The sequence below is a fragment of the Massilia sp. IC2-476 genome, from assembly GCF_020707295.1.
GTDB lineage: Bacteria > Pseudomonadota > Gammaproteobacteria > Burkholderiales > Burkholderiaceae_D > Telluria.
Window position 1 is genome coordinate 794,452 of sequence record NZ_JAJFER010000002.1, and the last position, 56,646, is coordinate 851,097.

At 65.5% G+C, this 56,646-nt stretch carries 51 protein-coding genes and 1 riboswitch (1 of these 52 only partly in view); of the genes, 31 read left to right on the forward strand and 20 right to left on the reverse strand.

The features are described 5' to 3' along the window. Positions 1-95 precede the first annotated feature (95 nt). The 11 genes from pheA (at position 96) to LK539_RS08480 (ending at position 10,805) form a co-directional block, all read left to right on the forward strand. Positions 96-1,166 (forward strand): prephenate dehydratase, encoded by a 1,071-nt coding sequence (pheA, locus tag LK539_RS08430; RefSeq protein ID WP_227800451.1) that lies wholly within the window; start codon positions 96-98, stop codon positions 1,164-1,166. A gap of 25 nt (positions 1,167-1,191) precedes the next feature. Beyond that, the gene (gene hisC / locus LK539_RS08435) at positions 1,192-2,295 is read left to right on the forward strand and encodes a histidinol-phosphate transaminase (RefSeq protein WP_227800452.1); all 1,104 of its coding nucleotides are present in this window, start codon (positions 1,192-1,194) and stop codon (positions 2,293-2,295) included. Beyond that, entirely contained in the window at positions 2,296-3,198 is a 903-nt protein-coding gene (locus LK539_RS08440) for a prephenate dehydrogenase/arogenate dehydrogenase family protein (RefSeq protein ID WP_227800453.1), read from the forward strand. Continuing rightward, positions 3,195-4,526, forward strand: coding sequence for a 3-phosphoshikimate 1-carboxyvinyltransferase (gene aroA / locus LK539_RS08445; protein ID WP_227800454.1), 1,332 nt, complete (start codon positions 3,195-3,197; stop codon positions 4,524-4,526). The genes LK539_RS08440 and aroA overlap by 4 nt, the downstream gene beginning before the upstream one ends. Before the next feature lie 42 nt (positions 4,527-4,568). Further along, positions 4,569-5,231 (forward strand): (d)CMP kinase, encoded by a 663-nt coding sequence (gene cmk / locus LK539_RS08450; RefSeq protein WP_227800455.1) that lies wholly within the window; start codon positions 4,569-4,571, stop codon positions 5,229-5,231. A 316-nt stretch (positions 5,232-5,547) separates the two neighbouring features. Next, positions 5,548-7,254, forward strand: a complete 1,707-nt coding sequence (rpsA, locus tag LK539_RS08455; RefSeq protein ID WP_227800456.1) for a 30S ribosomal protein S1 — start codon at positions 5,548-5,550, stop codon at positions 7,252-7,254. 19 nt (positions 7,255-7,273) lie between these two features. Beyond that, positions 7,274-7,579, forward strand: coding sequence for an integration host factor subunit beta (locus LK539_RS08460; RefSeq protein WP_027864826.1), 306 nt, complete (start codon positions 7,274-7,276; stop codon positions 7,577-7,579). A gap of 267 nt (positions 7,580-7,846) precedes the next feature. Beyond that, positions 7,847-8,164, forward strand: a complete 318-nt coding sequence (locus LK539_RS08465; RefSeq protein WP_227800457.1) for a lipopolysaccharide assembly LapA domain-containing protein — start codon at positions 7,847-7,849, stop codon at positions 8,162-8,164. A 32-nt stretch (positions 8,165-8,196) separates the two neighbouring features. Beyond that, complete coding sequence (lapB, locus tag LK539_RS08470) at positions 8,197-9,372, forward strand: lipopolysaccharide assembly protein LapB (protein WP_227800458.1); 1,176 nt, start codon at positions 8,197-8,199, stop codon at positions 9,370-9,372. After that, entirely contained in the window at positions 9,372-10,349 is a 978-nt protein-coding gene (gene rfaE1, locus LK539_RS08475) for a D-glycero-beta-D-manno-heptose-7-phosphate kinase (protein ID WP_227800459.1), read from the forward strand. Before lapB ends, rfaE1 begins: the two co-directional genes overlap by 1 nt. A 99-nt stretch (positions 10,350-10,448) precedes the next feature. Next, positions 10,449-10,805, forward strand: coding sequence for a helix-hairpin-helix domain-containing protein (locus LK539_RS08480; RefSeq protein ID WP_227800460.1), 357 nt, complete (start codon positions 10,449-10,451; stop codon positions 10,803-10,805). 60 nt (positions 10,806-10,865) lie between these two features. On the opposite strand, the gene LK539_RS08485 is transcribed toward LK539_RS08480, so the two are convergent. Next, positions 10,866-11,225 carry a DUF2200 domain-containing protein gene (locus tag LK539_RS08485; protein WP_227800461.1) on the reverse strand — a complete coding sequence of 120 codons (360 nt, stop codon included), beginning with the start codon at positions 11,223-11,225 and terminating at the stop codon, positions 10,866-10,868. Positions 11,226-11,344: 119 nt separating this feature from the next. Between LK539_RS08485 and LK539_RS08490 the strand changes: the two genes are divergently transcribed. Both LK539_RS08490 and cysM read left to right on the forward strand, forming a co-directional pair. Beyond that, complete coding sequence (locus tag LK539_RS08490) at positions 11,345-12,736, forward strand: M20/M25/M40 family metallo-hydrolase (protein WP_227800462.1); 1,392 nt, start codon at positions 11,345-11,347, stop codon at positions 12,734-12,736. Positions 12,737-12,989: 253 nt separating this feature from the next. Further along, complete coding sequence (gene cysM, locus LK539_RS08495; protein WP_227800463.1) at positions 12,990-13,892, forward strand: cysteine synthase CysM; 903 nt, start codon at positions 12,990-12,992, stop codon at positions 13,890-13,892. A 156-nt stretch (positions 13,893-14,048) separates the two neighbouring features. Here cysM and LK539_RS08500 read toward each other — a convergent pair whose 3' ends face one another. From LK539_RS08500 to LK539_RS08520, 5 genes are all read right to left on the reverse strand, one after another. Further along, positions 14,049-14,384 (reverse strand): hypothetical protein, encoded by a 336-nt coding sequence (locus LK539_RS08500; RefSeq protein ID WP_036216124.1) that lies wholly within the window; start codon positions 14,382-14,384, stop codon positions 14,049-14,051. A 449-nt stretch (positions 14,385-14,833) separates the two neighbouring features. Continuing rightward, positions 14,834-16,003 carry a lytic murein transglycosylase B gene (mltB, locus tag LK539_RS08505; protein WP_227800464.1) on the reverse strand — a complete coding sequence of 390 codons (1,170 nt, stop codon included), beginning with the start codon at positions 16,001-16,003 and terminating at the stop codon, positions 14,834-14,836. Beyond that, the gene (locus LK539_RS08510) at positions 16,000-18,021 is read right to left on the reverse strand and encodes a DUF3488 and transglutaminase-like domain-containing protein (RefSeq protein ID WP_227800465.1); all 2,022 of its coding nucleotides are present in this window, start codon (positions 18,019-18,021) and stop codon (positions 16,000-16,002) included. The genes mltB and LK539_RS08510 overlap by 4 nt, the downstream gene beginning before the upstream one ends. Further along, positions 18,018-19,004 (reverse strand): DUF58 domain-containing protein, encoded by a 987-nt coding sequence (locus tag LK539_RS08515; protein ID WP_227800466.1) that lies wholly within the window; start codon positions 19,002-19,004, stop codon positions 18,018-18,020. Before LK539_RS08515 ends, LK539_RS08510 begins: the two co-directional genes overlap by 4 nt. Before the next feature lie 5 nt (positions 19,005-19,009). Further along, positions 19,010-19,930, reverse strand: coding sequence for a MoxR family ATPase (locus tag LK539_RS08520; protein WP_227800467.1), 921 nt, complete (start codon positions 19,928-19,930; stop codon positions 19,010-19,012). A 165-nt stretch (positions 19,931-20,095) separates the two neighbouring features. On the opposite strand from LK539_RS08520, the gene LK539_RS08525 reads away from it, so the two are divergent. The 5 genes from LK539_RS08525 (at position 20,096) to ylqF (ending at position 25,423) form a co-directional block, all read left to right on the forward strand. Next, positions 20,096-21,025 (forward strand): histone deacetylase family protein, encoded by a 930-nt coding sequence (locus LK539_RS08525; RefSeq protein ID WP_227800468.1) that lies wholly within the window; start codon positions 20,096-20,098, stop codon positions 21,023-21,025. 74 nt (positions 21,026-21,099) lie between these two features. Then, on the forward strand, positions 21,100-21,993 hold the full coding sequence (locus LK539_RS08530; RefSeq protein WP_227800469.1) for a hypothetical protein: 894 nt from the start codon (positions 21,100-21,102) through the stop codon (positions 21,991-21,993). 120 nt (positions 21,994-22,113) lie between these two features. Then, the gene (locus LK539_RS08535; protein ID WP_227800470.1) at positions 22,114-22,989 is read left to right on the forward strand and encodes a hypothetical protein; all 876 of its coding nucleotides are present in this window, start codon (positions 22,114-22,116) and stop codon (positions 22,987-22,989) included. A 28-nt stretch (positions 22,990-23,017) separates the two neighbouring features. Beyond that, a complete protein-coding gene (locus tag LK539_RS08540) occupies positions 23,018-24,202 on the forward strand; it encodes a hypothetical protein (RefSeq protein WP_227800471.1) in 1,185 nt (394 codons plus the stop codon). Positions 24,203-24,475: 273 nt separating this feature from the next. After that, complete coding sequence (ylqF, locus tag LK539_RS08545) at positions 24,476-25,423, forward strand: ribosome biogenesis GTPase YlqF (protein WP_227800472.1); 948 nt, start codon at positions 24,476-24,478, stop codon at positions 25,421-25,423. A gap of 138 nt (positions 25,424-25,561) precedes the next feature. Here ylqF and LK539_RS08550 read toward each other — a convergent pair whose 3' ends face one another. The 3 genes from LK539_RS08550 to LK539_RS08560 are packed head-to-tail and all read right to left on the reverse strand — an operon-like array spanning position 25,562 to position 29,542. Beyond that, a complete protein-coding gene (locus tag LK539_RS08550) occupies positions 25,562-26,362 on the reverse strand; it encodes a class III extradiol ring-cleavage dioxygenase (protein ID WP_227800473.1) in 801 nt (266 codons plus the stop codon). Between the two features lie 49 nt (positions 26,363-26,411). Further along, entirely contained in the window at positions 26,412-27,329 is a 918-nt protein-coding gene (locus LK539_RS08555; protein WP_227800474.1) for a hypothetical protein, read from the reverse strand. Next, positions 27,326-29,542, reverse strand: a complete 2,217-nt coding sequence (locus tag LK539_RS08560) for a M1 family metallopeptidase (RefSeq protein WP_227800475.1) — start codon at positions 29,540-29,542, stop codon at positions 27,326-27,328. The genes LK539_RS08555 and LK539_RS08560 overlap by 4 nt, the downstream gene beginning before the upstream one ends. 123 nt (positions 29,543-29,665) lie before the next feature. Beyond that, positions 29,666-29,903: riboswitch (cobalamin riboswitch) on the forward strand. A 65-nt stretch (positions 29,904-29,968) separates the two neighbouring features. Between LK539_RS08560 and LK539_RS08565 the strand changes: the two genes are divergently transcribed. From LK539_RS08565 to LK539_RS08580, 4 genes are all read left to right on the forward strand, one after another. Further along, positions 29,969-31,951, forward strand: a complete 1,983-nt coding sequence (locus tag LK539_RS08565) for a TonB-dependent receptor (RefSeq protein WP_227800476.1) — start codon at positions 29,969-29,971, stop codon at positions 31,949-31,951. After that, positions 31,951-32,838, forward strand: coding sequence for a cobalamin-binding protein (locus LK539_RS08570; protein WP_227800477.1), 888 nt, complete (start codon positions 31,951-31,953; stop codon positions 32,836-32,838). Before LK539_RS08565 ends, LK539_RS08570 begins: the two co-directional genes overlap by 1 nt. A gap of 162 nt (positions 32,839-33,000) precedes the next feature. Beyond that, positions 33,001-33,663 (forward strand): thiol:disulfide interchange protein DsbA/DsbL, encoded by a 663-nt coding sequence (locus LK539_RS08575; RefSeq protein WP_227800478.1) that lies wholly within the window; start codon positions 33,001-33,003, stop codon positions 33,661-33,663. Beyond that, a complete protein-coding gene (locus LK539_RS08580; RefSeq protein WP_227800479.1) occupies positions 33,660-34,016 on the forward strand; it encodes a hypothetical protein in 357 nt (118 codons plus the stop codon). Before LK539_RS08575 ends, LK539_RS08580 begins: the two co-directional genes overlap by 4 nt. A 3-nt stretch (positions 34,017-34,019) precedes the next feature. Here LK539_RS08580 and LK539_RS08585 read toward each other — a convergent pair whose 3' ends face one another. The 4 genes from LK539_RS08585 to LK539_RS08600 are packed head-to-tail and all read right to left on the reverse strand — an operon-like array spanning position 34,020 to position 36,769. Further along, a complete protein-coding gene (locus tag LK539_RS08585) occupies positions 34,020-34,604 on the reverse strand; it encodes a DUF6151 family protein (protein WP_227800480.1) in 585 nt (194 codons plus the stop codon). Further along, positions 34,601-34,906, reverse strand: coding sequence for an antibiotic biosynthesis monooxygenase (locus LK539_RS08590; protein ID WP_227800481.1), 306 nt, complete (start codon positions 34,904-34,906; stop codon positions 34,601-34,603). Before LK539_RS08590 ends, LK539_RS08585 begins: the two co-directional genes overlap by 4 nt. Beyond that, positions 34,903-35,448 carry a lipopolysaccharide transport periplasmic protein LptA gene (gene lptA, locus LK539_RS08595; RefSeq protein ID WP_227800482.1) on the reverse strand — a complete coding sequence of 182 codons (546 nt, stop codon included), beginning with the start codon at positions 35,446-35,448 and terminating at the stop codon, positions 34,903-34,905. The genes LK539_RS08590 and lptA overlap by 4 nt, the downstream gene beginning before the upstream one ends. A 19-nt stretch (positions 35,449-35,467) precedes the next feature. After that, positions 35,468-36,769, reverse strand: a complete 1,302-nt coding sequence (locus LK539_RS08600; protein WP_227800483.1) for an ATP-binding protein — start codon at positions 36,767-36,769, stop codon at positions 35,468-35,470. Positions 36,770-37,093: 324 nt separating this feature from the next. On the opposite strand from LK539_RS08600, the gene LK539_RS08605 reads away from it, so the two are divergent. The 3 genes from LK539_RS08605 to LK539_RS08615 all read left to right on the forward strand — a co-directional run bounded on the left by LK539_RS08605 (position 37,094) and on the right by LK539_RS08615 (position 39,940). After that, positions 37,094-38,317, forward strand: coding sequence for a protease complex subunit PrcB family protein (locus LK539_RS08605; protein WP_227800484.1), 1,224 nt, complete (start codon positions 37,094-37,096; stop codon positions 38,315-38,317). 70 nt (positions 38,318-38,387) lie between these two features. After that, a complete protein-coding gene (locus tag LK539_RS08610; protein ID WP_227800485.1) occupies positions 38,388-39,242 on the forward strand; it encodes a MipA/OmpV family protein in 855 nt (284 codons plus the stop codon). Between the two features lie 32 nt (positions 39,243-39,274). After that, entirely contained in the window at positions 39,275-39,940 is a 666-nt protein-coding gene (locus LK539_RS08615; protein ID WP_227800486.1) for a hypothetical protein, read from the forward strand. A 106-nt stretch (positions 39,941-40,046) separates the two neighbouring features. Here the strand turns inward: LK539_RS08615 and LK539_RS08620 are convergent, their stop codons facing one another. After that, positions 40,047-40,736, reverse strand: a complete 690-nt coding sequence (locus LK539_RS08620; RefSeq protein ID WP_227800487.1) for a response regulator transcription factor — start codon at positions 40,734-40,736, stop codon at positions 40,047-40,049. Between the two features lie 194 nt (positions 40,737-40,930). Between LK539_RS08620 and LK539_RS08625 the strand changes: the two genes are divergently transcribed. Then, positions 40,931-42,709, forward strand: a complete 1,779-nt coding sequence (locus LK539_RS08625) for an alkaline phosphatase D family protein (protein WP_227800488.1) — start codon at positions 40,931-40,933, stop codon at positions 42,707-42,709. A gap of 85 nt (positions 42,710-42,794) precedes the next feature. Continuing rightward, positions 42,795-44,780 (forward strand): prolyl oligopeptidase family serine peptidase, encoded by a 1,986-nt coding sequence (locus tag LK539_RS08630; protein WP_227800489.1) that lies wholly within the window; start codon positions 42,795-42,797, stop codon positions 44,778-44,780. Positions 44,781-44,899: 119 nt separating this feature from the next. On the opposite strand, the gene LK539_RS08635 is transcribed toward LK539_RS08630, so the two are convergent. After that, positions 44,900-45,970: a tartrate dehydrogenase gene (locus LK539_RS08635; protein WP_227800490.1), complete on the reverse strand. Its 1,071-nt coding sequence runs from the start codon at positions 45,968-45,970 to the stop codon at positions 44,900-44,902. Between the two features lie 91 nt (positions 45,971-46,061). On the opposite strand from LK539_RS08635, the gene LK539_RS08640 reads away from it, so the two are divergent. Further along, a complete protein-coding gene (locus LK539_RS08640) occupies positions 46,062-46,955 on the forward strand; it encodes a LysR substrate-binding domain-containing protein (protein ID WP_227800491.1) in 894 nt (297 codons plus the stop codon). 13 nt (positions 46,956-46,968) lie between these two features. Here LK539_RS08640 and LK539_RS08645 read toward each other — a convergent pair whose 3' ends face one another. Beyond that, positions 46,969-47,724 (reverse strand): GDSL-type esterase/lipase family protein, encoded by a 756-nt coding sequence (locus tag LK539_RS08645; protein ID WP_227800492.1) that lies wholly within the window; start codon positions 47,722-47,724, stop codon positions 46,969-46,971. A 26-nt stretch (positions 47,725-47,750) separates the two neighbouring features. Further along, positions 47,751-50,162: a TonB-dependent receptor gene (locus LK539_RS08650; RefSeq protein WP_227800493.1), complete on the reverse strand. Its 2,412-nt coding sequence runs from the start codon at positions 50,160-50,162 to the stop codon at positions 47,751-47,753. Positions 50,163-50,488: 326 nt separating this feature from the next. Between LK539_RS08650 and LK539_RS08655 the strand changes: the two genes are divergently transcribed. After that, positions 50,489-51,889: a S9 family peptidase gene (locus tag LK539_RS08655; protein ID WP_227800494.1), complete on the forward strand. Its 1,401-nt coding sequence runs from the start codon at positions 50,489-50,491 to the stop codon at positions 51,887-51,889. Between the two features lie 2 nt (positions 51,890-51,891). Here the strand turns inward: LK539_RS08655 and LK539_RS08660 are convergent, their stop codons facing one another. From LK539_RS08660 to xseA, 3 genes are all read right to left on the reverse strand, one after another. Further along, positions 51,892-52,257: a VOC family protein gene (locus tag LK539_RS08660; protein WP_227800495.1), complete on the reverse strand. Its 366-nt coding sequence runs from the start codon at positions 52,255-52,257 to the stop codon at positions 51,892-51,894. A gap of 153 nt (positions 52,258-52,410) precedes the next feature. Continuing rightward, on the reverse strand, positions 52,411-52,989 hold the full coding sequence (locus tag LK539_RS08665) for a superoxide dismutase (protein ID WP_227800496.1): 579 nt from the start codon (positions 52,987-52,989) through the stop codon (positions 52,411-52,413). An 89-nt stretch (positions 52,990-53,078) separates the two neighbouring features. Continuing rightward, positions 53,079-54,452 (reverse strand): exodeoxyribonuclease VII large subunit, encoded by a 1,374-nt coding sequence (gene xseA, locus LK539_RS08670; protein WP_227800497.1) that lies wholly within the window; start codon positions 54,450-54,452, stop codon positions 53,079-53,081. Positions 54,453-55,700: 1,248 nt separating this feature from the next. On the opposite strand from xseA, the gene LK539_RS08675 reads away from it, so the two are divergent. Together LK539_RS08675 and LK539_RS08680 are read left to right on the forward strand one after the other, a co-directional pair. Beyond that, positions 55,701-56,309, forward strand: a complete 609-nt coding sequence (locus tag LK539_RS08675) for a MotA/TolQ/ExbB proton channel family protein (protein WP_227800498.1) — start codon at positions 55,701-55,703, stop codon at positions 56,307-56,309. After that, positions 56,309-56,646, forward strand: partial view of a biopolymer transporter ExbD gene (locus LK539_RS08680; protein WP_227800577.1) — the 5' portion only. The gene runs 106 nt beyond the window's last position; the window shows 338 of its 444 coding nt (coding positions 1-338); it begins with the start codon at positions 56,309-56,311; its stop codon lies beyond the right edge, outside the window. Before LK539_RS08675 ends, LK539_RS08680 begins: the two co-directional genes overlap by 1 nt.

Consider the following 56,646-nt stretch of genomic DNA (forward strand, 5'->3'; position numbering starts at 1 on the left):
CCTACGAACACCACGGTATCGTAGGGTGGGCAAGTCTCTTGCCCACGCGGTCAATTCCCGCACGAGCAGCCCGCGACATAGATAACGACCGAACGATGAACGACAAACTCCTCCCCCTGCGCGAGCAGATCGATGCGATCGACGCGCAAATCCTGGACCTCCTGAGCCGGCGCGGCCAGATCGCCCAGCAGGTCGGCCACGTCAAGGCCGAAACCAATGCCCCGGTGTTCCGTCCGGAACGCGAAGCGCAGGTGCTGCGCGGCGTGGCCGAGCGCAACCCGGGTCCGTTAAATAGCCGCGACGTCCAGACCATCTTCCGCGAGATCATGTCCTCTTGCCGCGCGCTGGAAAAGCGCGTCACGGTGGCCTATCTCGGCCCGTCCGGCACCTTCAGCGAGCAGGCCGTGTACCAGCAGTTCGGCACCGCCATCGAGACGCTGCCCTGCGTCTCGATCGACGAAGTGTTCCGCGCCACCGAGGCCGGCACCGCCGACTTCGGCGTGGTCCCGGTCGAGAACTCGTCCGAAGGCGCGATCAACCGCACCCTCGACCTGATGCTGGCCACCACCACCGTGATCAGCGGCGAGATCTCGATCCCGGTCCACCACAGCCTGATGACGAAGACCGGCAGCATGGATGGCGTCACCGTCGTGTGCGCCCACTCGCAGGCGCTGGCGCAGTGCCAGGTGTGGCTCAACCTGCATCATCCGGGCATCGAGCGCCGCGCCGTGGCATCCAACGCGGAAGCCGCGATCATGGCAAGCCAGGACCCGACCGTGGCTGCGATCGCGAGCGAGATGGCGGGCGAGCAGTACCAGCTGGGCGTGGTCCAGGCCCACATCCAGGACGACCCGCACAACCGCACCCGCTTCGCCGTGATCGGCAGCCTCGAAACCGGGCCCTCGGGACGCGACCACACCTCGATCGTGCTGGCCGTGCCGAACAAGGCGGGCGCCGTCTACAATCTGCTGGCGCCGCTGGCCAAGCACGGCGTGTCGATGACGCGCTTCGAGTCGCGCCCGGCGCGCATCGGCACCTGGGAGTACTACTTCTACGTCGACATCGAGGGCCACGTGCGCGACGCAGCGGTCGCCCGCGCCCTCAACGAGCTGAAGGACAACGCAGCCTTCTTCAAGGTGCTGGGCTCCTACCCCCAAAGCCTCTGATTTCCATTTTTATTCGAGAACATTTATGTCGCAATTAGGTCCAGATTACGTCCGCGCCATCGCCCCTTACCAGGCCGGCAAACCCATCGCTGAAGTCGCCCGCGAGTTCGGTCTCGACGAAGCCAAGATCGTCAAGCTGGCCTCGAACGAAAACCCGTTCGGCGTGCCGGAATCGAGCCGCGCCGCGATGGCGCAGGCAGCCGCCGACCTCGGCCGCTATCCGGACGCCAACGGCTTCGAACTGAAGGCAGCGCTGTCCACGCGCTACGACGTGCCGGCCGACTGGATCACGCTTGGCAACGGCAGCAACGACATCCTGGAAATCGCCGCGCACGCCTTCGTGCAGAAGGGCGAATCCGTGGTGTACTCGCAGTACTCGTTCGCCGTCTATGCGCTGGCAACCCAGGGTGTGGGCGGACGCGCCATCGTGGTCCCGGCCAAGGAATACGGTCACGATCTCGACGCCATGGCCGCCGCGATTGAAAGCGACACCCGCCTGGTCTATGTCGCCAACCCGAACAACCCGACCGGCACCTTCATTCCTGCCGCGCAGATCGAAGCCTTCCTGCAGAAAGTGCCGTCCAACGTCGTGGTGGTGCTCGACGAGGCCTACAACGAATACCTGGCGCCCGAACACCAGTTCGAATCGAGCCAGTGGGTGCGCAAGTACCCGAACCTGATCGTCTCGCGCACCTTCTCCAAGGCCTACGGCCTGGCCGGCCTGCGCGTGGGCTTCGCCATCGCCCAGCCGGCGGTGACCGACCTGATGAACCGTATCCGCCAGCCCTTCAACGTCAACTCGCTGGCACAGGCCGCCGCAATCGCCGCGCTGAACGACACGGCCTTCCTGGACAAGGGCGCGCAGAACAACGCGGCTGGCTACCAGCAGCTGACCGCCGCCTTCGACGAACTGGGCCTGGAATATGTGCCCTCGTTCGGCAACTTCGTGCTGGTGAAGGTGGGGAGCGACGAGCAGGCCGGCGCACGTGTCAACCTGGCGCTGCTGAAGCAGGGCGTGATCGTGCGCCCGGTCGGCAACTACGGCCTGCACCAGTGGCTGCGCATCTCGATCGGCCTGCCGGAAGAGAATGCGGCGTTCATCGCGGCGCTCAAGAAGGTATTGAGCTGAATGATTGAACGCCTCGTCGTCATCGGCGTCGGCCTGATCGGCGGTTCCTTTGCGCTGGCCTTGAGGGCAGCCGGCGTGGTCCGCCACGTGGCCGGCCTCGGTCGCGATCCGCAGGCGATGGCGCGCGCGCTGGAGCTGGGCATCGTCGACGAGGTGTGCGAGTCGCCTGAGCAGGCGATGCGCGGCGCCGACCTGGTGCTGCTGGCGGCGCCCGTGGGGCAGACCGGGCCGATCCTGGCCTCGCTGTTGCCATTCCTCGAGCCGCAGAGCATCATCACCGACGCCGGCAGCACCAAGTGCGACGTGGTCCTTGCCGCGCGCGGGGTGCTGGGCGAGCGCATCGGGCAATTCGTTCCAGGCCACCCGATCGCCGGCAGCGAATCGAACGGTCCGGACGCGGCGCGCGCAGAGCTCTACCGCGGCAAGAAGACGGTGCTGACGCCGCTGCCGGAAAACGAGCCGGCGCTGGTGGAGCGCGTGGCAAGCGCCTGGCGCGCCTGTGGCTCGCTCATCCATACCCTGAGTCCGCAAGACCACGACCGCGTGTTCGCCGCGGTCAGCCACCTGCCGCACCTGCTGGCCTATGCGCTGGTGGACGACATCGCCGCCAAGCCGCATGCCGACATGCTGTTCCAGTACGCCGCCAGCGGCTTTCGCGATTTCACGCGCATCGCCGGCTCGTCGCCGGAAATGTGGCGCGACATCAGCCTGGCCAACCGCGATGCGCTGCTCACCGAGCTGGATGCATATCTGGCACAATTGACTACATTGCGGGCGACGCTCGCAGCCGCCGACGGTCGCGGTCTCGAATCCGTGTTCGCCAACGCGCAGCGTGCGCGACGCGAATGGATCGAGGCGATCGAGGCCGGCTCGCCGCCACCGCAACACCGGGATACAGAATGACGCAGTCTAAACACTACCCCCAGCACATCGACCTCGAACCCGTGATCCACGTCGAGGGCACGGTGCGCCTGCCAGGCTCCAAGAGCATCTCGAACCGCACGCTGCTGCTGGCCGCGCTGTCCGAAGGCACCACCACCATCCACGACCTGCTGGCCTCGGACGACACCATGGTGATGCTGGGCGCGCTGCGCTCGCTCGGCATCCAGTGGGATGAAGTCGACGAGCGTACCGTGGTCGTGCATGGCAACGGCGGCGTGCTGCCGAAGCACGAGGCCGACCTCTTCATGGGCAATGCCGGCACCGCGATCCGTCCGTTGACGGCCGCGCTGGCCGTGATCGGCGGCGACTACACGCTGCACGGTGTCTCGCGCATGCACGAGCGCCCGATCGGCGACCTGGTCGACGCGCTGAACGAAGTCGGCGCCCAGATCGAATACACGGGAGAGCAGGGCTTCCCGCCGCTGCGCATCCGCCGCGGCCACATCCACGCCAATCGCATCGCCGTGCGCGGCAATGTGTCGAGCCAGTTCCTGACCGCGCTCCTCATGGCTGCGCCACTGATGGCCACGACCCACGCAGTGTCGATCGACGTGGTCGGCGAACTGATTTCCAAGCCCTACATCGAGATCACCCTGAACCTGATGCGCCGCTTCGGCGTCACGGTCGAGCAGAACGGCTGGGCCTCGTTCACCGTGCACCCGGGCCAGCGCTACACCTCGCCGGGCAGCATCCACGTCGAGGGCGATGCCTCGTCGGCGTCCTACTTCCTGGCGGCCGGCGCGATTGCCGGCGGTCCGGTGCGGGTCGAAGGCGTGGGCGAGCACAGCATCCAGGGCGACGTGCGCTTTGCCGATGCGCTGGAGCGCATGGGCGCTATCGTGACGCGCGGGGACAACTGGATCGAGGCGCGTTCGAACGGCGTGCTGAAGGCGATCGACGCCGACTTCAACCACATCCCGGACGCCGCGATGACCATCGCCGTGGCCGCGCTGTATGCGGACGGCCCGAGCACGCTGCGCAACATCGCCAGCTGGCGCGTGAAGGAAACCGACCGCCTGGCCGCCATGGCGACGGAACTGCGCAAGGTCGGCGCCGAGGTGGAGGAGGGCCCGGACTACATCCGTATCACGCCGCCCGAACAGTTGAAACCGGCTACCATCGACACTTACGACGACCACCGGATGGCGATGTGCTTCTCGCTCGCCTCGCTGGACGGCAAGGCGCGCCGCGGCAACGCGATGCGCATCAACGATCCGAAGTGCGTCGCCAAGACCTTCCCTGAATACTTCGAGGCCTTCGCGGGCATCGCCAAGAACGAACTGTTTTGAACAATGACACCGCGTGGGCGGCACAGCCGCCCACCCTACACTATGCCGAATAATCCAATACCTGTGATTGCCATCGACGGCCCGACCGCTTCCGGCAAGGGCACCGTCGCCGCCAGGGTCGCCGAGCGCCTGGGCTTTCACCTGCTCGACTCGGGCGCCCTGTACCGCCTGACTGCGCTGCAGGCCCTGCGCCGCGGCGTCGAACTGCGCGACGAACACGGGATCGCCAAGCTGGCCGAGCACCTGCCGGCGCGCTTCGTGGGCGGGGATATTTTCCTGAACAACGAGAACGTCACTGGGGCCATCCGCGCGGAAGAGGTCGGCAACATGGCATCGAAGATCGCCGCACTGCCGAGCGTACGCCAGGCCCTGTATGCCCTGCAGCTGGGCTTTCGCGAGACCCCCGGCCTGGTGGCCGACGGGCGCGATATGGGGACGGTGATCTTTCCCGGAGCGAAATTAAAAGTTTTCTTGACCGCAAGCGTCGAGGCGCGGGCGCAACGCCGGTATAAGCAATTGATTGACAAAGGATTTTCTGCTAATATGGACGATCTGCTGAAGGATTTGAAGGAACGAGACGAGCGCGACACCAAGCGCGCGATCGCTCCCCTGGTCCCGGCAGAGGATGCGCATCTGCTCGATACCTCGAACATGACGGCTGCGGAAGCGGTTGAGCAGGTACTTGCCTGGTATGCGCATGCGTGAGGTTTAAAAGTTTGAAATGACGGGAATAGGGCTGGATTAGCCGGCCCAAAGACCGTCATTCCGGCAAAGGCCGGAATCCAATTTTCCTTGCGTCTAGTTGGCTTGAGTCATCGCCGCGAACATGCAAACAAACTTGGGTCCCGGCCTTCGCCGGGACGACGTGCGGGAGGAGGTGGTCGGAATGACACTTCCACTGTGCGAAGTCCTTGTAGGGTGCCTGCGACGGCAATTCCGCTGCCGCAGGTGTGTTTCAACCTAACCCCAGTTCAGTCCGCACTATCGCCGGCCTGCTGGGCTAACTCGAGTAATAACCTTTATGTCTACTGCAACCACCAAAGATACCGGCATGGAAAGCTTCGCCGCCCTGTTTGAAGAATCGCTGTCGCGTCAAGACATGCGTTCGGGCGAAGTCATCTCGGCTGAAGTCGTGCGCCTGGATCACAACTTCGTGATCGTCAACGCCGGCCTGAAGTCGGAAGCCTTCATTCCGGTCGAAGAATTCAAGAATGACCAGGGCGAACTGGAAGTCCAGATCGGTGACTTCGTTTCCGTGGCCATCGAATCGCTGGAAAACGGTTTCGGCGATACCATCCTGTCGCGCGACAAGGCCAAGCGCCTGGCATCGTGGCTGGCTCTGGAAAAAGCAATGGAGTCGGGCGAGATCGTCACCGGCACCGTGAACGGCAAAGTCAAGGGCGGCCTGACCGTCCTGACCAACGGCATCCGCGCATTCCTGCCGGGTTCGCTGGTCGACACCCGTCCGGTCAAGGACACCACCCCGTTCGAAGGCAAGACCCTGGAATTCAAGGTCATCAAGCTGGACCGCAAGCGTAACAACGTCGTCCTGTCGCGTCGCGCCGTCATCGAAGCATCGATGGGCGAAGAGCGTGCGAAGCTGATGGAAACCCTGAAAGAAGGCACCGTGGTTACCGGCGTCGTCAAGAACATCACCGACTACGGTGCGTTCGTTGACCTGGGCGGCATCGACGGCCTGCTGCACATCACCGACCTGGCATGGCGTCGCGTGCGTCACCCGTCGGAAGTCCTGTCGGTTGGCCAAGAGATCACCGCTAAGGTCCTCAAGTACGATCAGGAAAAGAACCGCGTCTCGCTGGGCGTCAAGCAGCTGGGCGACGATCCTTGGACCGGTCTGTCGCGTCGTTACCCGCAAGGCACCCGCCTGTTCGGTAAAGTCACCAACCTGACCGACTACGGCGCGTTCGTCGAGGTGGAACAAGGCATCGAAGGCCTGGTCCACGTGTCGGAAATGGACTGGACCAACAAGAACGTGGCCCCGAACAAAGTCGTGCAGCTGGGCGACGAAGTCGAAGTCATGGTCCTGGAAATCGACGAAGAGCGTCGCCGTATCTCGCTGGGCATGAAGCAGTGCAAGGCGAACCCATGGGACGACTTCGGCATGACCCACAAGAAGGGCGACAAGGTCAAGGGTTCGATCAAGTCGATCACCGACTTCGGCGTGTTCATCGGCCTGCCGGGCAACATCGACGGCCTGGTGCACCTGTCGGACCTGTCCTGGACCGAAGCCGGCGAAGAAGCCGTGCGTCGCTTCAAGAAGGGCGACGAGCTGGAAGCCGTCGTGCTGGCAATCGACGTCGAGCGCGAGCGTGTCTCGCTGGGCGTCAAGCAGCTGGAAGGCGACCCGTTCAACAACTTCGCTTCGCTGAACGACAAGGGCACCCTGGTCACCGGCACCGTGAAATCGGTTGAGCCGAAAGGCGCCGTGATCGCGCTGAACGAAGAAGTCGAAGGCTACCTGCGCGCTTCGGAAATCTCGCGTGACCGCGTGGAAGACGCTGGCACCCACCTGAAAGTGGGCGACAAGGTCGAAGCTCTGGTCATCAACATCGATCGCAAGGCTCGCAGCATCCAGCTGTCGATCAAGGCGAAAGACAGCGCCGACACCCAGGAAGCAATGAGCAAACTGGCTTCGGACAACAGCGCAGCTTCGGGCACCACCAGCCTGGGCGCACTGCTGAAGGCCAAGTTCGACAACAAGGGCTAAGACCTCCTGAGGCGACCAGATGACCAAGTCCGAGCTGATCAACCGCCTGGCTGAGCGTTATTCCCAGCTGGTGGCGAAAGATGCCGAGTTCGCTGTCAAGACCATCCTGGATGCGATGACGAATGCCCTGGCAACGGGGCAACGCATCGAAATCCGCGGTTTCGGCAGCTTCGCGCTGAACAGCCGGCCACCCCGCATCGGCCGCAACCCGAAGTCCGGCGACAAGGTGATGGTGCCCGAAAAACGGGTGCCTCACTTCAAGCCAGGCAAGCAGTTGCGCGAGCGGGTGGACGCGATGGTCGGGCAACCGATCATTGAAGACTGAAGTCGTCTGCCGCGTGCAGACCAAAACGGCGTCCTTCGGGATGCCGTTTTTTTTTCGTGCATTCGTGGGGCGTATGCAAACTTGGGTTCCGGCCTTCGCCGGAACGACGTTGCTTGAGTTCACCTCTAACCCTAAGACCGTCATCCCGGCGAAGGCCGGGATCCAATTCCGTGGCGCAACGTTAGCTCCACCTTGCACCGCCTTTTGAAATATCATGTTGGATATGCGACACTTCGCCTTTGTGCACTCAACCAGCGGGCACTGCTGATGAAATTTGTCTCGACCCTCGTCGGAATCGTCCTGTTCGTCCTGTTCTTCGGCTTCGCCCTGAAGAACACCCAGGAAGTCGACCTGCGTTTCTTCCTGAACTATGAACTGCGCGGCCCGCTCGTGCTGATGCTGCTGGCCTTCTTCATCGCCGGCGCCGCACTCGGCATCCTGGCCCTGGCGCCGACCGTGTTCCGTCAGCGCCGCCAGACCTCGCAGCACAAGAACACCATCCAGGCCCTGCAGAGCGCCGCCGGTACCGGCAGCGCCCAGCCGACGCCCGATGCCGTGAACCCGGCGCAAAAACTGGCCCAATAAGCTCTTCTGAGCGCCTCAAACAACAAGAACACATGGAATTCGAAATCTGGATGCTGCTCGGCATCCCATTCTTCTTCGGCCTCGGCTGGATCGCCGCCCGCGTCGACATCAACGAACTGGTCTCCGAATCGCGCACCCTGCCGCGCGGCTACTTCAAGGGCCTGAACCACCTGCTCAACGACCAGCCGGACAAGGCGATCGATTCCTTCATCGAGATCGTCAAGCTCGATCCGGAATCGGCCGACATGCACTTCGCTCTCGGTAACCTGTTCCGCCGCCGCGGCGAGACCGAGCGCGCCATCCGCGTCCACCAGAACCTGCTGGCGCGTCCGGACCTGCCGCTTGAGCAAAAGGCCCACGCCCAGTACGAGCTTGGCATGGACTACCTGAAGGCCGGCCTGCTCGACCGCGCCGAGGAAACCTTCAACCTGCTGGTCGACACCCCCTTCGAGGTACAGGCCCGGCGCGCGCTGCTCGAGATCTACCAGCGCGAAAAAGAATGGCGCCGCGCGATCGACGTGGCCGTCGGCCTGCAGGAGTCCGGCGCCGGTGCGCGCCAGAAGGAAATCGCCCAGTTCTATTGCGAGCTGGCGCAGGACGCCCTTGTGCACCTGCAGCCGAGCGACGCCATGCAGCTGCTGGACAAGGCCCTGCAGGCCGACCGCTCCAGCGTGCGCGCCACCATCCTGATTGGCGACGCCCAGCTGGCCCAGGGCGACACCGAGGCGGCCATCATGACATGGCGCCGCGTCGAGCACCAGAGCGTGCCGCACGTGGCCCTGGTGGCCGGACGCCTGATGGACGGCTACCGCAAGGTCGGCCGGCCGCAGGAAGGCGTCAACCTGCTGCGCTCCTACCTGGCCGAAGCTTCGTCCATTGACCTGATCGAGGTGGTGTTCAAGGCCGTGATCGAACTCGACGGCGTGGAAGCTGCCAAACAGCTGGTGGTCGAGGAACTGCGCCGCAATCCGACCCTGCTGGGCCTGGACAAGCTGCTCGAGGCGCGCCTGATGGACGCCCCGGCCCATGTCTGGGAAGAACTGTCGATGGTGAAGAACCTGGTGCAGCGCTACACCCAGAAGCTGGCGCGCTACCAGTGCAGCCAGTGCGGCTTCAAGGCGCGCCAGTTCTACTGGCAGTGCCCGGGCTGCAGTCGCTGGGAGACCTACCCGCCGCGCCGTACCGAAGAACTGAACGTGATGAATTAATGAACGACATGACCCCAAGCCGCCTGCTGGCGGCAGACAGCTTCCGCCTGCAGGCGGCCCCCGACCTTTCCAGTGTGCGCCTGCTCGTGGTGGGCGACGTCATGCTCGACCGCTACTGGTTCGGCGAGGTCTCGCGCATCTCGCCGGAAGCCCCGGTGCCGGTGGTGCGCATCGAGCGCCGCGAAGAACGCCTGGGCGGCGCCGCCAACGTGGCGCGCAACGCCGCCGCGCTGGGCGCCCACACCGGCCTGCTGGGCGTGACCGGCCAGGACGAAGCCGGCGAGGAAGTGGAAAAGCTGCTGCGCGAATCGCGCATTCACAGTTACCTCAAGCGCGACGATGCGATCTCGACCATCATAAAGCTGCGCGTCATCGGCCGCCAGCAGCAGATGGTGCGCATCGACTTCGAAGATGCGCCGACCGAGACCGTCCTGGTCGAGAAGCTCGACCAGTTCCGCGCGCTGCTGCCAAGCTATGACGTGGTGATCCTGTCCGACTACAACAAGGGCGCGCTGGCGAACGTGGCCGAGATGGTCAAGGAAGCGCGCGCAGCCGGCAAGATCGTGCTGGTCGACCCCAAGGGCGACGATTTCACGCCCTACCGCGGCGCCAGCATCCTGACCCCGAACCGCTCGGAACTGCAGCGCGTCGTTGGCGGCTGGAAGACCGAAGCGCAGCTGACCGAAAAGGCGCAGCGCCTGCGCGCCGAGCTGGGCCTGACGGCCCTGCTGGTGACGCGCTCGGAAGAGGGCATGAGCCTGTACAGCGAGAACGAGGTGCTGCACGTGCACGCCGACGCGCGCGAAGTGTTCGACGTCTCGGGCGCGGGCGACACCGTGATCGCCACCCTGGCCGCGATGCTGGGTGCCGGCGCACCGCTGGATGCGGCCCTGGCCACCGCCAACCGCGCCGGCGGCATCGTGGTCGGCAAGCTGGGCACGGCGACCGTCACCCGCGAGGAACTGTTCCCCGCTTGATCTTGATCAAACCGAGCTCGTCAACGACAGCCGGTGGGCCCCGTTAGTGCTGGATGGATGGCGCCGCCGTCCATTTAGCGAACCTACGGAGAACAATCAATGATCAAGAAACTGATGCTTGCCGTTGCCGCACTGGTCGCCTCGACCGGTATCGCCTTTGCCCAGGTCGACGTCAACAAGGCCGACGCGGCCGCGCTGGACGGCGTCAAGGGTGTGGGCCCGAGCATGTCGAAGATGATCCTCGACGAGCGCGCCAAGGGCGAGTTCAAGGACTGGGCCGACTTCCAGGACCGCATCAAGGGCGTCAAGGGCAAGAAGGCCATGAAGCTGTCGGAAGCCGGGCTGACCGTGAATGGGAAGCCGATGGAAGCGGCGGCTGCCAAGCCGGCGAAGGACAAGACGGCGGCCAAGACGGACAAGAAGGCGGCGCCGGCCGAGCAGAAGGCGGCGATGTAAGGCGAAAAAAACCCGCGGCGACGCGGGTTTTTCATTCAGGCTCAAAGCCGCAGGCCTCGTTCAGGCTGGAGATTGACGCAGGATCTTGTCCATGGCCTTTCCTTTCGCCAGCTCGTCGACCAGCTTGTCCAGGTAGCGCAGTTTCTGCATCAGGGGATCCTCGATGTCCTCGACACGGATGCCGCACACGACGCCCTTGATCAGCGCTGCATTCGGGTGGAAGGCCGGCGCCCCGTCGAAGAAGTCCCTGAAGGTGGCGTTCAGTTCGATCTGCTGCTGCAGTCCGGCCTGGTCGTATCCCGTCAGCCAGCAGATGATCCGGTCCAGCTCTTCCTTCGTCCGACCCTTCGTTTCCACTTTTTTTATATACATCGGATACACCTTGGCGAACGGTGTCCCGAAGATTCGGTGTTCGGACATGGATGTACTTTCATCAAGGGATGGGTGGCGATACCTTACACCATGTATTGACTGACACCAAGCAATCCGCATGAGAAGATGTGCATGTCATTTCGCACACCACGACTAGAAAGGTACTCATGCCTCACGCCCGCATTTCTTCCTCCCTGCTGGCCGCGCTGCTGGCCGCCGCTGCTGGTTCCGCTGCCGCCGCACCAAGCGCCCAGGCTACCCCGGCCAGCCCGGACCTGAAGCGCCAGCAAGCCCAGATCAGCAAGATCGTCGCCGAGGTCTCGCCCAAGCGCATCCAGGCCTATGTCGACAAGCTGGTCAGCTTCGGCACCCGCCACACGATGTCGGAAACCGAGTCCGAGACCCGCGGCATCGGCGCCGCCCGCCGCTGGATCAAGAGCGAACTGGAACGCTGCGGCGCGGGCACCCCGCTGCAGGTCGCGTTCGACAGCCACATCGCCCCGGTCTCGGCGCGCATCTCGCGCCCGACCGAGATCGTCAACGTGGTCGCCACGCTGCCGGGCACCCAGGACGCCTCGAAGGACCGCCTGTACGTGGTCAGCGGCCACTACGATTCGCGCGTCAGCGACGTGATGAACTACACCGCCGACGCCCCTGGCGCTAACGATGACGCCTCCGGCACCGCGGCTGTGATGGAACTGGCCTGCGTCATGGCCAAGTACAAGTTCGACGCGACGCTGGTGTTCATGACCGTGGCCGCGGAAGAGCAGGGCCTGCTGGGCGCGCGTCACTGGGCCGAGCAGGCCCGCAAGAACAACCTGAACGTGGCCGGCATGTTCACCAACGACATCATCGGCAGCTCGCGTTCGGACAAGGGCACGGTCGACAACAAGCAGGTGCGCCTGTTTGCGCAGAGCATCCCGGCCACCAAGGAAATGAGCGAGACCGTGCGCCAGCTGGTGTCCACCGGCGGCGACAGCGATTCGCTCTCGCGCCAGCTGGCCCGCCACACCAAGGAGCAGGGCGAGCGCTACGTGAAGGGCTTCAAGGTGTCGGTGATCCACCGCGCCGACCGCTACCTGCGCGGCGGCGACCACATGCCCTTCCTGGAGCAGGGCTACGCCGCGCTGCGCTTCACCGAGCCGGCCGAGGACTTCGCGCACCAGCACCAGGACCTGCGTACCGAAAACGGCAAGGTGTACGGCGACCTGGTGGATTTTAATGACTACGACTACATCGCCAAGGTGGCGCGCGTGAACGGCGCGACGCTGGCCTCGCTGGCGCTGGCCCCCGCTGCGCCGCAGAACGTCAAGCTGCGCACCGACAAGCTGACCAACGATTCGACCCTGGTGTGGCAGGCGAATCCGGAACCGGACGTTGCCGGCTACCGCATCGTCTGGCGCGATACCACCGCGTCCGACTGGCAGGGCGCCAAGTGGGTCGGCAAGGTCACCGAGGCCACGGTCGATCTGTCGAAGGACAATGTGTTCTTCGGCGTGCAGGCGGTCGACAAGGACGGCAACGTCAGCGTCGCGACCTATCCGCTGCCGCAGCGCTGATTTTTGTAGGGTGGTGCGGCTACACCGCGCGCGTCGATTCATCGTCGACGTGAACGCCGCCCACGCGTTCAGGCACGATTCGAGCAGCGGAAGCGTCTGCTCGAACGGGCGTTGAACGCGTGGGCGGCGTCAGCGCTGATGGCTGTTCATGCTGCCGGGTAGAGCCGCACCACCCTACAAGAGGCCCCGACAAATACGCCACCTTGCGGACCGGATTAGAATAGCGGTTTGAGAAATCGCGAAAGAGCAAGGAATGGCTTACAAGACCATTGAAGACACGATCGGCAATACCCCGCTGGTGCAGCTTGTGCGCCTGCCCGGCGCGGATGCTGCCGCCCGCAACAACATCATCCTCGGCAAGCTCGAAGGCAACAACCCGGCCGGCTCGGTGAAAGACCGCGCCGCCATGTCGATGCTGCGCGGCGCCGAGGAGCGCGGCCAGATCAAGCCGGGCGACACCCTGATCGAAGCCACCAGCGGCAACACGGGCATCGCGCTGGCGATGGCCGCCGCCATCCGCGGCTACAAGATGGTGCTGCTGATGCCGGACAACCTGTCGATCGAGCGCCGCCAGAGCATGGCGGCCTACGGCGCCCAGATCATCCTGACGCCGAAGTCGGGCGGCATGGAATACGCGCGCGACATGGCCGAGCAGATGCAGAAGAACGGCGAGGGCATCATCCTCGACCAGTTCGCCAACGGCGACAACCCGCGCGCCCACTACGAGAGCACCGGGCCGGAAATCTGGCGCGACACCGAAGGCCGCATCACCCATTTCGTCAGCGCCATGGGCACCACCGGCACCATCATGGGCGTGTCGCGCTACCTGAAGGAACAGAACGAGGCGGTCCGCATCATCGGCGCCCAGCCGGAAGAGGGCTCCTCGATCCCCGGTATCCGCAAGTGGCCGGAAGCCTACCTGCCGAAGATCTACGACAAGGCACGCGTCGACCAGGTCGAACCGGTGAGCCAGGCCGCGGCCGAGCAGATGGCGCGACGCCTGGCAGCCGAAGAGGGCATCTTCTGCGGCATCTCGGCGGCCGGCGCCTGCGAAGTGGCGCTGCGCATCTCGCAGACGGTGGAGAACGCGACCATCGTGTTCATCGTGTGCGACCGGGGCGACCGCTACCTGTCGACGGGTGTGTTCCCGGCCTGAGCCGGCCAGAGCCCTAAAACAAAAAGCCATCCTGACGGATGGCTTTTTACTTTCTGCAACTCTCGGGACGCAGCCTGGAAACGCGCAAGAAGCGCGAAGCGTGCATCGGCGCCTGCGCGGCGCCCGCGTCCACTGGGGCGCGCGGCCCCTGCAGGATTACGCCTCTTTCGGGGCGGCGCCTTCTTTCGGCTTGAACTGCTTGTCGCTGATGCGGAACTTGGCGCGACGGTCGCCCATGAGGTAGCGCAGGTCGCGGATCGACAGGTCGCTGACTTCGTGCATGCGGATCAACAGCGATGCGCCGACCGGCAGGCGGTGGTGGCGGATCTTCGAAATCACCGGCGGCGCCACTTCCAGGGCGCGCGACAGGGCTGCGTCGTTCTTCAGGCGCAGGTTCTCGATCAGGGTGTCGAGCAGGCGATTCGGGTTGTACTGCAGGAGTTCATCGGACTCCGAATCGCTGTTCATATCAATGCCGACTTGGTTGGTCATGATTCAATATCCTATTTTGGGTTGGACGGAGCCCCATGCGGCGCTCGGCTCCAAGGTTCGGTATTTCGTAATTTTCTATTCAATTGTACAACTAATTTCTAATCTGATACTCGATAGCAATAAAAATCAGATTAACTTCATCAGTATTGTTGTCTCATCGCAACAATAGCTGCAATGCAATTCTCTCACAAACTCACGGAAATAATAATTGTTTTTTGGTTAAGCGCCAGTGTAAGCCCAAGCAGGCTTTGATGCCGCACGGTATGAAAAACGCTGACAGAATGCCAAGAAAAGTGGGGGTATGGCAGCAGGAGGGATGTTTCTGCAGAGAATCTGCAAGAAAGCGAAGGATACCCCGGGGGAGTATCAGGAGGGGAACAGGGCTCCGCAGAGCCCTAAACGCGGAAAACCCGTTACAACTCGATACAAAATTTCCCGCCCGGCAATGCTCAACCGCCGCGCGAGGCCCGCACAGCCTTGCCCAGCTCAATCACCGACATGGCATAGAAATAACTGCGGTTGTACTTGGTGATGGCAAAGAAGTTATCGTTGGCGACCCAGTACTCGGTTGCCTCGGCGCCGTTCTGCAGGTCGATCAGGCCGTACAGGCGCTCGGCCGGCAGCGCGGCAGTGGGTTCCACGCCCGCGGCGCGCAGTTCTTCCGGACGCAAGGTCGCCGCCAGGCCGCGCTCGAGCAGGGGTTCCCAGGCACGGTTGGGCGAGACGTCCGCCGGGATGGCCGGGCTGCCACGGTGTTCCGGCTTCCAGCCATGCTGGATCAGGAAATTGGCCACGCTGCCGATCGCATCTTCCGCCGAAGTGCGCAGGTCGATCTGGCCATCGTTATTGAAGTCCACGCCATATTTCAGGATATTGCCCGGCATGAATTGCGGCATGCCGACGGCGCCGGCAAAGGAGCCCAGCAGCGAGAACGGTTCCACCTTGTGCTCGCGTGCGAAGATCAGGGTGTTCGACAGTTCGCTGCGGAAGAAGGCCATGCGGCTGTCGCGGTTCGGCGTTTCCGGATAGGCGAAAGCGAGCGTCGCCAGGGTGTCGAGCACGCGGAACTTCCCGGTGTCGCGGCCGTAGATGGTCTCGACGCCGATGATGCCGACGATGATCTCGGCCGGCACGCCATAGGCCGCTTCGGCGCGCGCCAGCGCTTCGGCATTCTCGTTCCAGAAGCGCACGCCGGCGGCGATGCGGATCGGCTCGATGAAGCGCTCGCGGTAGGCCTGCCAGTTCTTCGGCTTGCCCGGCGGGGCCGGCTTGACCAGCTGCACGGCCGAATCGATGAAGCGCGCCTGGCCGAACAGGCCTTCGAGATAGCTGCGCTCGAAACCCTGCCGCGCCACCATCTCGTCGATAAAGGAGCGCACGCCCTGCCATTCGAGGAAGTTGTGGTGCTCGCCGTCGTAGTCGATGACGGCCGCCGCCGGAGCGGCCTTCAGCACGCGCGTCGACTTGATCGACACGCGCTTGCCGTTCTTCTCTTTCTTGGCTTTGGCCTTGGCTTTGGTGGTGCTGCGGGCGTGGGGATCTTTCGCGGCGGCTCCGGCGTACCCGATCGGGGCAGCAGCGAGGGCCAGCGCGGCAAACAAAGAAACGATAGCTTTCATCTAACTTGCGACAGTAATCTCTTCAAGGTAGCGGCCAGCTGGCGGCCATGCGGGGCCGGCGCGGGCTGGGGCGGCGCATAGCGCCAGGCGCTGTAGCGGCGCAAGATCTCGGCGGCGGCTTCGCGTGATGGCGGCGCCAGCTGCTGCGTGGCCGCGATCCGGGCCGCATAGGCGGTGGGCCCTTCGTCCGCTGCGCGTGCCAGGCCCAGGTGGGCAAGGCGCTTGCATAGGGAGGAGTATACCGCCTCGATAGGATCAATTTCCCTGCGGAGATACAAAATTCTCGCCAGCAGCAACACTGCCGCGCCCGCCATGATCAAGGCGACAATACGCCAGTTGGCGAAGCCCGATTGCAGGCTTTGCATGAAGCTGCGCTGGCGTTCCGGCGTGTAGTTGAGTATCCACTGGTTCCAGCCATTGTTGACGGCGCCGATTGCGTCGCGCAGGCGTCCCAGCAGCGCCTTGCCGTCGCCATCGAACAGCGACATGCCGCGCAGCGCGTCGATGCCGAAGGGCGCCGGCGGATCGACCGCGGCCGAGAGGTTGCGTTGCACCCGCTCCGGCGCCACCGCCGCGGTGGGGTCGACCCGTACCCAGCCGCGGCCGCGCAGCCAGACTTCGGCCCAGGCGTGGGCGTCGGACTGGCGCACGGTCACGTAGCCGTCGATGGGATTGAGTTCGCCGCCCTGGTAGCCGGTAACCACGCGCGCCGGAATGCCGGCGGCCCGCATCAGGAACACGAAGGCGCCGGAATAGTGCTCGCAAAAGCCGGCGCGGGTCCCGTACAGGAATTCGTCGATCGAGTGCCGGCCCAGCAGCGGCGGCTCGAGCGTGTAGCGGTAGGGCTGTTCGCGGAACTGGCGCAGCACCTGCTCGATGCGGCGCGCCGGCAGGGGCTCGCGGCGCAATGCCAGGCCGGCCGCCAGCGCCTTCGGGTTGTAGCCGTAGGGCAGCAGCAGCCACTGGCTCGGGTCGTCCAGCGCCGTGCGGCCGTCCAGCGCGTAGTCGGGATACGAGATCATCGAATAGCGCACCCGCTGCGTCAGCGGCTGCACGGTGCTCAGTTCGAGCTGGTGCGAGGCGCGCACGCGGTAGCCCGCCACCTCCGGCATGTGGCCGGGCATCTCCAGCGTGAACAGCCAGCGCGTTTCCGACGGCTCCAGCGTGATCTCGTAGCGCTGCGCCTGGCCGCGCACGCTCAGCGAGTTGCCGGACTTGGTGGGAATCGAGCCGCCGCGGGTCCAGGCCAGGCCGTCGAAGGCGTCCAGCACCAGGCCGCGCCAGTAGAGCTGCTCCTTGGGCGGCACCTGGCCCTCGAAGCGTACCCGGAAGGCCGGTTCGTCCGACATCGCCAGGTTCGACATCTGGCCCGGCGCCATGCGGTCGGACAGGCCCGACTTGCCGCCGCTGTTGCCGCCCGCGCCAGGCATGCCCCACAGCGGGCTGCCGAGACGCGGGAACACGAAGAACAGCGCCACCGCGAGCGGCGCGGCGAACAGCAGCATCTTCGCCGCCATGCCCGCGCGCGCCCTCAGCTGCGGCACCGCGCCCGTGAACTGGAACGAGAGCTGGGTGGTCAACAGAGCCAGCACCGCCACCACCATCAGCAGCGCGGTGCCGATGCCCTGCGCGTAGAAGAAGTTGGTCAGCACCAGGAAGAAGCACAGGAAGATCACGACATACAGGTCGCGCCGTGCGTGCATCTCCAGCATCTTGAAGGCGACCAGCAGCACCAGCATGGCCACGCCCGCGTCGCGCCCGAGCAGGGTCTGGTAGCTGACCTGGATGCCGGCCATCGCGCCGGCTGCGATCGGCAGCAGCACCATGGTCGAAGGCATGCGCTTGCCGCGCAGGGTGATCACGGCGCGCCATAGCAGGGTGGCGGCGCACAGCAGCGTCACCCACAGCGGCAGGTGGCTCACGTGCGGCGCCAGCACCAGCAGTGCGCTGCCCAGCAGGAGCAGGGTGTCGGACTTGTCGCGCGGCAGGGAACGCAGGGCGCTTCGCAATGCGCTCATGCCGCGTCCCCGATACCGTACAGCGCCAGCGCGCGCAGGCAGGCCGCCTGGTGCGCCGCGCCGTTGCCGGCGTCATGCCGGATGCCGCCCAGGCGGAAGGCATAGGGCAGGGCGCGCTGCTCGGCGTCGAGCACCCAGCGCGTCATGCGCGACAGGCGCAGCTCGAGGTCGAGATGCGCGGGCAGCTGGGCGAAGTCGAGCACCAGCTCGTCGCCCACGCCGCCTTCGAAATGCTTGGTGACGAGCTGGCCGCCGAGCGCCGGGTCGAGCCGGGCAATCTGGCGCCAGGCCAGCTGGCGCGGCGAGTCGCCCGCCTGGTAGCTGCGCACGCCGGCGAAATCGTCGTTGCCGGCAGCGCGGCCGCTGCCGACGGCGTTGCCCGACACCGGCAGCGGCGGCGCGCCTTCTTCCGGGCGCGGATAGACCAGCGCGCGGGTGGCGGGACGCCAGTAGCTCCAGGCGCGGAACAGGCCAAGCGGAAAGCGGGTGGAGAGCACCACGCGCTCGAGCTGCAGCCAGCCGCGCGCAGTGGTTGCCACGCCAAGCAGCACGCTGGCGCTGCCGTGGGCGGCGATGTCGGTGGCGTGGCGCGGCTCCTTGATGTCGGCGAAGTCGATCCAGACGCCGTAGCGCGCCAGCGCGCTGCGGTTGGCGACGTGCAGCTCGAACTGCGCCTCCTGGCCGGCGAACACGGTCGGCACCCGGCCCTGCTGCAGGGCCAGGTGGGCCAGGTTACGGTAGGTGAAGACCATGTCCACCAGCGCGCAGGACAGCGCGAGGAAGGTCAGCGCGAAGCCCAGGCCGAGGCTGTAGTTGATGGAGCCGATCAAGAGCACCAGCAACAGCAGGGCAAAGCCGATCCCGGCGCGGGTGGGCAGGATGAACACGCGGCGCTGGCTCAGCACCACTTCGCCGGCATCAAGCGTGCCGCGGCGCGGCAGCCAGTTGCCGGTGGTGCGCCTGACCCAACCGCGGAATCCCATCGAGCTCAGACCGGGACCGATTTCTGCAACTGCAGCACCAGGTCGCGGCTGGCCAGCGCCGCGCCGTGCGCTGCCTTGAGCGGGCGCAGGCGGTGCGCGCAGACCGGCACCAGCACCGCCTGGATGTCTTCGGGGATCACGTGGTCGCGTCCCTCGAGCGCGGCCCAGGCGCGGCCGGCCTGGAGCAGGGCGATCGCGGCGCGCGGCGACAGGCCTTCGGCGAACATGCCGTTCTGGCGCGAGGCCTGGGCCAGCGCCTGCACGTAGGTGACCAGGGCCGGCGAGGCGTGGATCTCCTTCAGCGCGCGCTGGGCCTGGGCCAGCTCCTCCGGCTGCATCGCCGGCTGCAGGGCGCGCAGCATGGCGCGCCGGTCTTCGCCCATCAGGAGGGCTCGCTCGGCAGCGGCGTCCGGGTAGCCCAGCGAGAGGCACATCAGGAAGCGGTCGAGCTGGGACTCGGGCAGCGGGAAGGTGCCGACCTGGTTGGCCGGGTTCTGAGTCGCGATCACGAAGAAGGGTTCCGGCAGGGGGCGGGTGACGCCGTCGGCGCTCACCTGGCGCTCTTCCATCGCCTCCAGCAGGCCGGACTGGGTCTTGGGCGTGGCGCGGTTGATCTCGTCGGCCAGCAGCACCTGGGTGAAGATCGGGCCCGGGTGGAACACGAAGTCGTTCTTTTCGCGCTCGTACACCGAAATGCCGGCCACGTCGGCCGGCAGCAGGTCGCTGGTGAACTGGACGCGGTTGAATTTCAGGCCGAGCGAGATCGCCAGCGCGTGCGCCAGCGTGGTCTTGCCCACGCCGGGCAGGTCTTCCAGCAGCAGGTGGCCGCCGGCCAGCAGGCAGGTGATGGCGAGGCGGACCTGCTGGTCCTTGCCGACCACGACCTGGCTGACCTGGCGTGCGGCGGCATGCAATTGATTGAACATGGTTGGGGTTCCGGTGAACTGTTCGGTGCGACTAAGTAGGCTCCCATGGTAGATTAGCGCCATTGGCAAGCTTCATACTCCGTCGGCAACAAACCATGGGATCGATTCTATGCGAGAACGGCCCCGAAGGTGTGCGATGGATGAGCAGGGACACAAGCGAGAACGATGAGTACAGCAATCTACAGCCACGCCGACTGCCTGCGGCACGAGATGGGCGACTGGCACCCGGAGTCGCCGGCGCGTCTGCAGGCGATCGACGACCAGCTGATCCTGGCACGCCTGGATGGCTTGCTCGAGCAGCGCAGCGCGCCCCTGGCCGACCTGGCCGACGTCCTGCGCAACCACAGTCCGGGCGCGGTGGCGCTGGTGCGCGACAACGTGCCGGCCGCCGGCGACTACTATCCGCTCGATGGCGACACCATCCTGTGCCACCACAGCTACCAGGCGGCGCTGCGCGCGGCCGGCGCCGCCGTGGCGGCCACCGACGCCGTGATCGCGGGCGAGGTCGACAACGCCTTCTGCTCGGTGCGCCCACCCGGCCACCACGCCACGCCGACCGAACCGATGGGCTTTTGCTTTTTCAATAACGTCGCCATCGCCGCGCGCCATGCGCTGGACGTGCACGGGCTGGAGCGCGTGGCCATCGTCGACTTCGACGTCCACCACGGCAACGGCACTGCAGACGCCTTCCGCCACGACCCGCGGGTGCTGATGGTGAGCCTGTTCCAGCATCCTTTCTATCCTTACTGCGACCCGGAGCCGATCACCGCCACCAGTGTCAACGTGCCGGTGCCCGCCCTCGCGGACGGCGAGGCCGTTCGCAAGCTGGTGCAGGACCTGTGGCTGCCCGCGCTGCACGCGCACCGGCCACAGATGATCTTCGTGTCGGCCGGCTTCGACGGCCACCGCGAGGACGACATGGGCGGCATCGGCCTGGTCGAGGCCGACTACGCCTGGATCACGCGCCAGATCGTCGCCGTGGCCCGCCAGTACGCCGGAGGGCGCATCGTCAGCTGCCTGGAGGGCGGCTACGCGCTGTCGGCGCTGGGGCGCAGCGTGGTGGCCCACCTGAAGGTGCTGGCCGACCTGGAATAGGCGCGCTGCGGCAGGGAACGCGGCGCGTCCGCGCGCATCTAAGGTTTCATTACTCATCCATCGAGGAGACGGCCGTGAGACCCTTCCGCACCCTGCTTGCGCTGTGCCTGTTCCTGGTGTCAGGCATGGCAGCCGCCGCCAACTACACGCTCTGGATCAACGGCCGCGCGGGCAGCGGCCCCGACGGGACGCCCGGCAACTACCGCGACTTCAGCTACTGGGGTCCGTCCTCGGTGCTGGCCGGGGTCAACAAGCAGGCCGTCAACTGGGATGGGCGCAGCAGCATCGCCTCGCAGAGCGGCAGGGTACGCGACGCGCTCGACTGCTTCTGCACCGGTGACAACTGGTGCTACCTCGTCACCTACAGCGCCGGCGACCTCCTGACGGGGTATACGCTGGCCAACTACGGCGGCACCATCCGCCAGAAGAAGAACGCCAGCCCGAACGCGGCCGGCGTATGCGGCAACAGCCCCACCAACGGCAGCGGCACCCAGGCCGGCTGGAACATCAAGTGGGTGCGCGCCGCAGCGGGTGCGGCCGGCGGCAGCGAGCTGTCGGACATCGGCGCCTGGACCACCTCCGAGCCGCTGGTGCAGGACCTCAAGACCTCGACCGCGCGCGCCATGTACAACCACAACGTCACCCGCAATATCTGGTTCTACATGTACGCCGGCGCCAGGGGCACGCTGTATTCCTTCGCGCTGCCCGGGCAGGACGACGAAGTGGTGGCCTACCACAGCGCAGGCGGCGTGGCCGGCAGTTCCGGCCGCTCGCTGTGCAATCCGGGCGACTGGTTCTGCAATGACCTGCGGCTCGGCACCGAGCCCAACCAGGGCGGCAGCGTCAAGTGGAACTACCACGCGGTGGCCTTCCGCGACGATGGCGAAGACTACGACCACTACGCCCGCGGCAACTGGGCCGGCATCGTCGGCGTGGTCCGGAATGCGGTGGTGAGTACGGCCCAGTGAAACGGGGGCGGGCGGCTTCGCAACACTCCTGAAGTGTGTGGTTTGACACGCCCCCATGTCGGGCGTAGTGTCGAACTCAGCCGTATATGCATACGGTACACAATGAGATAGGAGACGACAGTGAAAGCAATCCGCATTCTGTGTGCGCTGTGCCTGCTTTTGTCGACGGGCTGGGCGTCCGCCGCCAACTACACCCTCTGGATCAACGGCCGCACCGGCGGCGGGGCCATCGGCAACTACAATGACTTCACCTACTGGGGCCCGTCCACCACGGCGGCCGGCGTCAACAAGAAGGCCGTCAACTGGGACGGCCGCAGCAGCATCGCTTCGCAGAGCGGCCGGGTGCGCGACGCCCTCGACTGCTTCTGCACCGGCAGCAACTGGTGCTATGTCGTCACCCACAGCGCAGGTGACCTGATGATGGGCTACACGCTTGCCAACTACGGCGGCTCGGCGCGCCTCAAGAAGAACGCCAGCCCGGGCAGTACCGGCGTATGCGGCAACAGCGACGGCAGCTCGCAGACCGGCTGGAACATCAAGTGGGTGCGCGCCGCGTCCGGCGCGGGCGGCGGCTCGGAACTGTCGGACGCCGGCTCCTGGACCACCTCCGAACCGCTGGTGCAGGACCTGAAGACGAGTACCGCGCGCGCCATGTACAACCACAACACCACCCGCAACGTCTGGTTCTACATGTACGCCGCCGCCAAGGGCACGGCCTATTCCGGCATCCTGCCCGGCCAGGACGACGAAGCCGTCGCCTACCACAGCACCGGCGGCGTGGCGGGCAGCTCTGGCGGGTCCTACTGCAACCCGAGCGACTGGTTCTGCAACGACCTGACGCTCGGCACTGCGGCCAACGAGGGCGGCAGCACCAAGTGGAGCTACCACTCGGTGGTCTTCCGTGACGACAGCGAAGCCTACAACCACTACGCCAACGGCAACTGGGGCGGCATCGTCGGCGTCGTGCGCAGCGCCGTGGTGAACAGTGCCCTCTAGGTACACGAGACCCCTGATCGCCGCGGGCGTGGCGCTCTGCGTCGCGCTCGCCCTGTGGTTCGGGCGCGGCGAGGACGCCGCGCCGCCCACGGCCACCGCCAGCCAAGCGCCGGCCGGGCCGCAGTTCTTCGGCCAGGTGCCCACCAAGAGCGGGCTGGCGATTCCCGATGAGCGCGCCGAGCGCCGCCGCCAGCTGCTCGAGAACGTCCAGCTCACCGACCACACCTATTGCAGCTACCGCGAAGGCAGCAAATACCCGGTGGAGTCGCGTCCGGCCGCGCAGAACACGGACCAGATGCAGCCCAACCAGCCCGTCACCGAGATGAACCCGATGCGGGTCGAAGGAGGCGGCAGCAACACCAATGTATTCCTGCAGACCTCGCAGTCGCGCGTCTACCTGGCCGCCGGCGAGTCGGTCGCCTTCTCGCTGCGCGCGGTGACGCCGCAGGGTGAAACCGTGCCGCTGGTGGTCACGCGCGCGGTGGCGCAGGGCATGACCTACGGCGGAAGCCGGCCCACGCCGCAGGTGGCCCTGTCCTTTGCCGATGATGGCGGCGGGGCCGACCCGGTGGCCGGCGACCAGGCCTACGCCGGCGTGCTGGCGCCCGCCCAGACCGGCCTGGCCGGCTTTCACGGCACCATCCGCACCGAGGTGCGCTACACGGCCGGCGGGCGCAGCGGCTTCGTCCTGTTCGACGTGATCCACACGCCCGTGCTGCCGGCCAGCTGGACCGGCCAGGTGCGCGAAGCGGTGGAAGGTGGATCGCTCCAGTTCTACCTCGGCCTCGAAGTGCGCCAGCCCGGCCGCTACGTGATCACGGGCCGGGTCGACGATGCGGGCGGCCGGCCTTTCGCGCTGGCGAGCTTCAACGACGTGCTCGCGGTAGGGACGCGCGAGGTGAAACTGACCGTGTTCGGCAAGCTGCTGACCGACGAAAAGCCCGCGCTGCCCCTGCGGCTGCGCGACGTCGACGGCTACCTGCTGCGCGAGAACGTGGACCCGGACCGCCTGCTGCTGCCGCGCCTGGAAGGACGGGTGTTCGCCAGCCGCATGCAGGGATTGACGCGGGTGTCGGACGCCGAGTGGGAAAGCGAGGAGCGGGCGCGCTACCTCACCGAGTACGAGAAAGACCGCAATGCCGCGCGCGCCCAGCTGTCCGCTTTCGACCCCGGCCAGCCGCTGCCGGCCAGTGCCTGTGCGCCGGTCCCGTAGTAAGCGATTTCAGCCTTGGAGCAGCGGGAAGCGTTCGACCAGGCAGGCGGCGCCGACCATGGCGCACAGCATGCCGAACGCGACCCAGCGTCCCAGCGATGTCTTCGGTAGCTGATGCATGTGATTCTCCGGGCGAAAATTTCAGTGTGTGCCGGCGCCGCACAAATGCGTTGCACTGCATCAACAGGCCGGTCGATCCGGGCGGTCTGTTTCTTCGCGCGCCCGCCAGCAGCGTAAAATAGCGCCCTGATCGAAGATAAAGAGAGCACAAGCATGTCCATTCAATGGTTCCCGGGGCACATGAACGCGGCCAAGAAGGAAGCCGCCGAGCAGATGGAGAACACCGACCTGGTGATCGAAGTCCTCGACGCCCGCCTGCCCGAGGCCAGCTGCAACCCGCTGGTGGAGGAGCTGCGCAAGTTCCGCCAGCGTCCCTGCCTGAAAATCCTGAACAAGATCGACCTGGCCGACCCAGCGGCCACGGCGGCCTGGAAGGCCTTCTACGACGCCCAGGAAGGCGTGACCGCCTACCCGATGACGACCAAGAAGCCGGCCGACGTGGCGCGCATCCCCGACATTTGCCAGTCGCTGGCGCCGCACCGCGGCGTGCCGACCAAGCCGCTGCGCATCATGATCATGGGGATCCCGAACGTCGGCAAATCGACGCTGATGAACGCGCTGCTGAAAAAGCGCGTGGCCAAGGTGGGTGACGAGCCGGCCGTGACCAAGACCCAGCAGAAGCTCTATCTCGGCAAGCACATCGTGCTGGTCGACACCCCCGGCATGCTGTGGCCGAAGATCGCGATGGCGAGCGACGGCCTGATGCTGGCGGCGAGCCACGCGGTCGGCTCGAACGCGCTGATCGAAGAAGAAGTGGCGGAATTCCTCGCCAACCTGCTGCTCGAGCGCTACCCGCAGCTCCTGAGCGCGCGCTACGGCTTCAAGACCGAGGGCCTGGACGGCATCGCCGTGATCGAGCACGTGGCCCAGCGCCGCGGTTTCCGCGTGCGCGGCGGCGAGTTCGACTACGAAAAGGCGGCGCACGTGCTGTTGCACGACTACCGCACCGGCGCGCTGGGACGGATCAGCCTCGAGACGCCGGAAACGCGTACTGCGGCGCTGGCGCGCCATGCCGCCGAGATGGCGGAAAAGGCGCGCATCGCCGAAGAGAAGGCTGCGCTGAAGGCGGAAGAGGCGATGCGCGGCAAGCGCGGGACCTGAACCCGACCACACCACGAAACCTGAACGCTGTTGTAGGGTGGGCGGATTCTCCGCCCACGCGGTGATCGTTAGCGACTGAATTGCCGCGCGGGGGACAGCACCTTCAGTTGACCGCGTGGGCGGGAAAACCCGCCCACCCTACGAACCCCCGAAGCGGAAACTCGAAACGGTCAAGGACCCAAAAAAATCCTCCTCGTGATACACGCACGCCGCCGGCTCCTGTTCGGCAGCGCCGAGCGCCACCATCAGCGGCAACAGGTGCTCTTCGCGCGGATGCGCGGCGCGTGCCATGGGCGCGGTTTCCCAGCGCAGCAGCGCCGCTGTGCGTTCGGGCGGCGCCAGCGTCATCGTCTGCTGCAGCCAGCCGTCGAAGGCCTTGGAGGCCGCAGCTCCGCTTGGGCCGAACTGGCGCAGGTTGTGAAAGGAAAGGCCGCTGCCCAGGATCAGCACCCCTTCGTCACGCAGCGGCGCCAGCGCACGGCCGGCCTCGATGTGGGCCTGCGGATCGAGGTCGCGCCGCAGCGACAGCTGCACCACCGGCATGCGCGCTTCCGGATACACCGGGTACAGCATCGAGAAGGTCCCGTGGTCGAAGCCGCGCTCCGCATCGAGCCCGACCGGATGGCCGCCAGCCCCGAGCAGGGCGGCGACACGCTGCGCCAGCGCCGGGTTGCCGGGCGCCGGGTACTGCACCTGGTAGGTATGCGGCGGGAAGCCGCCATAGTCGTAGATCATGCCGGGCGCGCCGCCGGATGACACCATGAAGCCCGGCGTCTCCCAGTGGCTGGTCACGACCAGCACCGCGCGCACGGCCTCGCCATGTGCCTGGCGAATGCCTACCAGCGAGGCTTCCAGCTCGGCATAGGCAGGACCGTACTGGTCCTTCATCCAGGGCCAGGGGCCGCCGCCGTGCGATACGAAATAAGTAGGGAGGCGCATGGGTGCTCCGTCGATACGTGGACGCACCCATGGTAGCCGATGGCGCGATTCAGCGTGCGGCGCCGCTTCTCGCCACTTCCATCAGGGCGAACAGGCGCGCGCAGCGCATCCAGGCCAGCGCCAGCACGGCGAGCTGGGTCAGCAGCAGGCCGCCGAGGAAGCTGCCCACGCCCAGCGCCGGCACGTTCAGGCGCGCCACTGCCAGCGCCGCCGCCAGCGCCAGCCCGCCCAGGGTGATGCCGAACCAGAGGCCGAAGGCGGCCAGCGGACGGCGCGCCAGCACTCCCAGGCCGTCGCACCAGGCCAGCACCGCCGACTTGCGGCGGCGGTCGAGCGCCAGCACGGCGCGGCCGGCGTCGAGCGTGGCGTGGGCCAGCAGCAGGAGCAGGCCGGTCACCAGGACCGCCCCAAGCGCGGCATCGCCTGCCGATGATGCAAGCACACTGCTGGCCGCGTGTTCGTCGGCGGCGCCGCCCGCGATCGCGCCCAGGAAGCCGGCGACGCCGAGCGGCACGACGGCCCACAGCAGCATGCGCAGCAGGCGTCCGTATTCGTGCACGCCGCCGGCCGCCAGGGCCGCGAAGCCGGGCGGCGCTGGAGCGCGCGCCGCGGTGATGGCGGCGCCAGTGAGCAGCGGCGACAGCAGCAGCGTCAAGACCAGCGCCACGGTGCCGCCGCCGGCCAGCGCAGAGGCGTGCTGGCTGTGCAGGCTCATGATGTCGGTGATGGCCACCAGGTCGAGGCGCCGCGCCAGCGCGGGGGCGCCGACTGTGCGATCGAGCGCATCGCCCAGCATCACCCAGACCGGCAGCGCGGCCGCGAGTGTCGGCAGCAGCAGGGCCACCAGCCAGAGCAGCATCAGGCGCCATTGCCGGGCAGGGCGCAGTGCCCGCAGGAGGCTGCCACGGGTGGCGGCAGGGGAAACGGACGCCGCCTGCGGCGCCAGGGGAGCGGTAGTGGTCGTCATACGGTGGCCAGGAAAGACAGGATCAGTTGGATGAACGCGGCCGCGTCGCTGCTCCAGCGGGTGGATGCGCCGCGGTCGGGAGTGATGCTGCGGCTGTCGTCGAGCTTGTTGACGTCGAGGTAGTGGCTGCGGCGCGGGTCGATCTCGGCCGACACGGCGCGCGCCGGCTTGACCCAGCTGAAGCTGCGCCATTTTTCCGCGGGCGAAGCCGCGCGCCACTCGACTGTTTCGCTGCTGCCGTCGGCGAAGCGCACCACCAGCGTCTGCGGCACGCTGGCGCCGTCGCGGCGCACGGTGACTTCGGTGCGCCAGGGGAAGGGGCCGCTGCCTTCCTTTGCTCCCGGATTGGCCTTCTTCCAGTCTTCGCGCAGCTTCGCAACGCGCCTGTTGACCGCCGCCTGCGTCTCCTCCAGTCGCCGGCCGCCCTCAAGCCGGGTGCCTGCCGGCGGCAGTTCTTCTTCGCTGGTCAGCTTAAAGACCTTGTCGTCGACCCGGGCCGTCGCATAGACCTGCTGGGCAAAGACTTCTTCGACGGCGGCGCGTTCGCCGCTGCCGTCGGCCAGGGCTTCGCGCAGGTCGGCGATGCTCGGATGGCGGAACTTCCAGCGGCGGTAGTATTCCTTGAAGCCGCGCTCCATCGCCTCGCTGCCGATCCGCTGTTCCAGGTCGCGCATGACGAGGGCGCTGCGGTTGTAGACCGGGCCGATACCCTGCAGGCGCTGCCAGGCGTTGGCGCCGGGCGCATCGGCAGGCCGGTCGCGCGGCGAAGCGAGGCGGATGAAGTCGAAAGGAGCGAAGGCCGGATCGACCCCGATGCGCTTCAGCCAGCCCGGGGCCGGATGGATCATCTGGCCGCGCCCGCGCAGCATCCGGTTGCTCCAGAATTCGTTCAGGCCCTCGTCGAGCATCGGTTCTTCGAACTCGTTGCTGGCCAGGATGCCGTAGAAGTAGCCATGCCCGAATTCATGGACGGTCACGGCGTCGAGCTCGAATGCGGACAGCGACTTCGGCGCCACCTCGGCATAACCGGAGGCGGTAACAAAGGTGGGGTACTCCATGCCGCCGGCTTCTTCCGCGTTGTAGGGCGGGATCACGACGGTGAGCGTGCGGTAGGGGTAGGGGCCGAGCGTGCGCGAAAAATAGGCCAGCGCATCCTTGGCCGCCTTCATCGCCGGCCTGGCGCTGGCTTCGTATTCGGGCGGATAGATCACCTCGACCCTGACGGTCGGGCTGCCCGGGCCGGTCCAGGTTTCCACCAGCGGCTTGGCGCTGCGGCGGTCCGCGGTCCAGGCGAAATCGTGCACGTCGTGCTGTACGTAGCGGTGCGTCAGCATGCCGTTCTTCTCGACGGGCGGCCCCTGCAGCTCGCCGGTGGCGCCCACCGTATAGCCCTTGGGAACGGTAAGGCTCACGTCGTAGCTGCCGAAGTCGGCGTAGAACTCGGACTCCATGTGGAATTCGTGCGCGTTCCAGCGCGGCGCGGTCGCCCCGCGTTCACCCGGCAGTTCCAGCACCGCGATCTTGGGGAACCATTGCGCCACCAGGTGGAAGCTGTCGAAGTAGCCGGTGCGCGCGATCACGCGCGGCAGCTGGGTGCTGAAGGCCATGTCGAGCGTGGTGGAGGCGCCGGGCGCCACCGCCGCCGGCAGGTCCAGGCGCACCACCGTGTGGTCGGTGGACGGCCCCTTGTCGGGCTGGACGAAGCGCCATGGCACGCTGCTCCCGCCCTGGCTCACGCTGCGCAGGGCGATGTGGCCCCATTCGCCATCGCCGGTGCCGACGCCGCTCCGGAATCCCTCACCGCGCCGACGCTGCTCGGTGAAGAAGGTGCTGCCTTCGCCTTCGAAGGCGTTCATGTAGAGGTGCAGGTAGACGCTGCGCACCGGGACCGCGCTGCGGTTGCGCCAGGTGAGCGCTTGCCGTCCGGTGACGACGTGCTTATCCGGGTCGAGCGTCGCGGCGATGCGGTAGCTCACCACCCGGTCCGACAGCGTCGGCTGGTCGCCGCCGCGGATGCCGCCCCATGCTCCCGGGCTGCTGGGGACGCTGACAGCGGCGGCGTCGGGTGCGGCCAGTGCGATGCCGTCGAGTAGAGGTGCAGCCACGTCAAGCGGTGCGTCCGCCTGGGCGAACCAGGCCGCCGTGCCGCCGGCGACCAGCAATGCCGCGACAAGCAGCCCGCGCAAGCGGTGCCGGCTTCCTTGTATCCTCATGCAAGACTCCCTGTCGATGTCGTTTTGGTATGAGCGCGACTATATCGAGAAGCTTGGCTAATTTCCAAGCGCTTCGGATAGAAGCCCGGATTTGGCGACGAAATACCCGAAAAGCTTGTCAGGTTATAATCTCGGGGTTCTGGTGCCCGCGCATGCTTCTGCTCATGCGCAGTTAAACGGGAAACACGAGGCAAGGTCGCTACGCGTCCGCGCCGAGGTGTGCTGCCCCCGCAACGGTCAACAAGCGTCATCGTCCTCATAACGATGACAGGTCGCTCCGAAAACCACTGTGCCAACGCATAGGAAGGTGGAGCGGTTCGTCTTGCAAGCCCGGATACCGGCCAGACAGGTGGGAGTGCCAAGGCGCTTCCGTTGAACTCCGGCCTGCGGGGACGCGGGCCGGTGCCATTACCGAGAACATCCAACATGAATTTTGCTGCCGTTCCACGCAGCGCGCCGGCCATGAAGCCGCTCGCGCTGGCCTGCGCTCTGTCGCTGTCCGTCCTTGCCGCCAACGCTCTCGCCCAGGAAGCGCTGCCTTCGATCGTCGTCACCGGCGCGCGCTTCCCGGCGCAGGCCGCCACCGCGCCGATCGGCGCCACCGTCATCACCGCCGAGGATATCCGCCGCGCCGGCGCCACCGACGTGAATGCCGCGATCCGCAAGATCGGCGGCGTCTACGGGCGCCAGAGCCTGGACGCCTCGCCCGACTTCGCGCTCGACCTGCGCGGCTTCGGCTCAAACAGCGCCCAGAACCTGGTGATCCTGGTCGACGGCGTGCGCCTGAACGAGAATGAACTGGCGAACGCGGTCCTGTCGAGCATCCCGGTCGATACCGTCGAGCGCATCGAGATCCAGCGTGGCGGCAGCAGCGTGCTGTACGGCGAAGGCGCGACCGGCGGCGTGATCAACATCATCACGCGTCGCGGCGCCCAGGACGGCACCCACGGTTCGCTGTTTGCCGAAGCAGGGCGCTTCAGCGCGCGCGACCTGCGTGCTTCGCTCAGCCACGGCGCCGGTCCGCTGACCGTGGACGTCGTTGTGGCCGACCGCCGCACCGACAACTACCGCAAGAACAGCGACTTCAAGCAGCAGACCGCCAGCGGCGGCGTGCAGTACAACTACGGCGCCGGCCGTGCCGGCCTGCGCTTCGAACGCTCGGAACAGGACGCGCGCTTCCCTGGTTCGCTTAGCGAAGCCCAGTTCCTCTCGATCCCGCGCCAGACCCTGACCCCGGACGATTTCGGCACCCTCGACACCGACCGCATCACCGCTTTCGTCGAGCACCGCATCGGCGGCCTCGAGCTGGCCGCCGAGCTGTCGCGCCGCGAGCGCGAGGTCGAGGCCAACTACTTCTACATGATGGGCGGCACGAAGGTGGCGTCGCGTTCGGCCTATGACGCGCGCCAGACCCAGTTCTCGCCGCGCCTGCGCCACACCGCCAGCTTCGGCGACAAGCGCAACGAACTGGTTGCGGGCATCGACCTGGTGCGCTGGGAGCGCCAGACCAGCTCCGATTTTTCGCTGGGCGACGCCGAGCAGGATTCGAAGGCGGTTTACCTGCGCAATGAAATCCTGTGGAATGCTCCACATAACGCGCGCCTGGCCATCGGCGGCCGCCACGAGCGCTTCATCAAGGACTACTCGGACCCGCTGGCCTTCCCGCCGGTGGTGAACGAGCACCGCAAGCAGTCGATCAACGCCTGGTCGGTCGAGGGCAGCTTCGATGTGCTGCCCGGGGTGACGACCTTCGCCAGGGCAGGCCGCAGCTACCGCATCGCCAACGTCGACGAGAACAGCCTGCGTGCCGGTCCCGAAGTGCTGGCGCCGCAGACCTCGCGCGACCTCGAACTGGGCGTGACCGCGGGCCCGGCCGGCCGCCAGCTGAGCGCGCGCCTGTTCCGCCACCGCCTGGAAAACGAGATCTTCTACGACCCGACCATCGGCTGGGGCGCCAACACCAACCTCGACCCGACCCGCCGCCAGGGCGTCGAGGTGGAAGGCCAGTACGCCCTGAGCCAGGACCTGCGCCTCACGGCCCAGTGGCAGCGCGTGGACGCCGAATTTACCGCCGGCCCGAACGCCGGCCGCGAGATGGTGCTGGTGCCGAAGAACGTCGTTACCGCGCGCCTGGGCTGGACCCGCGGCGGCCACAACGCCGACCTCGGCGCCCAGTGGGTCGACAGCCAGCGCTACGGCAGCGACTTCACCAACAGCTGCGGCGCGCGCATCCCGTCCTACACGACGCTCGACGCCCGCTACGCGTACCGCGTGGGCGGCTGGGAAGCGGCCTTCAGCGCGCTCAACCTGGCCGACCGCCAGTACTACAGCAACGCCTTCGGCTGCCGCTCGGGCATCTATCCGAGCGATGGCCGCCAGCTGAAGCTGTCGCTGCGCTACGATTTCTGATGCGCGCGCGACTGGCTTACGCAGCAGCACTGCTGGCCCTGGCGGCCGGCAGTGTGCAGGCCGCGGTGACCGTGGTCGACGACGCCGGCCGCCGCGTCACGGTGCAGCAGCCGGCGCGCCGCGTCATCTCGATGGCGCCGCACGCCACCGAGCTGCTGTTCGCCGCCGGCGGTGGGAAGCAGGTAGTCGGCGCCATGAACTACAGCGACTACCCGGAAGCGGCAAAGAAGATCCCGCTGGTGGGCAGCAACAGCGTGATCGACATGGAGCGGGTGCTGGCCCTGAAGCCCGACCTGATCGTGGTCTGGCACAGCGGGAACACGGCGCGCCAGATCGCCCAGCTCGAAACGCTGGGTGTGCCGGTCTTCCACAGCGAGCCGCGCCGACTGGCCCAGGTGGCCGACAACGTCGAGCGCCTCGGCCAGCTGCTGGGCACGGGGCCTACCGCCACCGGGGCAGCCACGGCGCTGCGCACCAGGCTGGCCGCGCTGGAAGGGCGTTACGCAGGCCGCGCGCCTGTGACGGTGTTCTACCAGATCTGGGACCAGCCGCTGTACACCCTCAACGACGCCCAGATCGCCAGCGATGCGATCCGCGTCTGCGGCGGACGCAACGTGTTCGGCGCGCTCAAAGTGGTGGCGCCGGAAGTCAGTCTGGAAGCGGTGCTAGCGGCCGACCCGGAAGCGATCATGGCGGGCAAGCGCATCGATCCCGCCAACCCGGGCCTGAAGCTGTGGGAGCCGTACAAGACGATGACGGCCGTCAAGCGCGGCAATCTGCTGAAAGTAAACGGCGAACTGCTGACCCGGCCGGGGCCGCGTACCATCGAGGGCGCGGCACTGCTGTGCGAGCAGTTGGAGGGCGTCAGGCAGCGCCGGCCGAAGTAAATCGCCAGGGATCGGCTTGGCAGTCTGCTAATGCTTGTCAATCTGCCGTATCCCTTGCGTTAATTCGGTAAGCAAATGCAAAATTCCCGCCTTCCCCCGTAAGGGGACCCAAAAAAGTGGTAATCTCCCGGCGTTTGCTCAATCTATTCTGGAAGGATACCTATGCGTTCTCTGCGTTTCGCCCTCATCGCCGCCACCATGGTCGCCAGCACCGCGTTCGCGTCGCCTGCCGACCCGAAGAACGGCGTCGATTACCAGACCCTGAGTGCGCCGCAGCCGGTGCAGGCGACGGGCAAGAAGGTCGAGGTCATCGAATTCTTCGCTTACCACTGCCCGGCATGTAACGCGCTGGAGCCGACGCTGAACCAGTGGATCAAGAAGCAGGGCGATAACATCGTCATGCGCCGCATCCACCTGCCGTTCCAGGGCCCGGCCGATCCGGAAGCGCACCTGTTCCTGACCCTGGAGGCGATGGGCAAGCTGGAGGAATACCACCCGCGCGTGTTCCAGGCCGTGCACGTCCAGCGCCAGCGCCTGATGAAGGATGACGCGATCATCGAGTGGGCCGCCAAGAATGGCTTGGACCGCGCCAAGTTCATGGAAACCTGGAACTCGTTCGGCGTGACCACCAAGCTGCGCCGCCTCGAAGCGATCTCGAAGAACTACAAGGTCAGCAGCACCCCGACCATCATCATCGATGGCAAGTACGTGGTGTCGCCGGGCCAGGTCTCGGAATCGAACAAGATCCAGGGCCTGGAGCCGACCATGCAGGCAACCACCCAGGTCATGGACGCACTGGTCAAGAAAGCAGCCGCCTCGAAATGAGCAATGACGTCGAACGCGAAGTCCTCAAGATGTACGATGGGTCCCGGCCCAACGAGGACGACCTGTTTGAGACCAGCTACGTGAACCACGTGGCGTGGGGGCTGGCGATCTTCTTTGCGGGGATCGCCATCTGGCTCGCGATCGCCCTCGTCAATGCGGAGAACCAGCGCTACGCCCTGATGACCAACCAGTGCGTCGACCCGCTGTTCAAGGGCGGCGTCGACAAGACCTGCCTGAAAACCGTGCGCTCGCGCGAACACTGGTGGGAACACCTGTGGGTCGGGGTCACGCACGTGCGCGGAGAATACGAATACGTCTCGCGTTATCCCGCCCGGCGCGAGGCCGAACGCTGAGCTCTACGGGGTCAGCGCCTTGCGCTCTTCCAGCGACAGTACCTGCACCTCCTTCACCGGTTCGCCAGCGGCGGACCGGAAGAAGGGGTTCTCCCGATAGCCGCCACCCAGGCGCGCCTTCACGAGCATCACTCCCACCTTGAACACCACGCCGGCCGTGCTCAGGCCGCTCGACTGCACGGGCGCCGTGGCCGATTGCGTCTCGACCCGGCAGCGCAAGGGGCCCAGCTCGCGCGCGAGCTGCTCGTCCGACTCCGCCAGGCAGGCCCGGACCAGGCCGACGTAGGACGTCTTCGGGTCGCGCGGTGTGTTGCCGATCGGGGTGCGGCAGCAGCTGGCGTACCAGCGGTATAGCCCCTTGGGACCCAGCGATATGCAGGCCAGGTGTTCGAGGCCGGCCTCGAAGCGCACCGCCGCCGGCAGGGTGGCGGCCACTTCGGTGCCGCCCGCGGCGTCCAGCACGCCGGAGCCGAGGAAGTGGCCATAGGCCTGGCAGTCCTTGCAATAGCAGACCGCGCGCGCGGCCACGCGCCGGCTGTCGACCTGGCCGCGCAGCTGGCCGCAGCGGCAACGCAATGTGATTGTCATAGTGGGCCTCCATCCAGGATCATCGAATAATGCTCGACCGTCGGGAACGGATCGTAGAAATGGTGCAGCAGCGCCTTCCACTCCTGGTAGCCGGGCGAACCGCGAAAGCCCACCGTGTGGTCTTCCAGCGTCCGCCAGTTCACCAGCAGCACGTAGCGGCTGCGCCGCTCCAGGCAGCGCTGCAGCTGGTGCGACACGTAGCCCGGCATGCCCGCAATGATGCCTGAAGCCTGGCGAAAAGCGGCTTCGAACGCTTCTTCCTGGCCGGGACGCACGTCGAGGGTGGCGACTTCGAGGATCATGGTTTCTCCGTGGTGGCGACGGCGGCTGCCGGCGGTTTGCGTTTGGGCTGCAGGATGATGGTGCCGCGGCTGCCTGGGGCCAGCGGGCGGATGTCGATCATTTCCGTGCGCAGGTTGTAGATGATGGCATCCCCCTGGATCTCGTCGCCTGCCGTGCCGTCGACGACGCGGCGCACCCGGCCCTCGTCGAACAGCTTGACCATGCCGCTGCGCTCGTCGTATTCGACGCGACTGGCTTCGCCTTCCATCCATACTTCTCCCGGACCGTCGCTCTTCTGGCGGAAGCGCACCTTGCGGCCCGGATCGGCCTGCACGGCGGCGCTCTGGTAGCCCTCGGGCGAGCGCAGCGCCTCGCCACGGTCGGCCTCGATGCGCAGGGTGCCGCGCGTGATGATGATATTGCCGGCCATGTTCGCCTTGCTGGTGACGCTGTCGAAGCGGCATTCATCGCATTTGATGGTGGTCTGCCTGTAGACGTCGGCCTTCTCGGCCGCTGCCGGGAGGGTTGCGGCGAGAAGCAGGGCCGGCAGGAATCGTTTCATGGGCGGTGTCGGGTTCCTGTCAGGTGGGTAGGTGGATCACGAAGCGCGCGCCGCCCAGCGGCGAGCTGTCGGCGCGCAGGCTGCCGCCGTGCAGGGCCACCGCCTTGCGCGCGATCGACAGGCCGAGGCCGAAGCCGCCGGTGGCGCGGTCGCGGCTGCGGTCGAGGCGGTAGAAGGGCTCGAATACCTTTTCGCGCTCTTCTTCCGGAATGCCGGGGCCGTCGTCGTCCACCGTGATCTCGACGCCGCCTTCAGTGCGGGTGGCCGACAGCAGGATGCGGCCGCTAGCGTACTTCTGGGCATTGCGCAGCAGGTTGCAGACGGCACGCGCGAGCAGGCGCCGGTCCAGTTCCAGTTCGCCGAGTTCCTCGTCCAGCCTGCACTCGAGCGTGTGCTCCGCGGGCGGCAGCATCTGCGTGCATTCCTGCAGCACTTCGGCCAGCACGACCGGCTCGGCCTGCAGGTTGCGGGCGCTATCCAGCTTGCTCATGTCGAGCAGTTCGTTGACCAGCGAATTCAGTTCGCGCAGGTCGCCTTCCATGGCCCGCACGCGCTTGCTCAGGTCCGGGTCCTTGGCGCGGGCGTCCAGCAGCTCGAGGCCGAACTCCAGCCGCGCGATCGGGGTGCGCAGCTCGTGCGACACCGAGTGCAGCAGGCTTTTCTGCGCTTCCAGCAGGTCTTCGATGCGGTCGGCCATGTGGTTGATGCGTTCGGCCAGCGGATAGACCGCGGCCGAGGGCTTCATGAGCGCGCGTGCGGTCAGCTTGCCGCTGCCGAATTCGTCGGCCACGCGCGACAGCGACTGCAATCCCTGCCAGTGCGTGCGCGACCACAGCGCGATCGGCACCAGCAGGGCCACCGCCACGATCACGTAGCGCAGCGCTTCCATCTTGAGCGCCTGGCCGATGTCGACCGGCAGGTTCTGGGCGCGCAGCACTTCTTCGTGGCTGCCGATGTAGCGCTCGCCCTCCAGGTCGACGCGTCGGTAGAAGCTGCGGCTGGCCGCATCGAGCACGATCTCGCCGTTGTCCAGCTGGACCCGGCGCCCGCCCGGCAAGGCATTGCGGGCCTCGGCCAGCGGAATGAGGTCGTAGCGCACGTCGGAGACGATCCGGACATTGTTCAGGCGGGCCAGCCACTCGTCGGGCGGGGCCTGGTCGACATACTGTTCGAGCAGGAAAATCTGCGCAGCCGCCTGGCGGCGTGCGATGTCCTCGAGCGGATCCCCGAACAGCCGGCTGAAAGCGAAGTAGATCACGAAGGTGGCCGCCGTGATCGACAGCATGACCAGCACGAAGAAGCGGAAGAAGATCCGGTTCACGTGCCCATCCTGCATGACTGGCGGTTACGGATTGCTGCGCAATACATAGTTTCTCCTTGGCTGCATTGTATAGGAGCAATCAGCAATGTTGTACCTCTTTGATACCACTTTGGATAGCTTTCCACTGCCTTACAAATTGATGACAATTCCTCGACAGATCGAGGGGGAATGAAATCCGGGGAATTCTTACTATGCTCATACATCAGGTTTTGGTTTATCTGGTTTTCCGTTTGCCCGCCTGATATGCGAGTGTCGGCGGGTTTTTTTATTCCCAAGGAAACGATCGGTGCGCAGCCAGCACCGGCTAGTCTGGAGAAGAACAAGATGAGCATGGTTGGACGCACTGTTGTCACTGCCGCCGTGGTCGGCATGACCCTGGCAGCCTGCGGTGGCGGTGGCGATGACACCGCCGTCATGAAGAACCAGCAGGCAGGGCAGGGGATCGCCGTCGGCGAACCGAATGGCGGCGTTCCGGTCGTTTCCGAGTACATCAAGATGGCGCAGGAAGCAGACTGCGCATCGACCCGCAACAATCTGTATGTCGTCGACAGCAAGTATGTCGTGTCGGACCGCGCCGACTACGGCTGCTATGACGCTTCCTGGAGCGTGAGCCTGATGGGGCCGACGCCGCAGGCCGTCCTGTGCACGTCGAGCGACAGCTTCGCCGGCCCGCGCACCAGCTGCAGCGACGAAAGCCTGCGTCCTCTGTTCGACACCATCTCGAAGAACCTGGACAAGGCCGACCTCGGCCTCGGCGCCGCTCACAAGGTCGAGCGCGTCAGTTTCCTGCCGAAGTCGGGCAGCCCGGTCGCCTTCAAGACCGTGGTGAGCGACGCCTTCTCGAACATCGAGACCCCGCGCGAAGTCGTGATCAAGGATGCGGCCGCCTGGAGCGCCCTGTGGGCCGAACACAGCAAGACCCGGATCGCGGCGCCGCAATTCGATTTCACGAACAATATGCTGGTGGCCGTGTTCGCGGGCAACGGCAAGATCGACTGCGGTACCTTCGACGTCGTGTACGTCGGTGCGAAGGACGGCAAGCTGCTGGTCGAGTACGAATACCGCGACATGTCGCCGGTGGCAACCTGCCTGGCGGTCGTCACCCAGCCGATGCGTGTCGTCGCCGTGCCGAAAGTCGATGTCCCGGTCGAATTCCGCAGGATCAACTCGCCGTACTTCAACCTCGAGACGATCGGCAGGGAAGTCCGCACCAATATCCAGACCCAGCGCAACGTCGTGGTTCGCGACGAGGCGGCCTGGGCCACCCTGTGGGCCGAGCATGCCGGCGCCGGCGTGGCCCTGCCGAAGGTCGATTTCAGCCAGAAGATGGTGATTGGGGTGTTCCGCGGTCCCAAGCCGAACCTCTGCTACGGTGGCGGGATCGCCAGCGTGGGCTTCCAGGACGGCAAGCTGAAGGTCGGTATTACCGATACCGAGCCGGGCCCGGGCGCCGTCTGCGGCCAGGCGATCGTCTACCCGGCCCACCTGGTAGTCGTGAACCGCAGCGAGGCGCCGGTAGAATTCGTGTCGGAAATTCGATCCCGATAGTAACAATGCGTGAGAGTTCGGCTTGCTCGACGTAAAATATTCGATCGCCGAACTCTCGAGCCTTGAACACATGAAAAAGCTTTTCGCCCTGGTCCTGGCAGTCTCGGGCAGCGCCGCAAGCGCGCAGACGCCGACCACCAACCCGATGCCCGACGGCAGCCGCGATATGTATGCGGGGCTGGGCGTCGTGTCGGCGCCGCGGTACGAGGGGGCGGACAGCAGGAAGACGTCGGTACTGCCGGTGCTCCAGGTCCAGTGGAGCAATGGCGTGTTCATTTCGGGCATGAGCGCAGGGATGCACCTGTCCTCCAGCCCCACGGTCGAATACGGCCCGCTGCTGGCCGTTCATCCGCGCCGCACCGAATCGGGCACCGGCGGCCGCGTTGGCGGCGTCGAGGCGGGGCCCAGCTCTACCCTTGCGCCCACCAAGGTCCTCGAAACTTTCAGGTCTGACAATCCACTGGCCGGCATGGACGAGATCAAGGCGCGTCCCGAGGCTGGCGCCTTCTTCAACTATTACCTGGCCCCCGAATGGCGCCTGACCAGCAGCGTGCTGGCCGGCGCCGGCAACGACCGCAACGGCGTGCGCGGCGAGATCGGCGTCCAGCGCCTGGCGATGCAGCTGGCTCCGCACCACACGGTGTCGGTGTCGGCCGGCGTCAGCTTCGCCAACCGCGCCTACCAGCAGAGCTATTTCGGCGTCAGTGCGCGCGAGGCCGCCACCACCGGCCACCGCAGCTACCGTCCGGACGGCGGCGTGAAGGACGTGCGCATCGGCGCGCGCTGGAACTGGGCGCTGTCGCCTTCGTGGATGCTGACATCCAGCGTGCAAGCCACCCGCCTGGCGGGTGACGCGCGCCGCAGCCCGCTCGTCGAGCGGCCCACCAATGTGACGGTTTCGACCGCCTTCGCCTACCGGTTCTGATGATGCGACTCGCACACGCCACCGCATGCGTAATGCTCCTGAGCTCGGCCAGCCTGGCCGTGGCGCAGGCGCTCGCGCCCGCGTCGGAGTGGGCGAGCTACCGCGACGCCTACCGCGCGGTGGTGGTGTTCGAAAAATACGGCGGCGCCAAGAGCCTGCTGCAGAACCACCTGCAGCTGGTGCCGCGCGAGAAGGGCGCACTGGGCGAGGGCGTGCAGCTGGTCCTGACGGGAAAGACGGTCCAGACCAGCCTCGCGCTCGACGCGCTGGGGCGGGGCGTGCTGCCGCTGCTGAAGGCGGCCTACGATGAAAACGCCGTGCTGGCGCCGAACCGCCGGATCGGCCCGTTCGGCCTGCGCTCCCGGGTGACGATCGCGCCCCAGGCCGACAACATCTACGACACCGCCGAGCTGCGCACGGCCTGCGAACAGGCGCTCGCCTACGCGCGCTACGTCGACGCCGGCGCGCGTTCGCGCCAGTGCGTCGGGGTGCGCATGGTGTTCCCGCGCAAAGGCGTCGAGACCTCGGTCAAGCTGCGCCGCGCGGAAGGCGAGCAGGCCCTGGGCGTCAGCCTGGCGCCGGCCTTCGCAGGCGATGTCGACGCCGACCTGCCTTCCGTGAACTACCGCTTCGGGCCCGATCAGGCGCAGCTGATCACCTACAGCGCGCCGCTGGCCATCGTGCCCCTGTTCGAATAGCCGCTTTTCGTAGGGTGGGCGGCTTGTCCGCCCACGCGGTGCCAGCTGCTGCTGGCAATCGTGGACGGTGTGGGCGGAAGATCCGCCCACCCTACAGACCTATCAATCAGTTCCACGCCGAAGGCGAGAACAGGTAGCCTTCGCCCCACACCGTCTTGATCTTTTCCGATTCCGCGTCCTCGAACTTGCGGCGCAGCTTCGAGATGCAGTTGTCGATACTGCGGTCCAGGCCATCGAACTCGATCCCGCGCATCTTCTTGAGCAGGGCGTCGCGCGACAGCACGCGGCCGGCGGCTTCGGCCAGCACCAGCAGCAGCTTGTATTCCGTATTCGACAGCACGCAGGGCTCGCCGCGCCACACGACGCTGCGGTCGGTGGTGACGATGCGCAGCGCGCCGAACTGCAGCACGCGGGTATCGAGGCCGCCCTTGGCCTGGGCCGTGCGCCGCATCAGCGCGCGCAGGCGCGCCAGCAGCACGCGCGGCTGCACCGGCTTGTTGACGAAATCGTCGGCGCCCTGTTCCAGGCCCGAGACTTCATCATAGGAATCCTCGCGCGCGGTCAGGATCAGGATCGGCACCTCGGACATCTCGCGGATCTGGCGGCACACCACCATGCCGTCCAGGCCCGGCAGCATCAGGTCGAGCACGACCACGTCGGGCGAGAGCGCCTTGAATCGTTCCAGCGCCTGGTCGCCGCGGGTGACGAGGTCCACCGCGAATTCATAGCCGGACAGGTATTCGGTGACGAGCTCCGCCAAACGCGCATCGTCTTCCACCAACATCACTCGGTACATGCTTGTTTCTCCTTCGTCCGAGATTGTATAAGACTCGTTGCTCGCAAGCACAGCCCCTACAAAGGGGGGACATTTGCATACACCTGGAGACATCTGGCATGCGGGATGGGTGAGGGGCCGGACGTCCCGATCTGTCATCCACTGGAAACTTTACATCACTAGACTCGGCTGCGTTGACTTTACTGGAGAGCGATGTGGATCGACGTGGTTTCATACGGAGTGCTGCCTGGTTCACGGTAGCGGGTGCGGGCACCATGGTGGCGGGCTGCGGCAGTTCGGACGACTTCCCGCCCTCGGGTACCTATCGCTTCACGCACGGTGTCGCCAGCGGCGACCCGAAGGAGGCAAGCATCGTGTTCTGGACCCGCTGTGTTCCGGCGAGCGGCAGCGCGGCGGTCGAAGTGCGGCTGGAAGTCGCGCTCGACAGCGCTTTTCGCGAGCTGGTGACGGCGGTGGAGCTTGCGGCCCAGCCGGCCCACGACCACACCGTGCGCGCCAAGCTCACCGGCCTGGTCGCCAATACCCGCTATTACTACCGCTTCCGCGCCGGCCAGGACTTCAGCCCGGTCGGCCAGAGCAAGACCGCGCCGGCCGCGGCCTCGACCCCGTCCCAGATGCGCTTTGCCTGGATGACCTGCCAGGACTGGAGCATCAACCACTGGGCCGCGATGGAGCTCCTGGCGGCCGAGGAACTGGACTTCGTGGTGCACCTCGGCGACTACATCTACGAGACGGTGGGCGCCGCCTTCCAGGCCGGCGCTGCCGAGCCGGCGCACACGAAGATCACTTTGCCCAACGGCCTGGCGGCCGGCGGCGGCGCAGTGTACGCGAATACCGTCGAGGACTACCGCACCCTGTACCGCACCTACCGCGGCGACGCCCGCCTGCAGGAGATCCACCGCAAGTTCCCGATGATCGTGATCTGGGACGATCACGAGTTTTCCGACGACTGCTGGCAGGATCACCAGACCTACGACAACGCCAACCGGCAGGAAACCGCACGCCGGCGCAATGCCAACCAGGCCTGGGCAGAGTACATGCCGGTGGACTGGGGCGACGTCTCCTTCGACCTGAACAAGAGCAGCTACGACAACATCCGCATCTACCGTGACTTCCGCTTCGGCACCCTGATGCACCTGGTGATGACCGACGAGCGCCTCTACCGCGACGACCACGTGGTGAGCGAGGCGGCCTATGCCCAGCTGCTGCAGCACGATCCGGTGAATGGCGACGACTCGGTCGGGGCGCGCTATTTCGTGCCGCAGCCGCTGCTGCAGCAGTTCGAGGACCGTACGGCAGGCAGCCTGGGACGCCGCCCCGGCATTCTGGGACCCACCCAGACCCAGTGGTGGAAGGACACCATGAAGGGCTCGAGCGCCACCTGGAAGGTATGGGGCAACGAGGTGACACTGAACCGCATGTGGCTGGACCTGCGCACCCAGGCGCCGGCCCCCTACAACCAGCTCTACATCGTCAATGCCGACGGCTGGGACGGTTACCCGTCCTACCGCGCCGAACTGATGGCCCACCTGAAGACCAACAACGTGCGCAACGTGGTGGCGATCACGGGCGACCTGCACGCTTTCCAGTGCGGCGTGGTGTACGACAACCAGGACCCGCGCAGCGGCACCCCGGTGGCGGTGGACTTCGTCAGCGCCGGCATCAGCAGTTCCTCGTTCTACAAGTACCTGCGCGCCGGCGCCGGCACCACGCCGCTGGCGCCGCTGGTGGCCACGCCTCAGACCTTCGACGGCGTGATGCGCATGCAGAACCCGGCCTTTGCCTACGCCGACCACGACGCCCAGGGCTATGCGGTGGCGACCGTGACCCCGGCCGCGTTCACGGTGCTGTTCAACAAGGTCAAGCCGCTGAACGCCGACGGCAGCAAGCCGGCGACGCCGCTGGCCAAGCGCACTCGCATCACCCTGCGTGCCGGGTCGACCACGCCGCAAGTGGAAGACAACGTGAGCTAGGTCTGCCATTCGTCGCGGTCCGCCTCCGGGTCTTCCGGTGTAGAGTGTCGGTTCAACCGTTCTGTCACTACACTGGAGGACCTGGATGAGTTTCGTACCTCGCCCGCTCGGGCTGACCCTGATCGCCACGTTGTTCATCGTCGCCGGCGCCGCCATGGCCCAGGAGGCTACCGTCGCGCCACCGGCCGCGATGGTGCTGGAAAACGTCCCGCCCGTGCGCGCCAGCCTGGCCAGCCAGGTGGCGAAGTACAACGAGTTCAAGCCGACCTCGTACGCGGCCTGGCACCCGACCAGGCTCGAGATGATCGTCTCGCGCCGCCACAACAACACGCCCCAGCTGTTCCGCGTGGCGAAACCCGGCGCCCCGCTGGAGCTGATGACCGACTATGCCGAACCGGTGCGCAGCGCCCAGTACGAGCCGCGCCAGGGCAAGTTCTACGTGTTCGGGCGCGACAGCGGCGGCAACGAGGTATTCCGCGCCTACCGGCGCGACGTCGGCATGAAGGCAGCCAGCCAGGATGCGATCCCGATCACCCCGGACAACCGGCGCGTGCAGGACACCGCCTGGGCGAAAAAATCAGGCCGGCTGCTGTACGTGACGGTGCCGGTGGGCCGCCAGGGCTCGAACGACCAGATCAACTCGACCATCAGCATCGTCGACCCGGCGCAGCCCGAGCAAGCGCGCGTGCTGGCCGAACTGCCGGGCGGCGGCTGGGGCTCGTTCTCGTTCTCGCAGGACGACAAGCAGCTGGCCTACCTCGAGTACGTGTCGGCCAACGAGACTTTCCTGTGGCTGATGGATGTCGCAAGCGGCAAGAGCCGGCTGCTGACACAGAAGGGCGGCGAGAAGGTGGCCTACGGCGACCCGGTGTTCTCGCGCGACGGCAAGGGTGTCTACACCACCAGCGACCGCGGTTCCGAATTCCGCCGCCTGGTCTACCTCGACCTGGCGAGCGGCAAGGAGACCGTGCTCACGCCCGACATCAACTGGGACATCGACGAGATCGACTTGTCCGACGACGGCAGGCTGCTGGCCTTCGTGGCCAACGAAGACGGCAGCAGCGTGCTGCGCTTGATGAGCACGCGCGACCACAAGCTGCTGGCGCAGCCGAAGCTGCCGATGGGCGTCATCGGCCGCATCGAGTGGCACCGCAACAGCCGCAACCTGGCGCTGTCGCTGTCCTCGGCGCGCAGCCCGTCCGAGGTGTACAGCGTCGATGCGAAGACGGGCGCCGTCACGCGCTGGACCCAGCACGAGAAGATGGATGTCGACATGAACCGCTTCGTCGAACCCTCGCTGGTGCGCTGGAAGTCCTTCGACGGCCGCAGCATCTCGGGCTTCGTCTACCGTCCCGATGCCGCGAAATTCCCGGGCAAGCGGCCGGTGATGATCAACATCCACGGCGGGCCGGAAGGGCAGTCGACGCCCGGCTTCCTGGGCCGGAACAACTACTACACGGACGAGATGGGCCTGATCGTCATCTACCCCAACGTGCGCGGCTCGACCGGCTACGGCAAGAGCTTCCTGAAGCTGGACAACGGCAAGCTGCGGGAAGACTCGGTGAAGGACATCGGCGCGCTGCTCGACTGGATCGCCACCCAGCCCGACATGGACGCCGCACGCGTGGCGGTGGCGGGCGGTTCCTACGGCGGCTACATGAGCCTCGCCGTATCGACCATGTACGCGGACCGCATCGCAGCGGCGGTCGACATCGTCGGCATCTCGAACTTCGTCACCTTCCTCGAGCGCACCGAAAGCTACCGGCGCGACCTGCGTCGGGTGGAGTACGGCGACGAGCGCGATCCCGACATGCGCAAGTGGATGGAGGCGACGGCGCCGGCCAACAATGCGGCCAGGATCAAGAAGCCGCTGTTCGTCGTGCAGGGCAAGAACGACCCGCGCGTGCCCTGGCAGGAAGCGGACCAGATCGTGGCCACGGTGAAGAAGAACGGCACGCCGGTGTGGTACATGACGGCCAACGATGAAGGACACGGCTTCGGCAAGAAGGCGAATGCCGATTATCTGTTTTATTCGACGATCGACTTCTTTAACACCTATCTGCTGAAATAACACTGCGGCGTCCGTCGCTGTAGGGTGGGCGGCTATGCCGCCCACGCGGTGATGTGCGACCGCGTGGGCGTTCGTAATTCCGGGCATTGCCCGAAATCACCCCGCCCACCCTACGAAACTCAGGCGCTTTCCAGGTATCCGGCGATCGCTTTCCCCACGTCGGTCGTATTCGCCGTCCCACCCATATCTGGCGTACGCGGCCCGTTCACCAGGCAATGCTCCATCGCCCGCACGACCGCATCGTGCGCATCCTTGTAGCCCAGGAACTCCAGCATCATCGCCCCGGACCAGATCATGGCGATCGGGTTCGCGATGTTCTTGCCGTAGATGTCCGGCGCCGAGCCGTGCACCGGTTCGAACAGCGAAGGGAAGCTGCGCTCCGGATTCAGGTTGGCCGAGGGCGCAATGCCGATCGTGCCGGTGCAGGCCGGCCCGAGGTCGGACAGGATGTCGCCGAACAGGTTCGAGGCCACCACCACGTCGAAGCGTTCCGGCGACAGCACGAAGCGCGCGGCCAGGATATCGACGTGGTACTTGTCCCAGCGGACCTCGGGATAGGCTTCTCCCATCGCGGCTACGCGCTCGTCCCAGTAGGGCATCGAGATCGCGATGCCGTTCGACTTGGTGGCGGCGGTCAGGTGCTTCTTGGGGCGACGCTGGGCCAGCTCGAAGGCATATTTCAGGATGCGGTCGGTCCCGTGGCGGGTGAAGACCGCTTCCTGCAGCACCAGCTCGCGCTCGGTGCCTTCGAACATGCGCCCGCCGACCGCCGAGTATTCGCCTTCGGTGTTCTCGCGCACCACGTAGAAGTCGATATCGCCCGGCTGCTTGTTCGCGAGCGGGCAGGGCACGCCCGGCATCAGGCGCACCGGACGCAGGTTCACGTACTGGTCGAACTCGCGGCGGAATTTCAGCAGCGATCCCCACAGCGAGATATGGTCGGGCACCGTGTCCGGCCAGCCGACGGCGCCGAAGAAAATCGCCTCGCAACCGTCGAGCTGCTTCTTCCAGTCGTCCGGCATCATCTTGCCGTGCTCGAGGTAATAGTCGCAGCTGGCCCATTCGAAGTGGACGAACTCCAGCCCAATGCCGAAGCGCTTGCTCGCCGCCTCAAGGGCGCGCAAGCCTTCCGGCATGACTTCCTTGCCGATGCCGTCTCCGGCGATGACGGCGATCCTGTGTGTGTTCATGGTGCTTCTCCCGATAATCGATCTGCGTCAGCTTATCAAGAAAACACTCCGTTTATAATCGGCCGCACCGTAGCTTCATTAAACACGAATCGTGAACAATATTGAGAGCGCCGATTTGCGGGTGCTGGTGGCCGTGGTCCGCAAGGGAAGCTTTTCCGGGGCAGCCGACGAGCTGGGGATGTCGCCCGCGTTCTTCAGCAAGCGCATCGGGGTGCTGGAAGACGGATTGCGCGTGCGCCTGTTCGAACGCAGCACGCGCCGTGTAGTCATCACCGAGGACGGCGAGCAGGTCTATGGCCGCGCCCTGCGCATCCTGGAACAGCTCGACGACATGCTCGATGCGCTGTCGGACCGGCGCAGCGAGCCTGCCGGCCAGCTGCGCATCTGCAGCAGCTTCGGCTTCGGGCGCATCGCGGTGGCGCCGGTGATCGCGCAGCTGGCGGCCAGCTACCCGAAGCTGCAGATCCGCTTCGAGGTGTTCGACCGCCTGGTCGACACGGTGGCCGAGGGCTTCGACCTGGACGTGCGCATCGGCGACACCATCCCGCCGCAATTGGTGGCGCGCAAGCTGATGGACAACCACCGCATCCTGTGCGCCGCGCCAAGTTACATCGCCCGCCACGGCATGCCGAAGACGCTAAAGGAACTGGCCGGCCACCAGTGCCTGCCGATCAAGGAGCGCGACCACCCGCTCGGCAGCTGGCGCCTGCACGGGAAAAACGGCGAGGAGACGGTGCGGGTCTCGGGTGCGCTGTCGACCAACCACGGCGAGATCGCACTACGTTGGGCGGTCGAAGGCGCCGGCATCGTCCTGCGCTCGCTGTGGGATGCGCAGGGCTACCTGGACGATGGCCGGCTGCTGCAGGTGCTGCCCGAGTACACGCAGCCTGCCAGCGTGTGGGCCGTGTATCCCCAGCGCCTGGCCGGTTCCAGCAGGGTGGGGGCCTGCGTGGACTTCCTGCGCCGGCACCTGGCGCAGGGGTGAGGGTGTGCTTCACTTACTTCATCATCTCATCCAGCAGCGGCTGCATGGCATCCGCCCATATCTGGTAGCCCGCGGCGCCCGGATGCAGCTGGTCGGGCATGATGGAGAAGGGGATCTTGCCGTCCTGGCCGAGAAATGCCTTGGAGATGTCCAGGTAGCGCACGGTCTTGCCGTCATCCAGCTTCGCCAGCTCGCTATTCAATGCGTCGATCGTGGCCATCCGCGTGGCCGCTTCCGCCACCAGCGCAGGCGTGACCGGTCCGCCGAAACGGTCGCGCGGCCCGCGCGGGAAGACCCCAAGCAGCAGCACCTTGGTGTGCGGCAGGCGGGTGCGGATCATGCCGATGATCTTGCGGTTTGCCGCCGCGATCTCGGCTGCGCTGTTATGCAGGCTGTTGTTCGTGCCGAGCATCAGGACCGTGACTTTCGGCGCAATCCCGTCCAGCTCACCGTGTTCGATGCGCCAGATGACATGCTGGGTGCGGTCGCCGCCGATACCGAAGTTGGCGGCCTGGTATTTGCCGTAGTACGCGTCCCAGATGTGCGGCGCCTTGCGCCAGTTGTCGGTGATCGAGTCGCCGATGAACAGCAGCCCGACCGGTCCGCTTTTGGCACGCGCCAGGTTGACCCCGTGCTTCCTGAGGAACTTGCCGTCGTCCTGTTTTGCGTACGGCAGCGACGGGTTCTCGTCGGGGTATCCCTGGGCGAATACCTGGCAGCTTGCCAGGCACAGGATAAAGGCAAGGCGGCGCAATGTGGTGACAGTCATCTCGTGGGTTCCTTGTTTAAAACGCTTCAGAAATTCACGTCCAGCCGGGCAGTGTAATAGCGGAACGCGTCACGCGCCGGTTGCCAGCCATACGAGCGGATGTCCGGCCCCGACACCTGCCGGAAGTTCAGGAAGGAGCCGACATTACCGGCCGCGTAATGATGGTCGAACAGGTTCTTGACCCCGACGGAGAATTTGTATTTTCCGCGGCTGTCGGCGATCGAGGCGCCCAGGTCGACGATGCCGTGGCCGGGCCGTTGCAGGCTCGGGTCCTGGCTGATCGCGCCCTGCACCTTGGACTGGGCGCGCCAGTTGGCGTTGATGGCCATCCTGTAGGGCATCGCCAGCGGCAGCGTGTATTCGCCGCCCAGGTTCATCTTCCATTTCGGCGAATTCGGCATCATGCCGCCGCTGGCGTCGCGCAGGAAGGCGCCCGGCACCAGCTGGTTCGGCACGGTGCAGTCGGTGGCGCCGCTATAGCAGGGACCTTGCGTCCATTCCTCCACCGTGGCGCGCGTGAAGGCCAGGTTCGCCGTCAGCAGGAAGGAGCGCGCCAGCAGCGCCGTGGCGTCCAGTTCGAAGCCCTGGGTCTGCACCTTCGGGATGCTGTACAGGACGCTGGCCTGGCTGCCGTCCGAGAAGCGCTCGGTGGCCGAGGTCTGGTAGTCGCGGAAGCTGGTCTTGAACAGCGCCACGTTCAGCGTGGCCCGGTTGTTCCAGAGGTTGGCCTTGAAGCCGGCCTCGAAGCTGGTGGCTTCCTCGGGCGCCAGCGGCAGGCGCTTGAACACGTTGACGTTGTTGGCGCCGCTCGTCATGTCGTAGGCCACGCCCTTGGTGCCGGTCGACGCGGTGCCGTACACCATCGTCTCCGGCGTGAGCTTGTAGCCATAACCGAGCTTGCCGGTGACGTAGTTCTCGTGGTGGCGCGGGGCAGTGTACAGATGCGAGCCGGTGTGGACGTTATTGGGGGCGCTCGAGGACAGGCTGTCGATCGTGTGGAACATGTAATCGTTCGACTCGCGCGTGAAGCGCAGGCCCGCCGTGAGGGTGTGGCGCGGCATGAAGTCCCAGCTGCCGTTGGCGTAGATGGCGCGGTTCAGGCTGGCCGAGGTGGTGTGGTAGTTGGTCCAGTTGGTCTCTTTGACGAAGGGATTGCCGCGCAGGTAGTAGCGATCGACGCTGGTGCGCGCCAGCCACAGGCCGACCAGGTAGCGCAGCGCGCCGCTGTCGGGGGAGGTCAGGCGCAGTTCCTGGCTCGACATCTTGGTGTCCAGGGTCCCGTTGATCATCGGCGGCTCGGCGATGCCGGACGGCTTGCCCGAATGGTCCACCTGGTAGAAGGTGGAGATCAGGTCGATGTTGTCGTTGTCGCGGAAGTCGTTCGAGCGGTTCTTGTCGATCGAAGTGATCGAGGTGAGCGCGTGGCCGGCCAGCGGCGAGGCTTCCGGGAACTGGTAGTTGATGCGCACGCCCACGCCGCGGTCGGACGCATCCAGCCCGGTCGGGGAGTCGTTGCGGATGGTCGTGTTGAACGGGGTGACGGCGATCCCGCGCAGTACCTGGATGTTCGACAGCGCCGTGTAGTTCCTGTTGTAGAGGTAGCCGACGCCCGGTCCGATCGAGGTGATCGCGGCCGTGTTGCCGGTCCTGAGCGAATGGTCGTAGCGCGGCGAGATCTGCACGTCCAGGTCGGCGGTAGGCTGCCATTGCAGCTTGGCGAAGAAGGTCTTGCCGCCCGAGCCGTTCTGCATGCTGTCGGTGGTGAGGTTATGCAACAGGCCCGGGAAGTTGGTCTTGCTGGCGAACACGCGCAAGCCGACCTTTTCGGACACCCGCCCGCTGACGGAGGTGGCGACCCGGTATTCGTCGTCGCTGCTCTTGAACAGCGACAGCTTGCCTTTCATCGGACCGGCGCCGATCGGCTTGGTGGTGATGACCACCGCCCCGGCAATCGCGCTCTTGCCGAACATCGTGCTCTGCGGGCCCTTGAGGATCTCGATGCGCGCCACGTCGGCCTGGTCGCGAAACGCCTGCTGTGCCTGGGCATAGGGCATGTCGTCGACGATGATTGCGACATCGCCTTCGATGCCGATATTGTTCGAGGTGGTGCCGATGCCGCGCATGTTGATGCTGTTCGTTCCCACCTGGGTGCCGTGCGAGATCGTCAGGGCCGGCGACAGGTTGACGATATCGTCGAACTCGCGGACGTTGTTGCGCGTGAGTGCCTCTTCAGTCAACACGGAAATCGACATCGGCACGTCTTCGAGCTTCTCGATGCGCCGGTTGGCCGAGACGACCACCGTTTCGAGTTGCGGCGCATCGGCGGGGGCGGGTGCTTCCTGGGCCTGCACGGGTGTGGCGAACTGCAGGATCGCCAGGGCGGCGGCGATCGGTGTAAGGGAAGTGCGGAGTTGCGGATATCGCTGCTGGACTGCCATGGTTGTCTCCATTATTTGGTTTTGTGACGACAGCAGAATGCAAATAGGCCTATAAAACGTTGTACTGCAACGTTTTAGTAAACAGGGAAAATTTTTTGCATGTGATATGCATGCGGGTGACTTCACGAACGAGGCGCATACAGCACCTCAGCCAACACGCTTACTAAAACGATTTACTGCAACGTTTTAGCGAGGATCGTACGAACTGCTTTTCTTGTCAACAAGTTTCGTACTAGCGTGTGGACCTGGAGTCGTCCGATTCTTGTTGAGGCTGGATGGGTGCCGGGCTAAGCTGGCACGATCGAAGCACAAGAAAGAGACCACGGATGAAATCGACACTCCTGGGCCTGCTGGCCGCCTTCACCCTGGCAGCGAGTCCCGCCCACGCGGTTGACGCCAGTGGCCACTGGAAGGGCAGCATCGCGAATTCCCTGCACCTGTTCCTCCAGTTCGGCAAGACGGCGGACGGCAAGTGGGAAGGCACGCTCAAGGTGCCGCAGCAGGGTTTCACGACGAAAGTGGATCAGCTCGAGGTCGGCGCAGAGCAGCTCGGCTTCAAGCTGCTGCCGCTGAACGCCGGCTTCACGGCGCGCTGGAGCGAGCAGGACAAGGCCTGGATCGGTACCTGGAGCCAGAACGGCCAGACCGTGCCCCTGCGCCTGGAGCGCAGCGAGGCTACCGCGGGACAGCTGCGCCGTCCGCAGCTCGAAGCGATCGCCGCGCGCCAGGCGAGCTACACCAGCCTCGATGTCGGCTTCGCCAATCCGGCGGGCGGCGGCCATGCGCTGGCCGGTAGCTTCACGGTCCCGCGCGGCAAGGGCCCATTCCCGGCGGTGGTGCTGGTGCACGGCTCCGGCCCCATCGACCGCGACGAGACGATCCTCGGGCACAAGCCGTTCCTGGTGCTGGCTGACCACCTGAGCAGCCGCGGCATTGCGGTACTACGCTACGACAAGCGCGGCGTGGGCAAATCGGGCGGCGTGTACGGGAGCGCGACGACCGACGATTTTGCCAGCGATGCCGAGGCGGCGGTCGCCTTCCTGCGCGGCCGTGCCGAAGTCGACGCAACAAGGATTGGCATGGTCGGTCATTCGGAAGGTGGCATGATCGCACCGATGGTGGCGGCGCGCGATCCAAAGCTGGCGTTTGTCGTGATGCTGGCGGGCCCCGGCGTGCGCGGCGAGCTGCTGATGGTCGAGCAGCTCGCCCTGGCGGCCAGGGCTGCCGGCGCACCCGCCGAGGCAGTGGACCGGGAACGTGCGCTGAACCGCGCGGTGTTCGCGGCGATTGTGGCCGAAGCGCGGCCGGAGGTGGCCGGCGACAAGGCGCGCCAGATCATGGAGGAGGGCGAACGCAAGGGCATCCTGCCGCCAGGTACGGCCGCGGTCCGCGCCAGGGCATTCACCACGCCCTGGTTCCACAATTTCTTGCGTCATGAACCCGGCCGGGTCCTGCAGTCCGTGCGCCAGCCGATCCTGGCCCTGAACGGCGAGCGCGACCTGCAGGTGCCGGCCGAGCTGGATTTGTCCGCGATCCGCGCCGCGCTGGCGCACAACCCGCGCGCCGTCGTGGAAGAATTGCCGGCCCTGAACCACCTGTTCCAGACCGCGCGCACCGGCGCGGCATCGGAATACGCGCAGATCGAAGAGAGCGTCGCACCGCTTGCGCTGAATACGGTCAGCGCCTGGATCCTGGCCACGGTCGGGCAAGGCCGCAGCATGAAATAGTGTCAGTTCGATGGGTCCGCTGCCGACCATACCGCGAGCTCATAGCCGTCCGGATCGATGAAATGGAAGCGCCGTCCGCCGGGGAATGAAAAGACCTCGCGGCTGATGCGGCCTCCTGCGTTCCTGACCCTGGTTTCAGCCTGTTTTAAATCCTCACAGTAAAGGATGATCAAGGGTCCGCCTGGCCGAACGGCTTCTCCTGTCGTGAAGCCGCCTGTCAGCCGCTTGTCCGTGAATTCGGTATAGGCAGGGCCATAATCGACGAAGGTCCAGCCGAATACCTCGCCATAGAACTTCTTGCTCCGAGCAATATCGAGGACGTTGAACTCGATATTGTCGATTTGATTGTCTGCGCCCCGAATGCCCATTGCTTCTCCCAGGAAGTAGTCTGCTTATCTGACTGCTCCGAAACACGTCATGATTGCGTCCTGCAGCAATGTACCAGAGCTGGGAACACGGCCCGGTAAACGGACAACAGCCCGCTGGGCGGGCTGTTGGCAGAGCTACGAGCTGAGAATGGCTCAGGCCAGGTTCTGGTTCACGAAGTCCCAGTTGGCGACGTTCCAGAACGCTTCCAGGAACTTGGCGCGGGCGTTGCGGTAGTCGATGTAGTAGGCGTGCTCCCAGACGTCGGCGGTCAGCAGCGGCTTGTCCGAGGTGGTCAGCGGGGTGCCGGCGTTCGAGGTGTTGACGATGTCGACGCTGCCGTCGGTCTTCTGCACCAGCCAGGTCCAGCCCGAACCGAAGTTGCCCAGTGCCGACTTGTTGAACTCTTCCTTGAACTTGTCGAACGAGCCCCACTTGGCGTTGATTGCGTCAGCCACCTTGCCGGTCGGCGCGCCGCCGCCGTTCGGCGACATGCAGTTCCAGAAGAAGGTGTGGTTCCACACCTGGGCCGAGTTGTTGAACACACCGCCGGTCGACTTCTTGATGATCTCTTCCAGGGACAGGTTTTCGTACTCCGTGCCCTTGATCATGTTGTTCAGGTTGGTGACATAGGTCTGGTGGTGCTTGCCGTGGTGGTATTCCAGGGTCTCGGCCGAGATGTGCGGCTGCAGGGCATCCTTAGCATACGGCAGTGGCGGCAGGGTATGTTCCATGTTCTATTCCTTGTGCGTTGGTTGGACGGGTTTTGTTCCAAAACCGCGCTATTCTAAACCGGATGGCGCGATGTTGCATGCTTGGCCAGTTACTCAGGTGCGTCACCCGGCGCGCCCTGCACGGAGGACACGCCGATCACGGCGGTGCCACCGGCCAGGCGCACGCTCAGCTTGTTGCGCGCCTTGATCTGGCCCGGGTCGCGCAGCACCTCGCCCTTGGCGTTACTGACGATGGCATAACCGCGTTCGAGCGTGCGCTGCGGGTTCAGCAGTTCCAGCTGGGCCGACAGCGCCTCCAGGGCGTCGCGCCGCCGTTTGACAGCGTTGCACAGGCTGGCGTTCAGGTGGCGGCCGTCGGCCAGCAGCTGCGCGCGCATCGCCCGCATGTCAGGGCGGTGGCGCATCCAGCGCTGCTGCAGCTGGGCCAGCACCAGGCTCTGGCGGTTCACGGGCGTGCGCACCGCGTGCGTCAGCGCGGCCGCCATCGACAGCAGCTTCACGCGCTGGTGGCGGATCTGCGCGGATGGACTCAACAAGCGCCGGCTGTAGCCGTCCAGGCCCTGGCTGGCCTCCGACAGCGTGCGGCGCATGGCGCGGCGCAGGTCCTGGGCGTCGCTCTCGAGCGAGGCCAGCCAGTCGGCGCGCGGCGTGGCCGCCAGTTCGGCGGCAGCGGTCGGGGTAGCGGCGCGAACGTCGGCGGCGAAGTCGGCGATGGTGACGTCGGTTTCGTGGCCCACGCCCGACACCACGGGAATGGCGCAGGCATCGATGGCGCGCGCCACGCACTCTTCATTGAAACTCCACAAGTCTTCGATCGAACCGCCGCCGCGGCAGACCAGCAGCACGTCGGCTTCCTGCCTGCGGGAGGCGGTCATGATGGCTTCGGCAATCTTGTCGGCGGCGAACTGGCCCTGGACCGGGGCAGGGTAGAGGATTACCCGCACATGCGGTGCGCGGCGGCGCAGGGCGGTCAGTACATCGCGCAGGGCCGCGGCCTGCGGGCTGGTGACGATGCCGATGGTGCGCGGGAACAGCGGCAGCGGACGCTTGCGCTCGGCATCGAACAGGCCCTGTGCGGAGAGCTTTTCCTTGAGGCGCAGGAAGGCTTCATACAGCTGGCCGACGCCGGCGCGGCGGATGGTCTCGACATTGATCTGGTAGTCGCCGCGCGCGCCGTACAGGGTCACCAGGGCGCGTACCTCGACCTTGTCGCCTTCGCGCGGATTGAAACCGGCGTACTGGGCGCGGCTGCGGAACATGACGGCGCGCACCTGGGCGGCATCGTCCTTCAGCGTGAAATACCAGTGGCCGGAACTGGCGCGCGTGAAGTTCGAGATCTCGCCGCTGATCCAGACCAGTGGAAAACTCCGTTCGAGCAGGCGCGCAACCTGCTGGTTCAGGGCCGTCACGCTCAGGACGGCTGGGGCGGCATAGGCGGGATCGGCGTCGCTTCGGTATTCCATGGCTGCTTCGGTTGTCGGGCAAAGCTGATGCTTATGTCATATCTTGACGAAATCGACAAGTCTGGCTTGCCAAGCGTGCGCAGTTTCCACCGCCGATGCAAAGTTGCCGTTTTTCAATGCATTCTATTGAAAAAGCTTATGGATCAAGGGCTTACAGATGGGTCATCACGTCCTGGGCTGGGTTTATCCACAAAAACTGTGGGCAACTCATCCATAAGACCGGAGACTGCCCAAGAAACTTGCTCTCCCTACCCATCCCTTACGCATCAAGGACTTAGCATGCATATGCGTGGCTTGGGCACATTCTTGTCCACAAAAAATGTGAGTAGTGCTGGATAAGAGGCAGGGTACTCAGGACTGGACGCGAATAAAGAAAGTGCACGAGCTCAGGTGCTTAAAAATGACGCGTGGAAAGTTTACACTTACAAATCAATGGCTTAGTCTTGGCTTGCCCTCCTTGCGCACAATTTTGTCCACAAAAAGTGTGAACAAGGCTGCGGTCCAGGAGTATCGGAACACGAATCTGACTGTGGAAAGCACGCTCGGGCCGCCAGTAGCCTGCGATGAGTCCACGATGCATGTTTTCGCAGCAGCGCCTTGTAAAGCTTTTTAAATCAATGGCTTAAGGGAACCCGTACAGGCTTCATTACATCTTTATCCACAAAAAATGTGCAGATGTGAACTTTCTTTGTCTCCATGCTCTTGAGGCAAAATAAGTAGTGCGTACAAGGGTAGAGTTGCGCACAACACCTTGTTTTATTGCTGAGTGATTAAATTTTGTGCAGCGGTGGTTTTTTGTTTTGGATCAATCACTTAGCATTTGAAATGCTCCCTTGCTCACACTTTTGTCCACAAAAAATGTGAGAAACCGCACATAACCCCATTGCTGAGTACAGCTCGCAACACTGCCTGTTTTTTATGCCCTAGAACTTTCCCTATGTAAATCAGATACTTAAGCCTCGCTTAAGGCCATTGCGCACAATTTTGTCCACAGAATTTGTTCGTAACTGCGAACCCTTGAGCTGGATCAATACGGAGGATGAAAGTCGAGCCCGGCTGCCATCCTCGCTGCCATTTTCTTGCGCACGCGGGAAATCTCCTTTGTAATCAACGACCTTGCTTTCAACCAGGGCGCTTGCGCACATTTTTATCCACAGAACTTGTGCAGAACAGTTCCGGACTGCACTTGCCGCACTGCTGGCAACTTGTTACATTGCTGAATTGATTTCTTTACCTCAGGAGTTTCTCTTGTTCGCCATTTTCCAAGCTGCAGGCTGGCCCATCTGGCTCTTGCTGATCGCCTCGATCGTCGCTGTCGCCCTGATCGTGGAACGCCTGATCTACCTGCGGCGCGAGAAGATCCTCCCCAAGCAGCTGCTCGATGAAGTGATCCGCGTCCATCGCGCGGGCAAGGTCACTCCGGACGTGGTCGACAAGCTCGAAACCAACTCGCCGCTCGGCACCGTGCTGGCCGCCGCGCTGCGCAACGTCGACGCGCCGCGCGACGTCATGAAAGAATCGATCGAAGAAGCCGGCCGCGGCGTCGCCCACGGCCTGGAGCGCTTCCTGACCACCCTCGGCACCATCGCCTCGCTGGCTCCGCTGATGGGCCTGTTCGGCACCGTGGTCGGCATGATCGAGATCTTCGGCGCCCAGAACCCGACCGGCGGCAACAATCCGGCCCAGCTGGCGCACGGCATCTCGGTGGCTCTGTATAACACCGGCTTCGGCCTGGCGATCGCGATGCCGGCCCTGGTGTTCTACCGCCACTTCCGCGCCCTGGTCGACAGCTTCATCGTCGAGATGGAACTGCAGGCCGTGAAATTCGTCGACGTCGTGCACGGGACCCGCAAATGATGAACTTCCGCCGCGGCCGCCAGCGCGAGGAACCGGAGATCAACCTGATTCCGTTCATCGACGTGCTGCTGGTCGTCCTCATCTTCCTGATGGTCTCGACCACCTACAGCAAGTTCACCGAACTGCAGATCACCCTGCCCACGGCCGACGCCGAGAAGGTGCAGGAGCGCCCGTTCGAGATCAACGTCACGATCGACGCCAAGGGCAACTACACGGTGAACAACGTGCCGGTGTCCTTCCACAGCGTCGCCGGCCTGGCCGAAGACCTGAAGAACGCGGCCCGCAGCGGCGGTCCGAACGGCCAGGCGGCCATTGACCCGGTGGTGATCATCAATGC

What these genes read in the sequence shown, in the direction of transcription:
- LK539_RS08480 (WP_227800460.1), top strand. Translation starts at nt 10,449, where the DNA reads ATGATCAAGAAACTGATGCTTGCCGTTGCCGCACTGGTCGCCTCGACC.
- LK539_RS08610 (WP_227800485.1), top strand. Translation starts at nt 38,388, where the DNA reads ATGAAAAAGCTTTTCGCCCTGGTCCTGGCAGTCTCGGGCAGCGCCGCA.
- LK539_RS08635 (WP_227800490.1), bottom strand. Translation starts at nt 45,970, where the DNA reads ATGAACACACACAGGATCGCCGTCATCGCCGGAGACGGCATCGGCAAG.
- LK539_RS08440 (WP_227800453.1), top strand. Translation starts at nt 2,296, where the DNA reads ATGATTGAACGCCTCGTCGTCATCGGCGTCGGCCTGATCGGCGGTTCC.
- LK539_RS08550 (WP_227800473.1), bottom strand. Translation starts at nt 26,362, where the DNA reads ATGCGCCTCCCTACTTATTTCGTATCGCACGGCGGCGGCCCCTGGCCC.
- LK539_RS08520 (WP_227800467.1), bottom strand. Translation starts at nt 19,930, where the DNA reads ATGTTCAATCAATTGCATGCCGCCGCACGCCAGGTCAGCCAGGTCGTG.
- LK539_RS08465 (WP_227800457.1), top strand. Translation starts at nt 7,847, where the DNA reads ATGAAATTTGTCTCGACCCTCGTCGGAATCGTCCTGTTCGTCCTGTTC.
- cmk (WP_227800455.1), top strand. Translation starts at nt 4,569, where the DNA reads ATGCCGAATAATCCAATACCTGTGATTGCCATCGACGGCCCGACCGCT.
- LK539_RS08570 (WP_227800477.1), top strand. Translation starts at nt 31,951, where the DNA reads ATGCGCGCGCGACTGGCTTACGCAGCAGCACTGCTGGCCCTGGCGGCC.
- aroA (WP_227800454.1), top strand. Translation starts at nt 3,195, where the DNA reads ATGACGCAGTCTAAACACTACCCCCAGCACATCGACCTCGAACCCGTG.
- LK539_RS08500 (WP_036216124.1), bottom strand. Translation starts at nt 14,384, where the DNA reads ATGACCAACCAAGTCGGCATTGATATGAACAGCGATTCGGAGTCCGAT.
- LK539_RS08590 (WP_227800481.1), bottom strand. Translation starts at nt 34,906, where the DNA reads ATGATCCTCGAAGTCGCCACCCTCGACGTGCGTCCCGGCCAGGAAGAA.
- LK539_RS08575 (WP_227800478.1), top strand. Translation starts at nt 33,001, where the DNA reads ATGCGTTCTCTGCGTTTCGCCCTCATCGCCGCCACCATGGTCGCCAGC.
- LK539_RS08485 (WP_227800461.1), bottom strand. Translation starts at nt 11,225, where the DNA reads ATGTCCGAACACCGAATCTTCGGGACACCGTTCGCCAAGGTGTATCCG.
- xseA (WP_227800497.1), bottom strand. Translation starts at nt 54,452, where the DNA reads ATGGAATACCGAAGCGACGCCGATCCCGCCTATGCCGCCCCAGCCGTC.
- lapB (WP_227800458.1), top strand. Translation starts at nt 8,197, where the DNA reads ATGGAATTCGAAATCTGGATGCTGCTCGGCATCCCATTCTTCTTCGGC.
- LK539_RS08565 (WP_227800476.1), top strand. Translation starts at nt 29,969, where the DNA reads ATGAATTTTGCTGCCGTTCCACGCAGCGCGCCGGCCATGAAGCCGCTC.
- LK539_RS08630 (WP_227800489.1), top strand. Translation starts at nt 42,795, where the DNA reads ATGAGTTTCGTACCTCGCCCGCTCGGGCTGACCCTGATCGCCACGTTG.
- LK539_RS08525 (WP_227800468.1), top strand. Translation starts at nt 20,096, where the DNA reads ATGAGTACAGCAATCTACAGCCACGCCGACTGCCTGCGGCACGAGATG.
- LK539_RS08555 (WP_227800474.1), bottom strand. Translation starts at nt 27,329, where the DNA reads ATGACGACCACTACCGCTCCCCTGGCGCCGCAGGCGGCGTCCGTTTCC.
- LK539_RS08515 (WP_227800466.1), bottom strand. Translation starts at nt 19,004, where the DNA reads ATGGGATTCCGCGGTTGGGTCAGGCGCACCACCGGCAACTGGCTGCCG.
- LK539_RS08660 (WP_227800495.1), bottom strand. Translation starts at nt 52,257, where the DNA reads ATGGGCATTCGGGGCGCAGACAATCAAATCGACAATATCGAGTTCAAC.
- LK539_RS08615 (WP_227800486.1), top strand. Translation starts at nt 39,275, where the DNA reads ATGCTCCTGAGCTCGGCCAGCCTGGCCGTGGCGCAGGCGCTCGCGCCC.
- rpsA (WP_227800456.1), top strand. Translation starts at nt 5,548, where the DNA reads ATGTCTACTGCAACCACCAAAGATACCGGCATGGAAAGCTTCGCCGCC.
- LK539_RS08580 (WP_227800479.1), top strand. Translation starts at nt 33,660, where the DNA reads ATGAGCAATGACGTCGAACGCGAAGTCCTCAAGATGTACGATGGGTCC.
- LK539_RS08645 (WP_227800492.1), bottom strand. Translation starts at nt 47,724, where the DNA reads ATGACTGTCACCACATTGCGCCGCCTTGCCTTTATCCTGTGCCTGGCA.
- LK539_RS08605 (WP_227800484.1), top strand. Translation starts at nt 37,094, where the DNA reads ATGAGCATGGTTGGACGCACTGTTGTCACTGCCGCCGTGGTCGGCATG.
- lptA (WP_227800482.1), bottom strand. Translation starts at nt 35,448, where the DNA reads ATGAAACGATTCCTGCCGGCCCTGCTTCTCGCCGCAACCCTCCCGGCA.
- LK539_RS08490 (WP_227800462.1), top strand. Translation starts at nt 11,345, where the DNA reads ATGCCTCACGCCCGCATTTCTTCCTCCCTGCTGGCCGCGCTGCTGGCC.
- LK539_RS08510 (WP_227800465.1), bottom strand. Translation starts at nt 18,021, where the DNA reads ATGAGCGCATTGCGAAGCGCCCTGCGTTCCCTGCCGCGCGACAAGTCC.
- ylqF (WP_227800472.1), top strand. Translation starts at nt 24,476, where the DNA reads ATGTCCATTCAATGGTTCCCGGGGCACATGAACGCGGCCAAGAAGGAA.
- hisC (WP_227800452.1), top strand. Translation starts at nt 1,192, where the DNA reads ATGTCGCAATTAGGTCCAGATTACGTCCGCGCCATCGCCCCTTACCAG.
- LK539_RS08665 (WP_227800496.1), bottom strand. Translation starts at nt 52,989, where the DNA reads ATGGAACATACCCTGCCGCCACTGCCGTATGCTAAGGATGCCCTGCAG.
- LK539_RS08620 (WP_227800487.1), bottom strand. Translation starts at nt 40,736, where the DNA reads ATGTACCGAGTGATGTTGGTGGAAGACGATGCGCGTTTGGCGGAGCTC.
- cysM (WP_227800463.1), top strand. Translation starts at nt 12,990, where the DNA reads ATGGCTTACAAGACCATTGAAGACACGATCGGCAATACCCCGCTGGTG.
- LK539_RS08655 (WP_227800494.1), top strand. Translation starts at nt 50,489, where the DNA reads ATGAAATCGACACTCCTGGGCCTGCTGGCCGCCTTCACCCTGGCAGCG.
- LK539_RS08585 (WP_227800480.1), bottom strand. Translation starts at nt 34,604, where the DNA reads ATGACAATCACATTGCGTTGCCGCTGCGGCCAGCTGCGCGGCCAGGTC.
- LK539_RS08560 (WP_227800475.1), bottom strand. Translation starts at nt 29,542, where the DNA reads ATGAGGATACAAGGAAGCCGGCACCGCTTGCGCGGGCTGCTTGTCGCG.
- pheA (WP_227800451.1), top strand. Translation starts at nt 96, where the DNA reads ATGAACGACAAACTCCTCCCCCTGCGCGAGCAGATCGATGCGATCGAC.
- rfaE1 (WP_227800459.1), top strand. Translation starts at nt 9,372, where the DNA reads ATGAACGACATGACCCCAAGCCGCCTGCTGGCGGCAGACAGCTTCCGC.
- LK539_RS08460 (WP_027864826.1), top strand. Translation starts at nt 7,274, where the DNA reads ATGACCAAGTCCGAGCTGATCAACCGCCTGGCTGAGCGTTATTCCCAG.
- mltB (WP_227800464.1), bottom strand. Translation starts at nt 16,003, where the DNA reads ATGAAAGCTATCGTTTCTTTGTTTGCCGCGCTGGCCCTCGCTGCTGCC.
- LK539_RS08650 (WP_227800493.1), bottom strand. Translation starts at nt 50,162, where the DNA reads ATGGCAGTCCAGCAGCGATATCCGCAACTCCGCACTTCCCTTACACCG.